The sequence below is a fragment of the Microbacterium sp. MMO-56 genome (assembly GCF_037146215.1).
In the GTDB taxonomy this organism is placed as follows: domain Bacteria; phylum Actinomycetota; class Actinomycetes; order Actinomycetales; family Microbacteriaceae; genus Microbacterium.
In genome coordinates, this window is record NZ_JBBCVW010000002.1 from 1 (window position 1) to 57231 (window position 57231).

At 72.3% G+C, this 57231-nt stretch carries 51 protein-coding genes (1 of these 51 only partly in view); 18 read left to right on the plus strand and 33 right to left on the minus strand.

What is annotated here, in order from left to right; genetic code table 11:
• On the minus strand, window positions 1-2400 hold a 2400-nt coding region (locus tag WFI00_RS01735), incomplete at its 3' end, for a choice-of-anchor I family protein (protein ID WP_336630842.1).
• A gap of 175 nt (window positions 2401-2575) precedes the next feature.
• Here WFI00_RS01735 and WFI00_RS01740 point away from each other — a divergent pair.
• The 3 genes from WFI00_RS01740 (at window position 2576) to WFI00_RS01750 (ending at window position 6269) form a co-directional block, all read left to right on the plus strand.
• A complete protein-coding gene (locus WFI00_RS01740; RefSeq protein WP_336630843.1) occupies window positions 2576-3352 on the plus strand; it encodes an electron transfer flavoprotein subunit beta/FixA family protein in 777 nt (258 codons plus the stop codon).
• An 11-nt stretch (window positions 3353-3363) separates the two neighbouring features.
• On the plus strand, window positions 3364-4353 hold the full coding sequence (locus tag WFI00_RS01745; protein ID WP_336630844.1) for an electron transfer flavoprotein subunit alpha/FixB family protein: 990 nt from the start codon (window positions 3364-3366) through the stop codon (window positions 4351-4353).
• Window positions 4354-4862: 509 nt separating this feature from the next.
• A complete protein-coding gene (locus WFI00_RS01750) occupies window positions 4863-6269 on the plus strand; it encodes a cytochrome b/b6 domain-containing protein (protein ID WP_336630845.1) in 1407 nt (468 codons plus the stop codon).
• A gap of 534 nt (window positions 6270-6803) precedes the next feature.
• Here the strand turns inward: WFI00_RS01750 and WFI00_RS01755 are convergent.
• Window positions 6804-7322 (minus strand): GNAT family N-acetyltransferase, encoded by a 519-nt coding sequence (locus WFI00_RS01755; protein WP_336630846.1) that lies wholly within the window; start codon window positions 7320-7322, stop codon window positions 6804-6806.
• 163 nt (window positions 7323-7485) lie between these two features.
• Between WFI00_RS01755 and WFI00_RS01760 the strand changes: the two genes are divergently transcribed.
• Window positions 7486-8046, plus strand: a complete 561-nt coding sequence (locus WFI00_RS01760; RefSeq protein ID WP_336630847.1) for an acyl-CoA thioesterase — start codon at window positions 7486-7488, stop codon at window positions 8044-8046.
• Between the two features lie 50 nt (window positions 8047-8096).
• Window positions 8097-9530 carry a hypothetical protein gene (locus tag WFI00_RS01765; RefSeq protein WP_336630848.1) on the plus strand — a complete coding sequence of 478 codons (1434 nt, stop codon included), beginning with the start codon at window positions 8097-8099 and terminating at the stop codon, window positions 9528-9530.
• A 377-nt stretch (window positions 9531-9907) separates the two neighbouring features.
• On the opposite strand, the gene WFI00_RS01770 is transcribed toward WFI00_RS01765, so the two are convergent.
• Genes WFI00_RS01770 through WFI00_RS01780 form a run of 3 tightly spaced genes read right to left on the minus strand, consistent with a single transcriptional unit; the run spans window position 9908 to window position 12210 of the window.
• The gene (locus WFI00_RS01770; protein ID WP_336630849.1) at window positions 9908-10528 is read right to left on the minus strand and encodes a hypothetical protein; all 621 of its coding nucleotides are present in this window, start codon (window positions 10526-10528) and stop codon (window positions 9908-9910) included.
• On the minus strand, window positions 10525-11244 hold the full coding sequence (locus WFI00_RS01775; RefSeq protein ID WP_336630850.1) for a hypothetical protein: 720 nt from the start codon (window positions 11242-11244) through the stop codon (window positions 10525-10527). The genes WFI00_RS01770 and WFI00_RS01775 overlap by 4 nt, the downstream gene beginning before the upstream one ends.
• A gap of 54 nt (window positions 11245-11298) precedes the next feature.
• The gene (locus WFI00_RS01780; protein WP_336631137.1) at window positions 11299-12210 is read right to left on the minus strand and encodes a LysR family transcriptional regulator; all 912 of its coding nucleotides are present in this window, start codon (window positions 12208-12210) and stop codon (window positions 11299-11301) included.
• 135 nt (window positions 12211-12345) lie between these two features.
• On the opposite strand from WFI00_RS01780, the gene WFI00_RS01785 reads away from it, so the two are divergent.
• Window positions 12346-16023, plus strand: coding sequence for a proline dehydrogenase family protein (locus WFI00_RS01785; RefSeq protein ID WP_336631138.1), 3678 nt, complete (start codon window positions 12346-12348; stop codon window positions 16021-16023).
• A 167-nt stretch (window positions 16024-16190) separates the two neighbouring features.
• Here WFI00_RS01785 and WFI00_RS01790 read toward each other — a convergent pair whose 3' ends face one another.
• Window positions 16191-16931: a hypothetical protein gene (locus WFI00_RS01790; RefSeq protein WP_336630851.1), complete on the minus strand. Its 741-nt coding sequence runs from the start codon at window positions 16929-16931 to the stop codon at window positions 16191-16193.
• A gap of 183 nt (window positions 16932-17114) precedes the next feature.
• On the opposite strand from WFI00_RS01790, the gene ddaH reads away from it, so the two are divergent.
• From ddaH to WFI00_RS01805, 3 genes are read left to right on the plus strand one after another with little or no spacing between them, the layout of a single operon-like run.
• The gene (gene ddaH / locus WFI00_RS01795; protein WP_442928284.1) at window positions 17115-17921 is read left to right on the plus strand and encodes a dimethylargininase; all 807 of its coding nucleotides are present in this window, start codon (window positions 17115-17117) and stop codon (window positions 17919-17921) included.
• Window positions 17918-19138: an ornithine--oxo-acid transaminase gene (rocD, locus tag WFI00_RS01800; protein ID WP_336630852.1), complete on the plus strand. Its 1221-nt coding sequence runs from the start codon at window positions 17918-17920 to the stop codon at window positions 19136-19138. The genes ddaH and rocD overlap by 4 nt, the downstream gene beginning before the upstream one ends.
• A 60-nt stretch (window positions 19139-19198) precedes the next feature.
• Entirely contained in the window at window positions 19199-20341 is a 1143-nt protein-coding gene (locus WFI00_RS01805) for an alpha/beta fold hydrolase (RefSeq protein ID WP_336630853.1), read from the plus strand.
• Window positions 20342-20350: 9 nt separating this feature from the next.
• On the opposite strand, the gene WFI00_RS01810 is transcribed toward WFI00_RS01805, so the two are convergent.
• From WFI00_RS01810 to WFI00_RS01845, 8 genes are all read right to left on the minus strand, one after another.
• The gene (locus WFI00_RS01810; protein ID WP_336630854.1) at window positions 20351-21562 is read right to left on the minus strand and encodes a carbamoyl-phosphate synthase large subunit; all 1212 of its coding nucleotides are present in this window, start codon (window positions 21560-21562) and stop codon (window positions 20351-20353) included.
• Between the two features lie 80 nt (window positions 21563-21642).
• Window positions 21643-23229, minus strand: coding sequence for a molybdopterin-dependent oxidoreductase (locus tag WFI00_RS01815; RefSeq protein WP_336630855.1), 1587 nt, complete (start codon window positions 23227-23229; stop codon window positions 21643-21645).
• Between the two features lie 41 nt (window positions 23230-23270).
• Window positions 23271-24521 carry a four-carbon acid sugar kinase family protein gene (locus WFI00_RS01820; protein WP_336630856.1) on the minus strand — a complete coding sequence of 417 codons (1251 nt, stop codon included), beginning with the start codon at window positions 24519-24521 and terminating at the stop codon, window positions 23271-23273.
• Window positions 24518-25525 (minus strand): transketolase family protein, encoded by a 1008-nt coding sequence (locus WFI00_RS01825; protein ID WP_336630857.1) that lies wholly within the window; start codon window positions 25523-25525, stop codon window positions 24518-24520. Before WFI00_RS01825 ends, WFI00_RS01820 begins: the two co-directional genes overlap by 4 nt.
• Complete coding sequence (locus WFI00_RS01830) at window positions 25522-26403, minus strand: transketolase (protein ID WP_336630858.1); 882 nt, start codon at window positions 26401-26403, stop codon at window positions 25522-25524. Before WFI00_RS01830 ends, WFI00_RS01825 begins: the two co-directional genes overlap by 4 nt.
• Before the next feature lie 40 nt (window positions 26404-26443).
• Window positions 26444-27763 carry an MFS transporter gene (locus tag WFI00_RS01835; RefSeq protein WP_336630859.1) on the minus strand — a complete coding sequence of 440 codons (1320 nt, stop codon included), beginning with the start codon at window positions 27761-27763 and terminating at the stop codon, window positions 26444-26446.
• Window positions 27764-27812: 49 nt separating this feature from the next.
• Window positions 27813-28745 (minus strand): NAD(P)-dependent oxidoreductase, encoded by a 933-nt coding sequence (locus WFI00_RS01840; RefSeq protein WP_336631140.1) that lies wholly within the window; start codon window positions 28743-28745, stop codon window positions 27813-27815.
• A gap of 89 nt (window positions 28746-28834) precedes the next feature.
• The gene (locus tag WFI00_RS01845) at window positions 28835-29539 is read right to left on the minus strand and encodes a FadR/GntR family transcriptional regulator (RefSeq protein WP_336630860.1); all 705 of its coding nucleotides are present in this window, start codon (window positions 29537-29539) and stop codon (window positions 28835-28837) included.
• A gap of 155 nt (window positions 29540-29694) precedes the next feature.
• Between WFI00_RS01845 and WFI00_RS01850 the strand changes: the two genes are divergently transcribed.
• From WFI00_RS01850 to WFI00_RS01860, 3 genes are read left to right on the plus strand one after another with little or no spacing between them, the layout of a single operon-like run.
• A complete protein-coding gene (locus WFI00_RS01850; protein ID WP_336630861.1) occupies window positions 29695-31398 on the plus strand; it encodes a circularly permuted type 2 ATP-grasp protein in 1704 nt (567 codons plus the stop codon).
• The gene (locus tag WFI00_RS01855; protein WP_336630862.1) at window positions 31392-32324 is read left to right on the plus strand and encodes an alpha-E domain-containing protein; all 933 of its coding nucleotides are present in this window, start codon (window positions 31392-31394) and stop codon (window positions 32322-32324) included. Before WFI00_RS01850 ends, WFI00_RS01855 begins: the two co-directional genes overlap by 7 nt.
• Window positions 32321-33166 carry a transglutaminase family protein gene (locus WFI00_RS01860; protein ID WP_336630863.1) on the plus strand — a complete coding sequence of 282 codons (846 nt, stop codon included), beginning with the start codon at window positions 32321-32323 and terminating at the stop codon, window positions 33164-33166. The genes WFI00_RS01855 and WFI00_RS01860 overlap by 4 nt, the downstream gene beginning before the upstream one ends.
• A 1036-nt stretch (window positions 33167-34202) precedes the next feature.
• Here the strand turns inward: WFI00_RS01860 and WFI00_RS01865 are convergent.
• From WFI00_RS01865 to WFI00_RS01880, 4 genes are read right to left on the minus strand one after another with little or no spacing between them, the layout of a single operon-like run.
• Window positions 34203-35228, minus strand: coding sequence for a Gfo/Idh/MocA family protein (locus WFI00_RS01865; RefSeq protein ID WP_336630864.1), 1026 nt, complete (start codon window positions 35226-35228; stop codon window positions 34203-34205).
• Window positions 35225-36853, minus strand: a complete 1629-nt coding sequence (locus WFI00_RS01870) for an FAD-dependent oxidoreductase (RefSeq protein WP_336630865.1) — start codon at window positions 36851-36853, stop codon at window positions 35225-35227. Before WFI00_RS01870 ends, WFI00_RS01865 begins: the two co-directional genes overlap by 4 nt.
• Entirely contained in the window at window positions 36850-37899 is a 1050-nt protein-coding gene (locus tag WFI00_RS01875) for an alcohol dehydrogenase catalytic domain-containing protein (RefSeq protein WP_336630866.1), read from the minus strand. The genes WFI00_RS01870 and WFI00_RS01875 overlap by 4 nt, the downstream gene beginning before the upstream one ends.
• Entirely contained in the window at window positions 37899-38195 is a 297-nt protein-coding gene (locus WFI00_RS01880; RefSeq protein ID WP_336630867.1) for a YciI family protein, read from the minus strand. The genes WFI00_RS01875 and WFI00_RS01880 overlap by 1 nt, the downstream gene beginning before the upstream one ends.
• A gap of 155 nt (window positions 38196-38350) precedes the next feature.
• Between WFI00_RS01880 and WFI00_RS01885 the strand changes: the two genes are divergently transcribed.
• Window positions 38351-39091, plus strand: coding sequence for an SDR family NAD(P)-dependent oxidoreductase (locus tag WFI00_RS01885; protein WP_336630868.1), 741 nt, complete (start codon window positions 38351-38353; stop codon window positions 39089-39091).
• 15 nt (window positions 39092-39106) lie between these two features.
• Here WFI00_RS01885 and WFI00_RS01890 read toward each other — a convergent pair whose 3' ends face one another.
• The 7 genes from WFI00_RS01890 to WFI00_RS01920 form a co-directional block, all read right to left on the minus strand.
• Window positions 39107-39988 carry a shikimate dehydrogenase gene (locus WFI00_RS01890; protein WP_336630869.1) on the minus strand — a complete coding sequence of 294 codons (882 nt, stop codon included), beginning with the start codon at window positions 39986-39988 and terminating at the stop codon, window positions 39107-39109.
• A 68-nt stretch (window positions 39989-40056) separates the two neighbouring features.
• Window positions 40057-41463: an MFS transporter gene (locus WFI00_RS01895; RefSeq protein ID WP_336630870.1), complete on the minus strand. Its 1407-nt coding sequence runs from the start codon at window positions 41461-41463 to the stop codon at window positions 40057-40059.
• A gap of 167 nt (window positions 41464-41630) precedes the next feature.
• Entirely contained in the window at window positions 41631-42533 is a 903-nt protein-coding gene (locus tag WFI00_RS01900) for a LysR family transcriptional regulator (RefSeq protein ID WP_336630871.1), read from the minus strand.
• Window positions 42534-42577: 44 nt separating this feature from the next.
• Window positions 42578-43036: a VOC family protein gene (locus WFI00_RS01905; protein WP_336630872.1), complete on the minus strand. Its 459-nt coding sequence runs from the start codon at window positions 43034-43036 to the stop codon at window positions 42578-42580.
• A complete protein-coding gene (locus WFI00_RS01910; protein ID WP_336630873.1) occupies window positions 43033-44778 on the minus strand; it encodes an FAD-dependent oxidoreductase in 1746 nt (581 codons plus the stop codon). The genes WFI00_RS01905 and WFI00_RS01910 overlap by 4 nt, the downstream gene beginning before the upstream one ends.
• A 41-nt stretch (window positions 44779-44819) precedes the next feature.
• A complete protein-coding gene (locus tag WFI00_RS01915) occupies window positions 44820-45674 on the minus strand; it encodes a sugar phosphate isomerase/epimerase family protein (protein WP_336630874.1) in 855 nt (284 codons plus the stop codon).
• Entirely contained in the window at window positions 45671-47443 is a 1773-nt protein-coding gene (locus WFI00_RS01920; protein ID WP_336630875.1) for an FAD-dependent oxidoreductase, read from the minus strand. The genes WFI00_RS01915 and WFI00_RS01920 overlap by 4 nt, the downstream gene beginning before the upstream one ends.
• Window positions 47444-47558: 115 nt before the next feature.
• Between WFI00_RS01920 and WFI00_RS01925 the strand changes: the two genes are divergently transcribed.
• Window positions 47559-48182 carry a TetR/AcrR family transcriptional regulator gene (locus WFI00_RS01925; RefSeq protein WP_336630876.1) on the plus strand — a complete coding sequence of 208 codons (624 nt, stop codon included), beginning with the start codon at window positions 47559-47561 and terminating at the stop codon, window positions 48180-48182.
• Here the strand turns inward: WFI00_RS01925 and WFI00_RS01930 are convergent.
• Genes WFI00_RS01930 through WFI00_RS01940 form a run of 3 tightly spaced genes read right to left on the minus strand, consistent with a single transcriptional unit; the run spans window position 48154 to window position 52210 of the window.
• On the minus strand, window positions 48154-48630 hold the full coding sequence (locus WFI00_RS01930) for a MaoC family dehydratase (RefSeq protein WP_336630877.1): 477 nt from the start codon (window positions 48628-48630) through the stop codon (window positions 48154-48156). The two genes, WFI00_RS01925 and WFI00_RS01930, sit on opposite strands and share 29 nt — an antisense overlap.
• On the minus strand, window positions 48627-50636 hold the full coding sequence (locus tag WFI00_RS01935; protein WP_336630878.1) for an acetyl/propionyl/methylcrotonyl-CoA carboxylase subunit alpha: 2010 nt from the start codon (window positions 50634-50636) through the stop codon (window positions 48627-48629). The genes WFI00_RS01930 and WFI00_RS01935 overlap by 4 nt, the downstream gene beginning before the upstream one ends.
• 5 nt (window positions 50637-50641) lie before the next feature.
• On the minus strand, window positions 50642-52210 hold the full coding sequence (locus WFI00_RS01940) for a carboxyl transferase domain-containing protein (protein ID WP_336630879.1): 1569 nt from the start codon (window positions 52208-52210) through the stop codon (window positions 50642-50644).
• Between the two features lie 113 nt (window positions 52211-52323).
• Here WFI00_RS01940 and WFI00_RS01945 point away from each other — a divergent pair, with 113 nt between their 5' ends.
• Complete coding sequence (locus WFI00_RS01945) at window positions 52324-52812, plus strand: MarR family winged helix-turn-helix transcriptional regulator (protein WP_336630880.1); 489 nt, start codon at window positions 52324-52326, stop codon at window positions 52810-52812.
• 31 nt (window positions 52813-52843) lie between these two features.
• On the opposite strand, the gene WFI00_RS01950 is transcribed toward WFI00_RS01945, so the two are convergent.
• On the minus strand, window positions 52844-53323 hold the full coding sequence (locus WFI00_RS01950; protein ID WP_336630881.1) for a MarR family winged helix-turn-helix transcriptional regulator: 480 nt from the start codon (window positions 53321-53323) through the stop codon (window positions 52844-52846).
• 125 nt (window positions 53324-53448) lie between these two features.
• On the opposite strand from WFI00_RS01950, the gene WFI00_RS01955 reads away from it, so the two are divergent.
• Together WFI00_RS01955 and WFI00_RS01960 are read left to right on the plus strand one after the other, a co-directional pair.
• Entirely contained in the window at window positions 53449-53772 is a 324-nt protein-coding gene (locus WFI00_RS01955) for a DUF7882 family protein (protein WP_336630882.1), read from the plus strand.
• A complete protein-coding gene (locus WFI00_RS01960) occupies window positions 53769-54107 on the plus strand; it encodes a peptide ABC transporter permease (protein ID WP_336630883.1) in 339 nt (112 codons plus the stop codon). The genes WFI00_RS01955 and WFI00_RS01960 overlap by 4 nt, the downstream gene beginning before the upstream one ends.
• A 12-nt stretch (window positions 54108-54119) precedes the next feature.
• Here the strand turns inward: WFI00_RS01960 and WFI00_RS01965 are convergent, their stop codons facing one another.
• Window positions 54120-54506, minus strand: coding sequence for a protein-L-isoaspartate carboxylmethyltransferase (locus WFI00_RS01965; RefSeq protein WP_336630884.1), 387 nt, complete (start codon window positions 54504-54506; stop codon window positions 54120-54122).
• 99 nt (window positions 54507-54605) lie between these two features.
• Here WFI00_RS01965 and WFI00_RS01970 point away from each other — a divergent pair, with 99 nt between their 5' ends.
• Window positions 54606-55214, plus strand: a complete 609-nt coding sequence (locus WFI00_RS01970) for a DUF1349 domain-containing protein (RefSeq protein WP_336630885.1) — start codon at window positions 54606-54608, stop codon at window positions 55212-55214.
• Here the strand turns inward: WFI00_RS01970 and WFI00_RS01975 are convergent.
• From WFI00_RS01975 to WFI00_RS01985, 3 genes are all read right to left on the minus strand, one after another.
• Window positions 55171-56559, minus strand: a complete 1389-nt coding sequence (locus WFI00_RS01975; protein WP_336630886.1) for an MFS transporter — start codon at window positions 56557-56559, stop codon at window positions 55171-55173. The genes WFI00_RS01970 and WFI00_RS01975 overlap by 44 nt on opposite strands.
• A complete protein-coding gene (locus WFI00_RS01980) occupies window positions 56556-57032 on the minus strand; it encodes a MarR family winged helix-turn-helix transcriptional regulator (RefSeq protein WP_442928280.1) in 477 nt (158 codons plus the stop codon). The genes WFI00_RS01975 and WFI00_RS01980 overlap by 4 nt, the downstream gene beginning before the upstream one ends.
• Window positions 57033-57111: 79 nt before the next feature.
• On the minus strand, window positions 57112-57231 hold the 3' end of the coding sequence (locus WFI00_RS01985) for a DHA2 family efflux MFS transporter permease subunit (protein WP_336630887.1). Its footprint extends 1497 nt past the window's final position; 120 of the gene's 1617 nt are visible here — the last part of the coding sequence; its start codon lies off the right edge, out of view; the stop codon is at window positions 57112-57114.

Below are 57231 nucleotides of genomic sequence, written 5' to 3' on the forward strand. Positions count from 1 at the left end.
GCCGGTCTGGACGACGGGGCGGGTGCGGTCGGTGCCGGGGATGGGTGCGGACCAGGCGTAGGTCTTGTGGGTGTGGCCGGTGAAGATGGCGTCCACGGAGGGTGCGGTGTCGGTGACGAGGGCGGCGAACGCGCCGCCGGCGGCGGTCTCCTGATCGAGGGTGGCGCCGTCGGGGGTGCCTGCTCCGGCGCCGTCGTGGTAGAGCGCGACGAGCACGTCGGCTTCGCCGTTGGCGGGGTCGCCGTCGGTGAGGTGCACGGCGACGCGGTTGACCGCCTGCACGGGGTCGCCGAAGTCGATGTCGGTGATGCCGGCGGGGGAGACGAGGGAGGGGGTCTCCTGGGTGACGGCGCCGATGATGCCGATGGTGAGGCCGTCGGCGTCGAGGAGGCGGTATTCGGGGAGGGCGGGGGTGGTGGTGCCCTTGTGGTAGACGTTGGCGCCGAGCTGGGGGTAGTCGGCGGTGTCGGTGACGCGTCCGGTGAGGTCGGCGAAGCCGCGGTCGAACTCGTGGTTGCCGACGGCGGTGGCCTGCAGGCCGAGGGTGTTGAGGACGTCGATGGTGGGCTGGTCCTTCGCGACCGACGACGCGAACAGGGACGCACCGATGTTGTCACCCGAGGACAGGAACAGGACCGGTCCGGGGGCGGCGGCGCGCTGCTCCTCGACCGTGCCCGCGACCGCGACCGTGTTCGCGTCGATCCGACCATGGAAGTCGTTGACCCCGAGCACCGTCAGCTCTGTCGTGCCGAGCTGGTCGATCGAGAAGAGGGTCGTCGTCCCCGACACCTCGTTGCCGACCGCCAGAAGCGGACGACCCGTGGGGGAGTGCTCCGCGTCGATGAACGCGAGGCCCTCGGGACCGAGGTCGCCGGCGCCCGCGAGGTTCTCATCGCCGGACTGGGAGAAGTCGCGGTTGTTGACGTAGGTCACGAACGCCGGAGCGGACGGGTCGGTGACGTCGTAGGCGGCGATTCCGCCGACGCGCTCGAAGCCGACGAAGGCGTACGTGCGCCCGCCGAGGGAGCCGACCACGACGGACTCGGGCTCGGGGCCCTTGTCGTCGCTGCGGGCCTCGAGGTCCGACGACGTGTGGTTGGCGTTGAAGTGCTCCGGCTCTGCCGCGCGGGTGATCTCCTCGAACGACGAGCCCGAGTCCCACACGAGCGCACCGTCGGTCGACCAGATCGAGAAGGATCGACCCCCGAACGCGTACAGCTCGCGGTAGCAGCCGGCGTCCGCGTCCAGACCGTCCTCGGTCGTCACATTGAGCCGGCCGAGGTCCGCGTCGTCGAGGGCGCCGGCGAGAGGGCTGTCCGCGCACACCGGCGCGAGCCCGTCCTCGCCGAGATCCTTGACGCGGGCGCCCTCCTCGTAGTCGCCCCACTCGCGGGCGTCGCCCTCGTTGGCGGTGACGAGGTAGGTCGCCCCGTCCGCCGTGTAGGAGGCGATGCCGTCGGGCATGTAGAGGCCCTTCAGCCCGTCGTAGGTGCGCAGCTCGACGACGTCGTCCTTGTCGCTCGGGTCGAGGGCGTTGCGGGCGAGACCGTGGTCCTTCGCGCCGAGCGGGTGGATCGCGGACACGGTCGCCGCAGCGAGGTCGACGGTCGCGAGGGCGTTCGCCTCCTGGAGGCTCACGTAGGCGGTGTCGCCCTGGACGGTGATGTACTCGGGCTCGAGGTTGCGGCTGACCGGCAGGTCGTCGCCGTGCGGACGCGGGCCGAACACGCGCACGCCTGCGGGACGTGCGTCGCCCTCGAACGCGTGGAAGTCGGCGGTGCGGACGTCCGACTGCGCGGGGGCGGCCACCGTCGCCGGCGCCGAGACGACGGACACGGAGCCCTCCGGGTCGGAGGAGAAGTCGTCTGCGGGCTCTCCCTCGTTCGCGACGACGACGAATCCGCCGTCCGGAGAGAAGGTGACCATGTCGGGGAGCGCCCCGACGGTCACGGTGCCCAGGACGGCGGGGCTCTGCGCGCCGGCGTCGAAGAAGACCAGGTGACCGGCATCCGTCTTCACGGGAGCCTCGAAGGCCGCGACGCCCAGCCCGTCTGCGCGGATGGCGACCGAGTTGGCGACCCCGTCGGAGGAGAGGGAGTACAGCTTCGTCATCGCCGACGGATCGGCGGCGTCGAGCACATCCACCGCGCCCGCCTGGGCGTTGACGACGAAGAGACGCCCGCCGTAGGGCTGGACGATCTCGGCCGCGGACTGATCGAAGATCCCGGTCTCGTAGCTGCCGAGCGGCGTCAGGGCGAGCGCGGCGTCGTCGGCACTGACGGTCGGCGGGGAGGGGACCACGGCGGCGGTCGCCGCCGTGGTCGGGACGACGGCGAGCGAGCCGGCGAGTGCGGCGGCGGCGAGTGTCGCGAGAGTGCGCTTTCGGACGTGCGGAGGCATGGGATTCCTTCGGATGGGCGAAACGGTGCACGATCTGGCTACCCGAGCGACCTTGCGCCGGGGTGAACGGCCTCCGGACGATGGATGACCACCGGTGCGCCCGATGAGACGCAGGGTCACTTGTGGTGATACTCCGTTTCATCTCCTAGACTGATGCTGTTCCGAAGGAGATCCCATGAGAATCGTGGTGCTGGTCAAAGAGGTCCCCGACACCTACGGTGACCGCAAGCTCGATCTCGAGACCGGTCTGGCCGATCGGGCCGCGTCGGACCGCGTGCTCGACGAGATCGGAGAGCGCGCGCTGGAAGTCGCCCTCTCCTACGCCGACGCGCACCCCGGCACCGAGGTCGCCGTCGTGTCCATGGCCGCCGAGGAAGCGGCCGCGACGGTGCGCAAGGGGCTCGCGATGGGGGCGGGATCCGCACTGCAGGTCGTCGACCCCGCGCTCTCCGGCGCCGACCTCGGGATCACCGCGGCCGTGCTCGCCGCTGCCGTCCGGCGCGTCGGATTCGACCTGGTCATCACGGGCAACGTGTCCACCGACGGATCGGGCGGGGTCATCCCCGCGATGCTGGCCGAGCATCTCGGCGTGCCGCAGGCGACCGCCCTGTCGTCCGTCGAGATCGGCGAGACGAGCGTCTCGGGCACGCGCACGACCGACGGCGGCACGGCTCGGATCTCCGCCGCCCTGCCCGCCGTGATCTCGGTCACCGAAGCCCTCCCGGACGCACGCTTCCCGAACTTCAAGGGCATCATGGCAGCGAAGAAGAAGCCCTTCGAGACGGTCTCGCTCGCAGACCTGGGCGTCGACGTCGACCCGGCCGCCGCGCCGCAGTCGATCCTCACCGCGGTGAGCGAGAAGCCCCCGCGCGGAGCGGGAGTCAAGATCGTCGACGAGGGAGACGCGGGCGAGCGGCTCGCGGCCTACCTCATCGAGAACCGGCTGGCGTGAGGGAGACGGACATGACGGATTTCGCTTCGGACTCGATCCTGGTCCTGCTGGACGTCACCCCGGAGGGCGCCCTCGCATCCTCCGCCGCCGGGCTCCTCGGCGCGGCGGCCGCGGTGGGTACCCCCGTCGCCCTCGTCGTGGCGGCGGAGGACGCGCAGGCGCCGCTGGCTGCGGCCGCCGGCGCCCTCGGCGCGACGGTCGTGCTCACCGCCGGGCTCGGCGGCGCCGACGCCGCGCTCACCGTCCCGATCGTGGACGCCCTCGCCGCGGCATCCGCCCTCGTCCGACCGGACGCCGTGCTCATCTCGCACTCCGTCGAGGGTCGCGACGTCGCCGGCCGCTTCGCCGTGCGGTCCCGTTCCGCCCTTGCGGTGGATGCCGTGGGCGTGGCGCGCGACGACGAGGGCGTCCTCGCGCAGCATTCGGTCTACGGCGGTGCATACAACGCCGTCAGCGCGCCGACGTTCGGGACTCCCCTCATCACGGTGCGCCAGGGCGCCGTGGATGCGCGGGCCGCCGCCGTCGACGCCCCGGTCGTCGTGCCCCTCACCGTGACACCGTCGGGTGCTCCCGCCGCCGAGATCGCGGGGTTCACCGCCGAGGCGACCGTCTCGTCGCGGCCCGAGCTGCGCGGCGCGGCGAAGGTCGTCTCCGGGGGGCGGGGCCTCGGCTCCGCCGACAAGTTCGTCCTCGTCGAGCAGCTCGCGGACGCCCTCGGGGCAGCCGTCGGAGCATCCCGCGCCGCGGTCGACGCGGGGTACATCGCCTCGTCGCACCAGGTCGGGCAGACCGGTGTCTCGGTCGCGCCGCAACTGTATGTCGCGCTCGGCATCTCCGGCGCGATCCAGCACAAGGCCGGCATGCAGACCGCGAAAACGATCGTCGCGATCAATAAGGACGGCGATGCGCCGATCTTCGACATCGCCGACTACGGCATCGTGGGCGACGTGTTCCAGGTCGTCCCCCAGCTGATCGCCGCGCTCGAGGCGAAGAAGGCCTGATGGCGACGCCGGGTTCGGGGTCGCCGCTGCGCCGGGGGCTTCCCCGCGTGCGGGGCGGCGAGCCGTGGCCGCCGGCCGCGGTCGCGGGTCTCGCGGGTCTCGAGGGCCTCGAGGGCGATCCTGGGCTGGCGTCTGCGTCGGGTGCGGCGGGTTCGGGGTCGGGTGTTGCGGCGGGTGTTGCGGGTTCGGGGTCGCTTCGTGCCGGTGGGGCTGCTCCGGACGCGGGTTCCCTGACTTCGGGGTCGCGTCCGGCGGGTTCGGGGTCGCTTCCTGCCGGTTCGGGGTCGGGTGCTGCGGGTTCGGGGTCGGTTGCTGCGGGTTCGGGGTCGCATGTGATCGGTGTGGACAGCCCTGAGCGACCAGAGGCGACCCCGAACGTGCGGGCCGAATCCCGCGAGGTCGGGGGAGTCCTTCGGCGAGGGCTGCCGCGAGTGGCCGGGGGAGAGCCCTGGCCGCCTGCGACCATCGCTGCCCCCCAGGGTGCGGTTCAGACCGCGGGGCTTGAGGGCGTGGCCGAGACCGTCGGGATCGAGCCCGCGGCTGGACCGACGCCGACGGCGGTCGATGTCGTCACCCGCACGGCGACGCCGGCCGGTGACGATCTTCCGGACGGGGATGCCTCGACGCCCGACTCGCGCGGCGCGGATGTCGATGCCCCGGCTCAGGGAGCCTCCGTCCCGCTGCGACGGGGGCTGCCGCGCGCCTCGGGGGCGGAGCCGTGGCCGCCGGCCGGCTCGGCGGCATCCGTTCCCGCATCCGTATCGGACGTCATCGCGCCCGCTGCCGATGCGCCGGGAATCACGTCCATGCCCCCCGCGGCATACGCCTCCGCGAACGCGGCGCCGCCCCAGGCGCCCGTGTCTCCCGGGGACCTGCCGGCTCGCGTCGACGCAGAGGTCCCCCTCGCCGAGCGGGCACCTCTGACCGTGCCGCGGAGTGTGTGGCCCGGCCGCGCGGCGAACCGGCGTCCCGTGCCAGTGGCAGAGCCCGTCCGCCTCGGACCGTTCACGAAGCTGCAGTGGGCGGGCGCGCTCGTCGTCGGAGGCCTCGCGCTCCTCATCCTCGCAGGCATGGCCGTCGCCCTGGTGAGGTTCCTGCTGAGCCTCGATGCGCTGCGCGATTTCGTCGCCACCTATCCCGGGGAGTACCACCTGCCCGAGGGGGCGCCCGTGGGCATCCCCGCATGGCTCGGCTGGCAGCACTTCTTCAACGCGTTCCTCATGGTGCTGATCATCCGCACGGGTCTCACCGTGCGCAGGGAGAAGCGCCCCGCCGTGTTCTGGACCCCGCGCCGCAACAAGAAGGGCAAGACGAGCCTCACGATCTGGTTCCACCAGGCCCTCGACCTGCTGTGGATCGTCAACGGCGCGGTCTTCGTCGTCCTCCTCTTCGTCACCGGTCAGTGGATGCGGATCGTGCCGACGAGCTGGGAGGTGTTCCCCAACGCGGTCAGCGCGGTGCTCCAGTACATCTCGCTGGACTGGCCGACCGAGAACGGATGGGTGAACTACAACTCGCTGCAACAGCTCGCCTACTTCTCGACGGTCTTCATCGCCGCACCGCTCGCGATCGCCTCGGGATTTCGCATGAGCGGCCTGTGGCCCAAGAAGAACGCGAAGCTCAGCGCCGCGTATCCGATCGAATGGGCGCGCAAGATCCACTTCCCGACGATGCTCTTCTTCGTGGTCTTCATCGCGATCCACGTGTTCCTGGTGCTGGCGACCGGCGCCCTGCGCAACCTCAACCACATGTACGCCGCGCAGGGCTCGACCGACCCCACCGCGTATGCCGACAACTGGACGGGCTTCTGGTTCTTCGTGCTCTCCCTGGCCGTGATCGCGGGAGCCTGGGTCGCCGCCCGTCCGATGGTGATCGCGCCCGTCGCGCGCCTGTTCGGCACGGTCTCCTCCCGCTGAGCGCCCCCTCGCCGGCTCCCCCTCGCCGTCGTCGCCCTTTCCCCGTTCGCCCCTTCTCGCCCTTCTCGCCCTTCTCGCCCTTCTCGCCCCTTCTCGCCGCGCGTCCCGCCGCCGAGTGTCCACGACGCGCGGTGGCGTGGGGGTCGGATGCCGCATGTCGTGGACACTCGGCGAGGATGCGGGATGCGGCGGCTCGGGACGGATGTGGGGCGGCGCCGGGGCTCGGGACGGATGCGGGGCGGCGCTGGGGCTCGGGACGGATGTGGGGCGGCGCCGGGGCTCGGGACGGATGCGGGGCGGCGCTGGGGCTCGGGACGGATGCGGGGTGCGCGAGCAAGGGTCGAGACCCTGCCCTCGCACACCTCTGCGCACGATCGGGTGGCGAGTGTCCACGACGCGCGGTGGCGTCGGGGTGGGATGCCGCGTGTTGTGGACACTCGGCGAAGTCGAGGGCGAGCCGAGCGCGGGGGCGAGACGCGCGGGGGCGAGGCGCGCGGGGGCGCGACGCGCGGGGGCGAGGCGCGCGGGGGCGGGTCAGCGCACGAAGCGGACCTCGGTGAGGGTCTCACCGAGGAAGGGCTCCGTGTGGGTCGCGCCGTCGAGCGCGAAGCCGTTGCGGGTGTAGAAGCGGTGCGCGCGCGGGTTGTCCTCGGCGACCCACAGGTACGCGGGCTCCTCCGTGTCGATCGCGGCGTCGAGCAGCTGCTGGCCGATGCCGGTGCCGTGGAAGCGGTCGAGCAGGTAGATGAAGTACAGCTCGCGGTGACGCGGGGCATCGCGGTCGCGGGCGGGGCCCGAGCCGACGAAGCCGATGATCTCGCCGCCGACGAGGGCGGCGGACATCCGGAACTCCGGCCCCTGCGCGGCCCAGTGGGTCCACAGCTCCGCGAGCCGGCGCGGCGACACGTTCTCGAGGGCCGCCTTGCTGATGAGGTGGTCGTAGGTCTGGTGCCAGCACGCCGCGTGCACGCGGCCCAGGGCCTCGGCATCCGCATCGCGGACGGGACGGACGACGGTGTCGGTCGGAGCTGCGGTGTCGGAAGAGGCTTCCATGGGGCGACTCTACGTCCGGCCCCGGCAAACACGAAATCGGCGGCGCACGGCTCCGCGGCGGGCATCCGATCGGTGCGACGCTCTCCGAGACAGGGGCGTCCGAGTTGGCGGATGCCTACAACCGATGTGCGGATCCGATCGGGGATACCGATAGCATCCCCGGGTGAATGTCTGGTGGCGAACCCTGCTGACGATCTGGCGCGCGCGGGTGCTGCTGCGTCGCCGCGGTCCTCTCCCGCCGCGCACGGTGGGACGGATCCGACTGCGCACGCTGCCGACCGACATCGACCTGCTGATGCACATGAACAACGGTCGCTACGCGTCGCTGTTCGATCTGGGTCGCTTCGACCTGCTCATCCGCACGGGGCTCTGGGATGCGATGAACGCGCACGACTGGTACGCGGTGGTCGCGAGCGAGACGGTCTCGTTCCGCAAGTCGCTGCAGCTGTGGCAGCGCTTCACGGTGGAGTCGCGCCTGTACGGGCACGACGACAAGGCGGTGTACCAGATCCACCGCGCCGTGGTGGACGGGGAGGTCTACGCCGAGGCAATCGTGCGGGCCCGCTTCCTGCGCAAGAGCGGCGGGGTCGTGAACACCGATGAGCTGTTCGCCGCGCTGGGCCGCCCCGACGACCTCCCTCCGCTGCCGGAGTGGATCGCCGATTGGGCGGCGGGCGCCGCTCTGCCCTCGACGAAGGCCCCCGCGCCGAGCGAGTGGGACTGACCGCCGGCCGCGCGCTCGCGCCCGCACCGGGCACCCGTTAGCCTCGACGCGTGCCCTCCGTCCTCGTCCGAGCCGTCCGACTGTGGCTGGCCCACTGGCCGGCGCTGCTGGCGTGGATGCTCGGGGGGACGCTCGTCCACTTCCTCGTGCTCAAGCTCGCCGCGTGGGTGGGTGCGCGCTCCGCCGTCGGCGGGATCCTGCTGCTGCCGGTCGCGGCGCTCGCGCTCCTCGTCGCGTACGTGGCGATGTTCCTTGTCCTGCGTGGGAGCATGCCCGGCCTGCGATCGGTCGCCTCCGTCCCGGCGGATGCCGGCGACCGGCGCACGGCCTTCCTCGACGGCGTGCTGGGCGGCATCCTGCCCTTCGTCGCGTTCTACGCGGCGTGGGGGTTCATCCGCGAGGACGTCATCTCCTACACGAACGACGCGTTCGAGTGGCAGCTCGCCTGGGGTCTGCGCGCCGCGGTGGAGGGTCTCGACTACGACACGGCGGGCACGATCTCCGACCTCGGATTCACCCCGCTGACGATCGGGCTGCTCGTGATCGCGTTCGCCGGGCGCTGGGCCTACAAGCGCTTCGGGTCGCGGCTGCCGCGTCGTGCCGGGGCCGCTCGGCTCGCCGGCATCGTCGCGGTCTATCTCGAGGCGCTGTGGGTCTACCTCGCCGCCTACCTCGTGACCGACCTCGTCGCCCTCGTCGCCGGATGGGTGCAGACGCGGCAGGGTCTGGTGTGGCTCGCGGATCTGCGCGGAGGCATGACGGGCTGGCTCGCGCCGCTGGGGCTCGTGTGGGACGTCGTCGGGCTCGTCCTGTCGGAGGCGGGCGGCATCGTCCTGCTGCCGATCGCGTGGCTCACGATCGCCGGGGTCATCTACGGGCAGGCGGTCAAGGCGGCGGCGCCGCGACTGAGCGGGGGCCGGGCCGTCGAGCGGCTCTCCCGCGTCCGGCGCACGTACCATGTGCTGCCCGCGCGGGCCCGGCGCCGGATCGGGGACTACTGGGAGAGCCTCGTCGTGGGCCGCTTCCGGCCGATCGGTGCCGCGATCGTGCTCATGTGGAGGGCGGGCCCGCTGCTCATCGCCGGGTACGTCCTCCTCTTCACGCTCGTGGAGTTCGGCGAGCAGTGGCTGCTCGTGGGCGCCTCGCGCGCGCTCGGTCCGCACGAGTGGTCGTTCTGGGTGCCGGTGTCGCTCGCGCTCGTCTCGCTCGCGGCGGTGCTCGTCGAGCCCGTGCGCATCAGCGTCATCGCCGCGACCTACGACGCGACGGTCGCGCGGCTCGTGCGCTCGGAGCAGGACGACGAGAGTGCGGAACCCGCAGTCGGCCCGGCGACGGATGCCTCAGCGGACGACGTCGAAGCGGTAGACCGAGCGGACCTCGTCCTCGCGCAGCGAGATGGGGACCGTCACGGTGAGACGGTCGAGTCCGCCGGCTCCAGCGGCGGGCAGCAGGATGAGGGTGGCGAGGTCGAAGGGCTCCGGTGAGTCCGGCGAGCAGGAGCCGAGCTCGTCCGCACCGCTCGGCGCCTCCAGCCCGAAGGACGTCGCCCACTCCCGTCCGGTCGCGGGGTCGACCAGGCCCGGACGGTCGCAGAGGACGTCGTCGCGCCCCGGCGTGACCGAGACGCGCACCATCACGGGATCGCTCCCGGCGGGCGCCCCCACCTCGGCCGGGTCCACCGCTTCGATCGTCGGCGGTGCGAAGGTCCAGTCGCCCACACGGATGCTCTCCCCGGGCGCGACGGTGTGCTGCGCGGACCGCGCGAGGCCGCCCTCGATCTGATCGAAGGCCCACACGCCGGTCGGCACGAGGATGACGAGCGCGATCAGCGCGACGGCGTTGCGGCGCCACCACCGGCGGGTCATGATGAGGCTCCGTCCGGGTCATCCGTCCAGGTCGTCGTCCCGAGGTCGATCAGGTCCTGGTGCGCGACGGCGGTGAGATCGACCGGGATCTCCACGACCGTGCCGCCCTGCTGGTTCTGCTGAGGCGACCGGCCGGCGAGCGGACGGCCGAGCGCGAGCTGCAGCACCGCGCCGGCGGCGGCCGGGTCGTCGGTGATGTCTTCGGGCAGCTCGAACACGAGGGTGCCCGTCTGCGGGATGCCCGCGTGCAGGCCCCAGCCGCCGAGGGACGCATCCGCGTCGTAGTCCGCGACCCGCTCGCTCGCCAGGAACGTCCGATCCCCGACGAGGAGGTATGCCAGACCCAGGGCGGCGGGCTCGCGGCGTACGATCCAGGCGTCGAGGTCCACGACGAGCCACCGGCCGTCGGCCGACCACCCGCCGGTCGCCACCCGATCGGCGAGACGCGCACCGTGCACCGTCACCCCGAGGTTGTCGGCCTCGACGGTCTGTCCCCACGTCGCGCGGACGGGGAAGGGGTCGAGCATCCGCTGCTCGCCGTCGGGGGTCGCCCCCGCGATCCACCACGCCGCGACGATCATCGACACGGCGACGACCCAGGCGGCGGCCGCCCTCACGATCCCACCCCCGCGCCGACGTCCTTCAGCGGAACGGTCACCTCGGCGGCGGGGGCGTAGTCGCCCCAGTCCTCGCCCACGTAGAGCATCTGGCCGACGACCAGGGCGCCGTCCTCGAGGACGATCGTCACGTCCGAGGCGTCGGCGTAGCGGTCGGGATCGACCGCCCACGTGAACGCGAGGAGAGCGGGAACGCCCGGTTGGAGCCACAGCGGCGACGTCTGGTCGTCCTCTCGGACGACGCCCTGGGCGGGTCGCGGATCACCCTTCAGCCGCACCGACTGGGCGAAGCCCGGCTGCGAGCTCGACGACAGCGGGCGGTCCCAGCGGTTCTCCAGTCGCACGAGCACGACCAGGAGCCGCTCACCGGCGTCCCTGTCGGGAGTGACGCCGGACCCGGGGAGGCGGTCGATGAGGGCGGCCCGCTCGACCGTGACGTCGAGTTGCGCGCTGGTGTGCGTCTGCCCCGCGGTGAGCTGCGCGAGCGGCGCCTCCTCGGAGGCGACCGCATTCAGTCCGCCGAACGCGGCGGTCGCGACCAGGAACGCGCCGGTGCCGATCGCGGCGAACCAGGTCGTCGGCACGCGGTCGGTGGCCTTGCGTAGACGGGCGAACCGGTCAGGCCGCGGCACGGGCCCGGTGCCCGACCCGCCCGGAGCGCCCGGCGCGACCGGCGCGGACGGAGCCGGTCGGTCGGCGGCGGGCGGGGTCGTCACCCGATCAGGGTATAAGCCCGGGCGCGGACGCGCCGCCTCCGTCACTCGGGCATGTCAGCGCGGATCGCGCGAGCGGGGGGACGAAGAGCGGTCGGCGAAGGCGTCCGCGATCGCCTCGCGGACGAGACGGATGCCCGGGCGGGAGGCTCCCGAGCGGCGGGACGCGGCGAAGATCTCCCGCACGGGCGTGCCGGGGAGTGCGCGCAGCGTCAAGGGCGGCCGCTCGTCGCCCCACAGCAGATCGGGGAGCATCGCGGTCGCGTGGCCCGCCGTGACGAGCGCCACGTGCGCCCCGAGATCGGCGAGCTCGTAGCGGACGTCGGGCTCGAACCCGGCGGCGCGGCACTGCTGCACGGCCCACTCGCGCGCGGCCGTGCCGCGCGGTTCGAACACCCAGGGGCGGTCGGCGAGCTCTTCGAGGGGGAGCGCCGGCCCGCCCGGCGGCGATGCCAGGCGGATCGGGTCGTGCCCGAGCGCCGTGCGGTCGAGGTTCGGGCGGTGCGCGCGGGTGAGTCCCGGGTACTGCTCCGCGACGGCGAGATCGAACCCGCGCGCGGACAGCTCGAACAATCCCTCCTCCGGTGGGACCTCGGCGATCTCGACGCGCAGATCGGGCGCTCGCCCGGCGAGCAGGGTCAGCGCCGCGGGGACGATGGCGCGCGCGGCGCTCTGCAGCACGGCGATGCGCACCGGTGCGATGCCGGGTCGGAGCTCCTCCAGTGCTGCCCGGATGTCCTCGTCCGCATCGAGAGCGCGCGCCGCGTGCGCGGCGAGGGCCGCGCCGTGGGCGGTGAGGCGGACGCGCCGCCCGTCCGGCACCAGGAGCGGGACGCCCGCCTCGCGCTCGAGCTGGGCGAGCTGCTGGGAGATGGTGGACGGGCTGTACGACAGCGCCTCCGCCACCGCGGCGAGCGTGCCGCGCAGGGACAGCTCGTGGAGGAGCCGCAGGCGGCGCAGTTCGAACATGGCGACCCCCGGCGCACTCATCGGAAACATCGAACAGTATCGATCACGGATGATCGCTTTTGTCGAATCTTAGGTGTCCCGCATCCTGTTGCGGTGACGACAGTGCAGTCTGGACCTGTGACCGAGGAGACCGCGATGCCCGAGCCCCACCCCGCCGTGCCCGCCGCCGACGCGGTCGCCCTCGCCGAGCGCTGGATCGCCGAAGCCGCCGAGGTGGAGGCCGACCCGGCCGCCGCGCGTCTCGCGGGCGTGCTGAAGGACCCGAACGGGCTGCCGTTCACGATCGGATTCGTCGACGGCGTGATGCGCCCCGAGTCGCTCGCGGCGGCGGCATCCAACCTGCAGCGAGTGGCGCCGCTCGTGCCGGACTTCCTCCCGTGGTACCTGCGCGCCGCGGTGCGCACCGGGGGCGCCGTCGCGCCCGTCCTGCCCGCACCGGTGGTCCCCATCGCCCGCCGCGTCTTGCGCGAGATGGTCGGTCATCTCGTCGTCGATGCGCGCCCCGACAAGCTCGGCCCGGCCCTCGCGGCCCTCCGATCCTCGGGCGCCCGACTCAACCTCAATCTCCTGGGCGAGGCGGTGCTCGGCGAGGAGGAGGCCCGGCGCCGCCTCGAGGGCATCCACGACCTCATCCGCCGCGACGACGTCGACTACGTCTCGGTCAAGGTGTCCGCGATCGCGTCGCACATCTCGATGTGGGCGTTCGACGAGACGGTCGACCTCGTGGTGGAGCGCCTGCTGCCGCTGTATCTCACCGCGGCGGACACGGGCACGTTCGTCAACCTCGACATGGAGGAGTATCGCGACCTCGACCTCACGATCGCGGTGTTCACCCGTCTCCTCGAGGATCCGCGACTGGTCGGCCTCGAGGCGGGCATCGTCCTCCAGGCCTACCTCCCCGACGCGCTGCCGGCGCTGCGCGAGCTGACGGCGTGGGCGCTCGCCCGCGTCGACGCGGGCGGCGCGCGGATCAAGGTCCGGCTGGTGAAGGGCGCGAACCTCGCGATGGAGCGCGTCGACGCCGTCATGCACGGGTGGGAGTGCGTGACGCACGCCTCGAAGCTTGACACGGATGCCTCCTACCTGCGCTGTCTCGACGAGGCGCTGCGCCCCGAGCGCACCCGCGGCGTCCGCATCGGGGTGGCCGGTCACAACCTGTTCGACATCGCGTACGCGTGGCTGCTCGCGGGACGGCGCGGTGTGCGCGACGACGTCGAGGTCGAGATGCTCCTCGGGATGGCGCAGGGGCAGGTGGCTGCCGTGACCTGCGAGGTCGGCCGCGTCCTGCTGTACACCCCGGTCGTGCGCCCCGACGAGTTCGACGTCGCGATCAGCTACCTCGTGCGCCGCCTGGAGGAGAACGCGTCCAGCGAGAACTTCCTGTCCGCCGCGTTCGACCTGTCCACCGACCCCGGTCTGCTGGCGCGCGAGCGGGACCGTTTCGTGTCCTCCCTGGAGCGCTCCCTCGACCCGGGCCTGCCCGCGGTTCCGAACCGACGCCAGGACCGCGCCGCCGAGATCGGCGACGTCTCCTCCGATGCGCCGGACGCGCGGGTCGACGCCGGTGCGCCGGTGGTCCAGGATCGTCACGAGGACGACCTCACGGGCGTCGTCCTCGCGATCTCCCGCGAGGATCGAGGAGCGCGCGCCGACGTGTTCGGCGGGCAGGAGTTCGTCGACACGGCCGTCTTCACCGGTCGGGAGCAGCTCGCGGGTCCGGCCGCCGATGCCGGCGCCGCCGGCTTCCGCAACGCGCCCGACTCCGACCCGGCTCTTCCCGCGGTCCGTGCGTGGGCGGCGGAGGTGGTGGGCCGCATCGAGACGTCCACCGCGGGCGCCGCGACGATCGAGGCGGCGCGCATCGGCGACGAGGAGGGCATCGAGGCCGTCGTCCAGCGGGTGCGCGCGGCGGCCGAGGGCTGGGGCGCGACGCCCGCCGCCGAGCGCGCGACGGTCCTCGAGGCGGCGGCGCGCACGCTCGAGGCCCGCCGCGCCGAGCTCATCGAGGTCGCCGCATCCGAGACCGGCAAGGTCTTCGCCGAGGCCGATGTGGAGGTCAGCGAGGCCGTCGACTTCGCGCGCTACTACGCCGCCACAGCCAAGGAGCTCGATCGGGTCGCGGGGGCCGTGTTCGTCCCGTCGCGACTCACCGTGGTCGCTCCGCCGTGGAACTTCCCCGTCGCCATCCCCGCCGGCGGGGTGCTGGCGGCGCTCGCCGCGGGGTCGGGCGTCGTCCTGAAGCCCGCCCCGCAGGCGCGCCGCTGCGCCGCGGTCATCGCCGAGGCGCTGTGGGACGCCGGCGTCTCCCGCGACGTGCTCGCCCTCGTCGACATCGACGAGGGCGACCTCGGTCGCGAGCTCATCGCCCACCCCGCCGTCGACCGGGTGATCCTCACCGGATCGTGGGAGACGGCGGCGCTGTTCCGGTCGTGGCGCCCGGATCTGCCACTGCTCGCCGAGACGAGCGGCAAGAACGCCATGATCGTCATGCCGTCGGCCGATCTCGACCTCGCGGTGTCCGACCTCGTCAAGAGCGCGTTCGGCCATGCCGGGCAGAAGTGTTCGGCGGCCTCGCTCGCGATCCTCGTCGGGCCCGTCGCGCGTTCCGAGCGATTCGTCCGTCAGCTCGTCGACGCGACCTCCTCGCTCCGGGTGGGCGCCCCCACCGACCCGCTCAGCGAGGTCGGCCCGCTCATCGAACCGCCCCGCGGCAAGCTCGCGTGGGCTCTGACGGAGCTCGAGGAGGGCGAACGGTGGCTCGTCGAGCCCCGCCCGGTCGACGATGCGTCGGGGGAGCACGGCGGGCGGCTCTGGCGCCCCGGCATCCGCGTCGGGGTCCGCCCGGGGTCCCGCACGCACCTGGAGGAGTTCTTCGGGCCGATGCTGGGCGTCATGCACGCGAGCTCTCTCGCGGAGGCCGTCGAGCTGCAGAACGCCGTCGCCTACGGCCTCACCGCCGGTCTGTGCACGCAGAACCCGGAGGACCTCGCGCACTGGCTCGACACCGTGCAGGCCGGCAACCTGTACGTCAACCGCGGGATCACCGGCGCGATCGTGCAGCGACAGCCGTTCGGCGGCTGGAAGCGCTCGTCCGTGGGGCCGGGCACGAAGGCCGGCGGGCCCCACTATCTGATGGGCCTCGGATCCTGGCGGCCGAGCGCGGGCGGCACGCCCTCCTCGACCCTGCACCTGCGCGGGCTCGACTCGCGCATCACCACCCTGATCGAGGCCGCGCAGCCGTCGCTCGATTACACGGCCTTCGAGTGGCTGCGTCGCGGCGCGCTCTCGGACGCGGTGGCATGGGACCGCGAGTTCGGCCGCGTGCGCGACGTGTCGCGGTTGGGCGTCGAGCGGAACCTGTTCCGCTACCGTCCGGTCGAGGTGTCCGTGCGCGCCACGGGCGACGCCGCATGGCAGGCCGTCCTGCGCGTCGCCGTCGCCGGTGTGCGCGCGGGCGGCGCCTTCCACCTCAGTGCGCCGGTGGGCCTTCCCGCCGCGGTGCGGCACGCGCTCGCCGAGAGGGACGTGCCGGTGTCGGTCGAGTCCGACGACGAATGGATCGCGCGCGTGCGGGCCCGCGTGGAGGCGGAGGGCGGCGCGCGGGTGCGACTCGTCGGCGCGGAGTCGTCCCTCGCCACGCTCCGGGGCGCGCTCGCGGCGGCGACGGGCGGGGATCCGGACGTCGCCGTCTACGCCGATCCGGTCACGACGGCGGGGCGGATCGAGCTGCTCCCGTTCCTCCGCGAGCAGGCGATCGCCGTGACGGCACATCGCTTCGGAAACCCGGATCCGTGGAGCGACGCGATCATCTGACCCGGACCAGAAGAAAGAAGTTATCTTTCTGGTTTCTGAAGGTCGGCCGGGTCACCATAGCAATGGCGCTTCTGGGGGGCGCCGACGGAGGTTGACGATAGCGTTCTCGCTTGCGATCTCACCGTCACTGACACGCCGGGGGGAGTGTCGCTCTGGGGTTGGGGGATTTACTCGGCCCCAGAGCTCCCGCCCGCGTCGGATCGCCGGATCGGAACCATGAATTCCGCGACCAGCGCGCGCACGCCCAGTGCGAAAAGGGTCCACGATCCGGTCGGGAGCTCGTCGCCGTCCGCGGCGTCGTACTGCGGGTGGTCGATGCCCTCGAGTGCGCGCACGGCGAAGCCCTCGCCGAGCGCCGCCATCGCCTCCGCGAAGTCGGTGACCGTCAACGGCGACTTCATCCGGAGTCCGTACGCGTCCATCAGCAGCTGATAGAGCTCGGCGAACGCGGCGATCGACTCGTGGTGGCGCTCCATGCTCGCGGCCTTGAGCTCGGGCCAGGTGTGGGCCGTCGTGCGCAGGGCGAGCGAGATGAGGAACTGCTTCCCGTCGAGCGACCGTGCCGGGTCGTCGGCGTCCATCATTGCCGAGCGCAGATGCGCCTCCGCCGCCGCGCGGATGACGTCGTCGCCGTCCGCGCCGGAGGCGATGAGCTCCCCGATGGCGGTGTGCACGTAGTCGGCGGGTGCGGACAGGCGCAGGCGCACCATCGCGACGGCGAGGTCGCGCTGATAGTCGCTCTGATCGGCCCACAGCCGGTAGGCCGCCCCCGTCGTCAAGCCCGCGTGGCGCAGCACCTCCTGCAGCCGGATGTGCTGGACTCCGGCGGACACGCCGCGCTCGAGCAGCATCTGCATGCCCACCCGCAGGAGCAGCGCCCGCGTCTCTTCCCCCGTTCGACGTGACATGGAAAAAAATCTACTCACCGACCGGGTGTCGCGCAGGGGCCCCTGCCGAACGGGGGGAGATCTGGCAGAATACGACGAGGCGTGCCCGCCGACGAGTCCCGCCGGACCGTCCGCCCCGAGCGGGGAGGCGAGGAGCGAGGAGTGACCGTGATCGAGCGCATCGCGCAGCGCCGTCGGTATCTCATGTGCCGCCCCGAGCACTTCACCGTCCGCTATCGGATCAACCCGTGGATGGAGCCCACCGCCCCCACCGACACGGCGAAAGCGGTCGACCAGTGGCGGACCCTCCACGACGCGTACCTCGCCCGCGGTCACACGGTGGAGCTGATCGATCCGATCCCGGACCTCCCCGACATGGTCTACACGGCGAACGGCGGCTTCGTCGTCGACGGGCGGGCGCTCGGCGTCCGATTCCGCGTGCCGGAGCGTCGCGGCGAGGAGGAGCCGTTCATGTCCTGGTTCGAGGCGCACGGCCTCGACGTCGTGCGCCCTGATGCCGTGCAGGAGGGCGAGGGCGACTTCCTGCTGGTGGGCGAGACGATCCTCGCCGGGAGCGGATTCCGGTCTGCGGGGGAGAGCCACGCGGAGGTCGGAGAGGTGTTCGGACGCGAGGTCGTCTCGCTCCGCCTCGTCGACCCGCGGTTCTACCACCTCGACACCGCCGTGTGCGTGCTCGACCCCGTCGAGGGCCCCGGCGGCGTGGCCCGCGCGAACATCGCCTACCTGCCCAGCGCGTTCGACGAGCCGTCGCGCCGCATGCTGGAGGAGCGCTACCCCGACGCGATCCGCGTGTCGGACGCGGACGGCGCCGTGTTCGGGCTCAACGCCGCCTCCGACGGCCGGCACGTCTTCCTCTCGCCCCGCGCGACAGGCTTCGCGGAGCAGCTGCGCCGGCGCGGATACGAACCGGTCCCCATCGACCTGTCCGAGCTGCTCCTCGGCGGCGGCGGGATCAAGTGCTGCACGCTCGAGATACGAGGACCACGATGACAACGGCTTCCCCCGACGACCCGACGACCGCGGCGATCGCCGTGGAGGAGGCGCACGTCGCCCGCACGTACCACCCCCTCCCCGTGGTGGTGGCGCGGGCCGAGGGGTCCTGGGTCACCGACGTCGAGGGCAAACGCTACCTCGATCTCCTGTCGGCGTACTCCGCGCTGAACTTCGGGCACCGCCACCCGGCCCTCGTGGCGGCGGCCACGGAACAGCTGGGACGCGTCACCCTCACCAGCCGCGCCTTCCACAACGACCGGCTCGGACCGTTCGCCGCGGCGCTCGCGGAGCTGTGCGGCAAGGACATGGTCCTGCCGATGAACACCGGCGCCGAAGCCGTTGAGACCGGCATCAAAGCCGCCCGCGCCTGGGCCTACCGCGTCAAGGGCGTCCCGGACGGCGCCGCCACGATCGTCGTCGCCGACGGCAACTTCCACGGCCGCACGACCACGATCGTGGGCTTCAGCGACGACCCGGTGGCGCGCACCGACTTCGGGCCGTTCACTCCCGGGTTCGTGTCGGTGCCCTACGGCGACGCCGACGCGATCGCCGCGGCCGTCGACGAGAACACGGCCGCCGTGCTGATCGAACCCGTCCAGGGCGAGGCCGGCGTCGTGATCCCGCCCGAGGGGTACCTGCGCGCAGTCCGCGACATCTGCGACCGTGAGAACGTCCTGTTCCTCGCCGATGAGGTCCAGTCGGGCCTCGCCCGCACGGGTACGACCTTCGCCTGCGATCGAGAAGGCGTCGTGCCGGACGTGTACCTCCTCGGCAAAGCCCTCGGGGGCGGCATCGTGCCGCTGTCCGCCGTCGTCGCCGACGCCGACGTGCTCGGCATCCTCCGGCCCGGCGAGCACGGCTCCACGTTCGGAGGCAACCCGCTCGCGTGCGCGGTCGGGCTGCGCGTGGTCGAGATGCTCGCCTCGGGCGAGTTCCAGACCCGCGCGGAGGCTCTCGGCGCGCACCTCGCCGCGTCGTTGGAGTCCCTGGTCGGGCAGGGGGTCACAGCCGTGCGCGTCGTGGGGCTCTGGGCGGGCGTCGACATCGACCCGGCCCACGGCACCGGTCGCGAGGTCGCCGAGCGTCTGCTCGCCCGCGGCGTCCTGGTCAAGGACACGCACGGGCAGACGATCCGGATCGCACCGCCGCTCGTCGTGCGGGCCACCGAACTCGACTGGGCCGTCGAGCAGCTGCGACTCGTCCTCGTGGTCTGACGCGGGGCGGTGGTGATGCGCGGGCCGGAGAGAGAGCGGGCTGTCGCGCGGATCGCGACGGTGCGGCGCCCCGCAGACGTCCACGGTCCCGCGTTCGATCTCGCCTACGTGCGCTCGGGCCCCCGGACCCGGACGCCCGCGGTGGTGATCCCCGGCGGTCCGGGACTGGGGGCGCTGCGACCGTACGGGGCACTGCGCCGCTGGGCCGCCCATGGCGGGCTCGACCTGATCATGGTGGAGCACCGCGGCGTCGGGCGCTCGCGCCGTGACCTCGCCGGGCACGACCTGCCGTTCTCGGCGATGCGCGTCGACGCCGTGCTCGACGACCTCGCGGCGGTGCTGGACCGCGAGGGCGTCGACCGCGCGCACCTCGTCGGCTCGTCGTACGGCAGCTACCTGGCCGCGGCGTTCGGCATGCGACACCCCGGACGCGTCGCGGGGATGCTGCTGGATTCGGCGCTCCAGTCGCCCGCCGATCTCGAGATCGAGCGCGCCGCCGTCCGCGCCCTGTTCTGGGACGCCGACGATGAGGTCGCTTCTGGGATCAGGCGCCTCGTGGCCGGGGGCGTCGACCAGCGCACCCTCCTCGACGTCGTCCGCGCCGCCCACGAGTTGAGCGGCGCGGAGCTGACCGGCACCGTGGTCCGCCGGCGTCTGCGCGGCCGTGGCGGCCTCCTGTGGGCGGCGCTGCGCGCCTACGCCACGCGGGACGCGTCGATCGCGCGCATCCCCGGCGTGTACGAGTTCGACCTCGTCGGGGCGATCGGCTTCCGCGAGCTCGGCTATGGAGCGCCTCTCGACGGGGGGCCGCTCGATCCCGCCCTCACCTACGCGCCGCTGGCCGGCCGCTTCCCCGCCTTCGCCGGCTCACCCCACGACGTCGTCGCCGGCACGGCCGCGTTCGACTGGCCGTTCGTGGCTCTCGCCGGCGACCGCGACCTGCGCACCCCCGTGGCGATCGCCCGACGCGCGGCGGCCTCGGCGAAGGACGGCGTGCTCGTGAGCATCCACAACGGGCACAGCGCACTCGACACGCATCCCGCAGCCCTCCTGAACGCGACGCGACGTCTGGTGACGGGTCAGCACCGCCGCCTCGTCGACGAGGCGGGCGCGCTCGACCGGCTGCCGCGGGTCGGGATCTCCGCGCGGGCGCCGCAGCTGCTGCGGGCTCTGGCGCGCGTCGACGAGCTGACCGCCCGCTGACGACGACCCTCAGACGCGCCCCGCGTGCACGTCCTCCAGCGCTTCGGCATCCGCACCGCTCATGCCCTCGATCGGCTCGCCGTTCCACACGATGTCGTCGCCGAGGGCGGCGAGGATCTCGGCGCGGGAGCCGTGCTCCACCTTGGCGCCGTGGACGATCGTCGCGGGACTCCACAGCATCGCGAGGGAGTCGTGCCAGCCCGCGCCCACGTCCCGCACGTGCAGGAGATCGTGCAGCGACGTCGGCAGGTGCGAGAGCGGCTCGCTGAAGCAGTCGGCCAGGACGGCGAGGCTGACCTGACGTTCGGTGCCCGGCTCCGCGATCGCGGTGACATCCGCCTCACCGACCAGCGCCTCCGCGAAGGCCTCCGCCTCGAGCAGGATCACTCCGTTGGTCGGGCGCGGATTGCACTCGATGATCCGCAGCCCCTGGTCCGAGTCGACGAAGTCGAACGACAGCTGTCCGCTGAAGGACGGGTCGAGCGCGTCGACGATGCGCTGCGCGTAGGCGAGCGTGTCGGTGCTGTCCACGGCGAGGAACGTGATGCCCGTGCTGTGGTGCCACTGCTCCGGCGCCCGATAGGTGCAGTGGGAGGTGATGCGGCCGTCGACGATCGTGCTGTAGGAGCAGACCATCGGTCCGTCCACGAACGGCTGCACGAGCCAGGGCTGCTCGGGCGTCGGGATGCAGCTCTCGACCAGGACGGTTCCCGCCAGCGGGCCGGTGTTGGTGAGCAGCCCCACGCCTCCGCGCGAGAAGGCGGCGCGGGCGAAGTAGCGGGGGAAGCGCGCGATCGCCGCCGTCAACTCGTCGGGGCTGGTGACGACCACGGTCTCGGGAAGGGGAACGTCCGCCGACGCGGCGAGACGCTGGAAGCTCGCCTTGTCGTGCAGACGGGCCAGGTCGGCGAAGCTCCCGGCGTAGACGCGGACCCCGGCCGGCAGATCGTCGGCGCGGGCGGCGAGGTAGAAGACCTCCTCGAACGACGGGATGATCAGCTCGATGCCGTGCTCGGCGACGTAGCCGCCGATCTCCTCGATGAACGCATCCGTCTCGAACCGCGGCGACGAGGTGACGAAGTGCCCGGTCAGATACCGGGAGTGGCTGCCGACCGCGCCTGCATACGTGTCGCTCGCGTGCACCTCGTGCCCGAGACTGCCGAGCTTGCGGATGATGTCGAGCGCGAAGGTGTTGCGGGAGCTGGTGACGAGTACGCGCACGGGAGACCTTTCGCCGGGGGGACGCTGGGCACAGCATATCCTCGGCCGCCGCGCCGAGGGAGGTGGCGATTCCGGCCGGGTCAGGCGACCGTCACGCCGACGGTCGGCCACCCCGTCGCGCCGTCGGGTGCCGGCGGTGCGGGCGCGGCCGTCTGCGGCTCGCCGTCCTCGCCGATCGCCCGTGCGGTGATCGTGTGCCGGCCGGCGCTCGCCTGCCACGGCAGCATCCATTGCACCCAGGTGTCCGACGAGATGGCGGTCGCCAGCGTCGCCGGCTGCCACGGTCCGTCGTCGACGCGCACCTCCACGCCGCGCACGCCGACGTGCTGCTGCCAGGCGACCCCGGCGATCATGGCGTCACCCGCCGCGACGTTCGCGCCGTGCCGCGGCACGTCGATACGGCTCGCGAGCTTGATCGGCCCGCGCTCCGACCACCCGCGCGGGATCCAGTAGCCCTGCGCATCCGCGAACCGGGTGACCTCGAGATCGACGACCCACTTCGTCGCCGAGACGTAGCCGTAGAGCCCGGGGACCACCATCCGCACCGGGAATCCGTGCGCGATCGGCAGGGGCTCGCCGTTCATCCCGACCGCCAGGATCGCGTCGCGGTCGTCGGTCAGCGCCTCGAGGGGCGTGCCCGCGGTGAACCCGTCCGCCGAGGTCGACAGCACCATGTCGGCATCCGGGTGCACGCCCGCGCGCGCGAGCAGATGACGGATCGGATAGCCGAGCCACACCGCCGTGCCCACGAGGTCGCCGCCGACCTCGTTGGACACGCAGGTCAGCGTCGTCACGCTCTCCTCGAGCGGCAGGGCCATCAGGTCGTCCCAGCCGAGCTCGACCTCCTCGTCGACCTTCCCGTGGATGCGCAGCCGCCAGGTCGTGGGATCCACCTGCGGCAGGGTGAGAGCCGTGTCGATGCGGTAGAAGTCCGCGTTCGGCGTCACGACCGGGGCGAGGCCCGGGATGCCGAGGTCTGCGGACGCCGGGACGGTGACGCTGCGGACGGGGCGGGGGAGGACGATCGCGGCGCGCAGGGCGGAGGCGGCGCGCGAGCCCGCCTGCAGCGCCCAGCCGCCGGCCGCGGCGAGGGCCCCGACGGCCGCCGCGCCGGCGGTCCACACGAGGAACGCGCGCCGGGTGGGGCCGGTGGCCGTCGCCTCGGCGCCGCCCGGCGCCGTTCCCGCCGGCGGGGTCGCCGGGTGCATCGCCGCGCGCGGCATGAGCCGAGCGAGGGCGAGGAGCGTGCCGGCGGCTCCGAGCGCCGCGGGGAGCGCCGCGAGGGCCGGAGCATCGGCGCGGGTCACGGCGGCGGCGAGCCCGAGCAGGCCGAGTACGACGACGAGCGTCTGGGCGGCGGCCCGCGAGCGTCGCCACACGAGCCCGGTCAGCGCACCGAGCAGGAGCAGGACGATCGCGACGGCGGTGATCAGAGCCGCCTTGTCGCCCGTCCCGAACAGGGCGATCGCCAGATCCTTGCCCCACGGCGGCGCGAGATCGATGAGGGTCGACCCCACCGCCGCGACGGGACTCGTCCCGAGCAGCGCGCCGGCGAGCTCGGCCACGCCGGCCCCGAACGCGACGGACGCCGCACCGGCGAGCGCGGCGCGGGATCCGCCCCCGTCTCGGGGGCGTCGCGTCGGCGCTGGGTCTTGCCGCGGGTGCATGCGCCGATCCTAGGCCGGAGTGGGGACGGCGGGGGCCGGATTCAGCCGGCGGGGACGCGCAGAGCGCTCAGCACGTCGGCGATCGTGGCCGGGTCACCGACGTTTCCGGGGACGACGACGTAGATCAGGTCCCGACCCTCCGGCGTGGTGAGGTCCCAGACCGAGACCCCGGGCAGCACTTGGCCGCGCACCAGGGCGCGGTCGGCGCCCAGGCCGACGCGGGCGACGTCTGCCGACGTGATCCCCCCCTTGGACACCACGACCGACACGTCCGAGCGCAGAGCCTCGACCGCCGAGGTGAGGGCGGCCATCACCCGCTCCCCATGCGCGAGCGTGTTGTGCTCCGGGCGGCGCGCGCGTTCCGACGCGAGCGCCCCGAACCCCGCCGTGGAGATCAGCCGCGCGACGACGGCGGCCGCGCGGGCGGCTTCCGCCGGCGCGTCCGCCAGGGCGGCATCCGTGTGGATCGGGGTGGGCGCCGACCATCGCTCCGACACCCGGGCGAGCTGGCGGGTGGCGCCGTCGGTGTGCGACCCGCAGACGAGCAGCGTCGGCGCGGCGGCGTCGACCAGCGGCACCGGGAGCAGGCCCGCGCTCTCGACGCCTGCGATGGCGGCGGCGAGGGGCGACGCGGAGCGGACGACGACGGAGCGGCCCGACGACCACACCCTCCGCACCGCGCCCGCGATGGCGCGGAGGTCGTCGTCGGTGATGGCGTCGGGAAGCAGCACGCTGCCCGGCGCCGCCGCGCTGACTGCGTCGGCGAGGCGGCCTGCGCGCACGTCGTCCAGCGGGATGCGGACGACCGGTCGCGTCGAACGCGCTCGCACGAAGTCGGGAAGATAGCCGGAGGCGAACGGGAACACAGGGTCCGCGGCGTACTCGCTCTCGTGGGCGGGGACGTCCACACCGTCGACGCGCACGTAGTGCATCCCGTCGTGGGTCGTCCGTCCGCCCTGCGGGAAGGCGGGCACGAAGAGGATGAGGTCGTCGGGGCGGGCGAACACCTCCGTCTCGGCGAAGACGTGGCCCCGCAGCGTCGAGTCCCCGCGGAGCACGACGTGCACCGGCTCGCCCAGCTCGTCCTCCACGGCGGCGAGATCGTCGCGCACGCTCTCGAGGAGCCCCACCGCCTCCGCCTCGTCGATCGCGCGGGTGTTCGTCAGGAGATAGACGGCGTCGCGCGTGCGCAGGGCGTCGACGAGCGACGCGGTGTCCCAGCGGAGCAGCACGAGCGCGTCCGCCGCGGACTGGGTGCCGGTCGGGTCGTCGTCGAGGACGAGGGTCTTCATCGCAGCTCGTCGAGCACGCGGGCCACGATGGCGGCCGTGGACAGCCCGTATCGCTCGTGCAGCGTCGGGAGCGCCCCCGCATCGAGGAACTCGTCCGGCAGGCCCACAGGCACGACCCGGCGTCCGACGCCCCGGCGCACGAGGGCGGATGCCACCGTCTCGAACAGTCCGCCGACGACGGTGTGGTTCTCCAGGGTCACGGCGAGCCGGGGCGTGTCGATCTCGCGGACCACGGTCTCCTCGTCGAACGGCTTCAGGGTCGGCGTGTGCACGACCGCGACGTCGACGCGGTGCGCCGCGAGGGCCTCGGCGGCCTGCAGCGCGCGCATCGTCATGAGGCCGCTGGAGACGAACACGACGTCCGCTCCCGGTCGGAGCACCGCGGCCCTGCCGAGCTGGAACGTGTAGTCGTACTCGTCGAGCACGCTCGGAACGTTGCCCCGGAGCAGCCGGAGGTAGGTCGGACCCTCCGCGGCGGCGAGCTGGGGCACCGCCTGGGCGATGTCCACCGCATCGCACGGGTCGACGATCGTGAGACCGGGAACGCCGCGGAAGATCGCCACGTCCTCGGTCGCCTGGTGGCTCGGGCCGTATCCCGTGGTGAGTCCCGGCAGTCCGCCGACGATGTTGACGTTGAGCTGGGGCTCGGCGATGTCGAGGCAGATGAAGTCATAGGCCCGCCGCGCGGCGAACACCGAGTACGTCGACGCGAACGGCACGAGGCCGGTCTCGGCCATCCCCGCCGCGGCGCCGAACAACAGCTGCTCGGCCATCCCCATCTGGAAGAAGCGGTCGGGGTGCGCCTGCCGGAACACATGCATGTCGGTGTACTTGGCCAGGTCCGCGCTCAGACCGACGACCCGAGGGTCGGCGTCGGCGAGCGCCGCCAGGGCGTGCCCGAACGGGGCCGACGCCGTCTTCTGCCCGGGGTCGGCGAACGACGCGATCATCGCCGAGGTCTTCAGGCGCGCCGGCGCGCCGGCGGTCTGCGCTGTCGTGGTCATCGGCCGTCCTCCTCGTATCCGGCGACGAGCTGCTCACGGCAGATCGCCCATTCGTGTTCTTCGATGCGCATGAAGTGGTTCTTCTCGCGCTGCTCCAGGAGCGGGACGCCGCGCCCGACGCGGGTGTCGCAGACGATCACCTGCGGCGCCCCCGTGCTGTCGCGGTCGTCGATGCGGTCGAAGGCGGCGAGGAGCGCAGTGGGATCGTTCCCGTCGACGCGTTGCGTGTGCCAGCCGAACGCGCGCCACTTCTCCTCGACGGGCTCGATGCCGAGCACCGATGCGGTGGGGCCGTCCGCCTGCAGGGCGTTCATGTCGACGATCGCCGTCAGGTTGCCGAGCCGGTGGGAGGCGGCGCCCATCGCCGCCTCCCACGTCGACCCCTCGTTGAGCTCTCCGTCGGAGAGGAAGTTGACGATCCGTGCGTCGCTGCCGCCGTGCCGCAGCCCGAGGGCCATCCCGACGGCGACCGAGAGCCCGTGGCCGAGCGACCCGCCGGAGATCTCCATCCCCGGCGTGTAGCTCGCCATGCCCGACATCGGCAGTCGGGAGTCGTCGGACCCGTAGGTGTCCAGCTCTTCGACGGGGATCACGCCGGCCTCCGCGAGCGCCGCGTAGAGCCCGATGGCGTAATGGCCGGTCGACAGCAGGAAGCGATCCCGTGCCTCCCAGTGCGGGTCGTCGGCACGCAGTCGCAGCTGATCGAGGTAGACGACGGCCAGGATGTCGGCGGCGCCGAGCGCCTGGCCGACGTATCCCTGCCCCTGCACCTCGCCCATGCGGAGCGCGTGCAGGCGGATGTTCTGGGCGCCCCGGCGCACCCGCGCGGTGCGATCGGCGATCGTCGCGGCATCCGTCCGGGAGAGGGTGTCTGGCATCGGAGGTCTCTTCTCGTGGTCGTCGGGCGGCGGATGATCGTCAGACGGCGACCGGATCGAGCGGCACGTCGTCGGTCTCGCCGGTCTTCACCGGCGCGGTCTCGCGCGTCACAAGAGCCGTCAGGGTCGAGACGACGCCGAGCAGCGCGAACAGGATGGCGGGGCCGATCCAACCCACCCAGCCGTACAGGGCCGTCGCGATGAACGGGAGCAGGCCCGCCACGATGGCGGCCCCGTTGTAGCCGAGCGAGATGCCCGACGAACGCACGTCGCGGGGGAACAGCTCGGAGAACCAGCTGGCTTCGACCGCGAAGATCGGGTCGTGGCTGAGCAGCAGGCTGAGCGCGACGGCGACGATGACCATGATCGCCACTCCCGTGTTGATGAGCAGGAACATCGGGAACGCGAAGAGGATCGTGAACACCGAGCCGATCAGGAAGACGTTGCGCCGCCCGATCCTATCGGACCAGGCGCCGTAGAGCAGATGCGATCCGAGACCCAGCGCGGAGCCGACGATCGTGCCGAGCAGCACGTACTGCTTGTCGATCACCTCGGCGAGCACGACGTAGCTGAGCACGAAGCTGGTCGTGATGTAGTAGCCGCCGGTCTCGGCCAGGCGGAGCCCGATGATGCGCAGGATGCTGCGCCAATCGCGCTTGATGACCTCGATAGCCGGGCGCTTGTGGATCTCTCCGGCCGCCTTCATCTTCTGGAAGTCGGGCGACTCGGTGATGCCGAGCCGGATCCACAGGCCGATCACCACCATGACGATGGATGCCAGGAAGGGCGCACGCCACACCCAGTCGCCCTCGAACAGGGCGGCCGAGAGCAGGAACGTGCCGTTGGCGAGCAGGAGCCCGGCGGGGATGCCGATCTGGGTGACGGATCCGAAGAATCCGCGCCGCTTCGCGGGCGCGTGCTCCACCGCCATGAGCACGGCGCCGCCCCACTCGGCGCCGTAGCCGATGCCCTGGATGGCGCGCAGCAGGATCAGCAGGATCGGGGCGGCGACGCCGATCGCGGCGTACGTCGGCAGCAGGCCGATGAGGAACGTGGCCGCACCCATGATCGTCAGCGCGGCGATCAGGATGAACTTGCGTCCGACGCGGTCGCCGTAGTGCCCCGCGAGGTATCCGCCGATGGGACGGAACAGGAACCCGATCGCGAGGGTCGCGAACGAGGCGAGGACGCCGATGAACGCGTTCTCCGCGTGGAAGAAGGCGGTGCCGAAGTATGCGGCGGCGGCGGTGCCGTAGATGAAGAAGTCGTAGCTCTCGACGGCGGTGCCGATCATCGAGGCGATCGACACCTTGAGGGGATTGTCGCGGGTGATGCGCGGTGCGCGCGTGGCGGTGGTCACGGTGTTCCTCCTTGAACAGGGTGGTGCGGGGGTCGGGTGATGCGTCGGGTCAGGGGCGCGAGTAGGTCTCGATCACGCGCGAGTCGTCCCGCGTGCCGAGGCCGAGGTCCGCGGCGGCGAGGTAGCGTTCGCGAGCCGCGTCGAGGAGGGGGGTCTCGGCGTCGGCAGCGCGGGCGGCGTCGGCGACGAGGCCGGAGTCCTTGACGAAGATGGTGATCTGGCTCGTCACCTCGGCGTCGGTGCCCTGCAGCATGCGCGGGCCGCGATCGGCGAGCATCCACGACCCCGCCGCGCCCGACTCGAGGAGCGGAAGCACCTCGGCCGGGTCGAGGCCCAGCCGCTCGGCGAGTGCGAGCGCCTCGGCGGCGGCGACGATGTGCACAGCGCACAGGTGCTGGTTGACGACCTTGATCGCTTGGCCGCGACCGATCTCCGCGCCCACGACACGCACGGTGCCGAGCCGTTCCAGGAGGGGCGCCGTCGCGGCCAGAGCCTCCGTGCCGCCGGCCGCGAAGATCGTGAGGGTGCCCGTACGTGCTCGGGCGACGCCCCCGGTGACGGGCGCGTCCACGACGTGGCCGCCTGCGGCAGAGATCCGGTCCCCGGCGGCGACGACCGCTTCGGGGCCGACCGTGCTCATGATCACCCAGGTCGTCCCCGGCACGATTCCCGCCGCGAGGGCGTCGCTGATGAGCGTGTCGAGCTGGGCCGGGGTGGCGACCATCACGATCACCACCGTGGCTTCGGCGGCCTCGGCGATCTCCGCCGCGGGCTGCATGCCGGCTTCGGCCGCCCTCTCGCGGGCGACGGCGAACGGGTCGACGGCGATCACGCGGACACCGGCGGCGGCGAGCTGGGAGGCCATCGGCAGGCCGATCGCCCCCACGCCCACGAAGGCGACGGTCGGTGAGGAAGCGGTCATGGGCGAGGACCTCCATTGGTCGGACGGATGACGACGAGCATTGGTTCTACCAATGCGCAGTCATGATGATAGAAGCGCGGGACGAGCGTGTCAATGATTGGTTCAACCAATCGCCGAAGGGTGAGACCGCCCGCCCGGCGCCGGGCGGATCAGCGGACGACGGGGATGCCCAGCGAGGACCAGTTGTCGAAGTGCTGTCGCATCGCGAGCCGAGCGGCCTCCGGGTCGCGTGCCTCGATCGCCTCGACGATGGCGTAGTGCACGCTGTCGGTGCGCCGCACACCGTTCGCATCGACCGGTTCGACGGCGACCGCCTCGAGGCGGCGGAAGCGGATCGCCTCGCGCAGCACGTGGCTCAGGCCGTCGTGCATGAGATGGAGGACCGGGTTGTCGACCATTGACTGCAGCCGTCGATGGAAGGTCACGTCCGCTTCGAAGGCGGCCTCGTGGTCGTCGCTCATCGTGGCCGCAATCATCCGATCCACGTCCGCGCGCAGGTCCGCGATCTCCTCGGTCGACGCGCGCACCGCCGCCGTCTCCGCGACGGCCTCCTCGAGCATGACGCGGGACTCCGCGAACTGCTCGTCGGTGAGGTAGCCGAGCTCGCGGGCGATCGTGAAGTAGGAGCGCACGAAATCGTCGGAAGGGGTGTCGATGTAGGTGCCGCGCCCCTGGGTGCGGTGCAGGAAGCCGAGCCGTTCGAGAACGGAGAGCTGCTCCCGCAGAGCGCCGCGGCTCATCCCGAGCGCCTCGCCGAGCTCCCGCTCGGGGGGAAGCCGTCGCGCGTCGTTGCCTGGCTCCGGCGTCGCGAGCGTGAGGAGACGCGAAACGAGCTCCTCGAGCGGTGCAACCACGGCGACTCCCGACGTCGTGCCCGGTCCATCGGGCCGCTCTCATGCTAACCGGTGAGCCCGTCGGACCGCCGATCCCGGCCGCCTCCGGGTCCCGCTCCGGCGCGTCCTCGGGGTCCGTCATTTCTGCGAAACATGACCCGGACTAGGCTCAGGGCATGGGTGACCTTTTCGACGGATACGGCTCGACGCTGGCGCCGCGCAAGACCTCGTCGGGCGTTCCCGCGTTCGACGAGATGTTCGAGCGGGCCCCGGGAGACGGGGCCGACGCGGGGGCGTCGAGCCCCTCGCGCGCGGCCTATCGCGAGCTCTACCAGGCGCTGGCCCGCCTCACCCAGGAGGAGCTGCGCGGACGCACGGATTCGCTCGCGAGCTCGTACCTCGCGCAGGGCGTCACCTTCGACTTCGCGGGGGAGGAGCGGCCCTTCCCGCTGGATGCAGTGCCCCGGGTCATCGAGTACGACGAGTGGACCCGCGTCGAGAAGGGCGTGCAGCAGCGGGTGAAGGCGCTCGAGGCCTTCCTCGACGATGCATACGGCCACCAGCACTGTGTGCGCGACGGTGTCCTGCCGGCCGCGCTGATCGCATCCAGTCAGTACTTCTACCGCCAGGCGGCGGGCGTGCACTCGGCCAACGGCGTGCGCATCCAGGTCGCCGGGATCGACCTCATCCGCGACGAGAACGGCGAGATGCGCGTGCTGGAGGACAACGTGCGCGTGCCGTCCGGGGTCAGCTACGTCATCTCCAACCGCCGGGTGATGGCCCAGACGCTGCCGGAGCTGTTCCACTCCATGCGCGTCCAGCCGGTGGGCGACTATCCCAACAAGCTGCTGCAGGCCCTGCGTGCCTCCGCCCCTCCCGGCGTCGAGGACCCGAACGTCGTCGTGCTGACCCCCGGCGTCTACAACTCCGCGTACTTCGAGCACACCCTGCTCGCACGCCTCATGGGCATCGAGCTCGTCGAGGGGCGCGACCTGCAGTGCATCGGCGGCAAGGTGTTCATGCGCACGACGCGCGGGCTCAAGCGGGTCGACGTGATCTACCGCCGGGTGGACGACGACTTCCTGGACCCGCTGCAGTTCCGGGCCGACTCCATGCTCGGAGCGCCCGGGCTGATGCTCGCCGCGCGTCTGGGCAACGTCACGATCGCCAACGCGGTCGGCAACGGCGTCGCCGACGACAAGCTCCTGTACACCTACGTCCCCGACCTCATCCGGTACTACCTGGCCGAGGAGCCCCTCCTCAAGAACGTCGACACGTGGCGGCTGGAGGAGCCCGACGCGCTCGCCGAGGTACTCGACCGGCTCGACGAGCTCGTCGTCAAGCCGGTCGACGGGTCGGGCGGCAAGGGGCTCGTCGTCGGACCGGACGCCTCGCCGGCGGAGCTCGACAAGCTCCGCGCGAAGCTCATCGCCGATCCGCGCGGTTGGATCGCGCAGCCGGTGGTCATGCTCTCCACGATCCCCACCCTCGTTGAGGACGGGATGCGCCCGCGGCACGCGGACCTGCGCCCCTTCGCCGTCAACAACGGCGACGAGGTGTGGGTGCTGCCCGGCGGCCTCACCCGCGTGGCCCTGCCCGAGGGGCAGCTCGTCGTCAACTCCTCGCAGGGCGGCGGATCCAAGGACACGTGGATCGTCGGCGGCGACGCGCCGCAGCGCGGCCCGCTCGGCACGCAGGGCTCGGGCGGTCTCGCCGAGCTCGTCGCCGATCAGGCATCCGTCACCGAGGCGATCCCCATCATCTACGACACGCAGCAGCCGCAGACGCACTCCCCGCAGGACCCGCCGCGGACGCGGTCGGAGCAGCAGGAGCAGCAGCAGCAGACCGGACCCGCCGCAGAGGGGGTGGCCTCGTGCTGAGCCGCATCGCCGAGTCGCTGTTCTGGATCGGGCGCTACATCGAGCGCAGCGACGGAACGGCGCGCATCCTGGACGTCCACCTCCAGCTGCTGCTCGAGGATCCCTGGATCGACGAGGACACCGCCTGCCGTTCGCTGATGGGCGTCATGGGGTCGCTCCAGCCCGAGCCCGGGGTGCGCGTCACCCGCGGCGACGTGCTGACGAGCCTCGCGGTCGACCGTGCCAACCCGTCGAGCATCGCGTACGCGGTGCAGGCCTCGCGCGAGAACGCCCGTCGGGCGCGGGAGATCGTCTCCACCGAGCTGTGGGAGACGCTCAACACCACCTACTCGCGGATGCCCCGCCGCATCAACAACGAGAAGGTGCACGAGTTCTTCCAGTGGGTGCGCGAGCGCTCGGCGCTCGCCGTGGGCATCACGGACTCCTCGACGAGCCGTGACGAGGCGTGGCAGTTCCTCACCCTCGGGCGCTCGATCGAACGCACCGACATGACCGCGCGCTTGCTCGCCACGAAGGCGCTGACGGAGGCCTCCGGCCCGTCGTGGACGACCATCCTGCGCTCGTGCGGGGCCTACGAGGCGTACCTGCGCACCTACCGCGGGATGCCGAGCGCCGCCAACGCCGCCGAGTTCCTGCTGCTGGACCGGCTGTTTCCGCGCTCGGTCATCCACTCGATCACGCAGGCCGAACGCTGCATGAGTGCGATCGACCCGGTCGCCGACCGCGTCGGCCATTCCAACACCGTGCTGCGGGCACTCGGCCGCATCCGCAACGACCTCGAGTATCGGCCGATCGACGAGATCCTGCGCGAGCTCCCCGAACACATGGAGCAGGTGCAGAAGGTGACACGCCAGGCGTCCGAGGCGATCCGCGATCGGTTCTTCCCGACGCACGCCGAGCCCAGCTGGATCGGAGAGACCTCATGATGCGTTTGCGGATCGAGCACGCCACGGGCTTCGCCTACGAGGGCGAGGTCGGCACGTCGTACAACGAGGCGCGGATGCTGCCGAGCTCGACCGACAGCCAGTTCGTGCTGAGCTCGCAGCTCGACATCGAGCCGTCGACGAGCGTGAACCACTACACCGACTACTTCGGGACCCGGGTGGCCGCGTTCGACGTCCTCGCGCCGCACGCGTCGCTCGGCATCACGGCCCGCTCCCTCGTCGAGGTGCGACCGCGTCCGATCGAGGTCGCCGAGATGACGTGGGACCGCCTCGCGCGCGAGTCCGCACGGGGCGTCGGGACGGTCGAGATGCTCGGACAGACCGTGCGCACGGCTCCGCACCCCGAGGTCGCCGAGATCGCCCGCTCGATCGCCGCGCAGCACGACGAGCCCTGCCGCGCCGCGATCGCCATCGCGACCGCCGCCGGCGACGCGATGGAGTACGTGCACGGGTTCACCGGCGTGCATTCGACCGGTGCGGAGGCCTGGGCCGAGCGCAAGGGCGTCTGCCAGGACATCACGCACATCACCCTGGGCGCGCTGCGCGAAGTGGGCATCCCGGCCCGGTACGTGTCGGGCTATCTGCACCCGAGTGCGCATCCCGAGGTCGGGGTCCCCGTCACGGGGGAGTCCCACGCCTGGGTCGAGTGGTTCACCGGAGGATGGCAGGGCTTCGACCCCACGAACCGCGTGGAGATCGGCGATCGGCACGTCTTGGTGGGGCGCGGCCGCGACTACAACGACGTCCCGCCGCTGCGCGGCGTCTACGCGGGTCCGTTCAAGAGCGAGCTGCACGTGCGGGTGACCATCACGCGCGAGGCCTGATCCTGCTGTGCCCCCCGCGCGTGGGGGCGGGTCGGGGTGGGTTCGGGCGCGGGTGGGTTCGGCGGGTTCGGGCGTGGGTTCGGCGGGCTCGGGGTCGCGCGAGGTCGGTGGTTGGCGGGTTCGGGCGTGGGTTCGGCGGGTTTGGGGTCGCGTGAGGTCGGCGGATGGCCAGTTCGGGGTCGCGTCGTGTCGCATCGGATGTCGTGAGGCGACCACTCGCGACCCCGAACCTGCGTGGCCTTGCCCTGGGGTGACCACACGCGACCCCGAACGGCGGGTGGTCTTGCCTTGGGTGGCCACACGCGACCCCGAACGCGGGTGGTCTCGCCCTGGGGTGGCTACACACCACCCCGAAAATGGGCGCGTGGTTGAGACGGGGCGCCCGGCTCCGGAGAGTAGGGAGGCAGGTACTCAACACTCGGGTGTGAGCGGCTGGTCAAGTTCGGGGTCGCTTGTCGTCGCTGGATGGCCAGCTCGGGGTCGCGTCGTGTCGCGTCGGATGTCGTGAGGCGACCAGTGGCGACCCCGAACCTGCGTGGCCTCGCCTTGGGATGATCACACGCGACCCCGAAAGTGGGCGCGTGGGTGAGACGGGGCAAGCCCGGCCCACAGGGCGGGAGGTGGATGCCACGTCTCCTGGGCGTGAGGGGCTGGGCGAGATTGGGGTCGCGTGAGGTCGGAGGTTGGCGGGTTCGGGGTCGCGCCGTGTCGCGTCGGATGTCCTGAGGCGACCACACGCGACCCCGAACCTGCGTGGCCTCGCCCCGGGTGGCCACTCGCGACCCCGAACCTCGCCCCGGGTGGTCACTCGCGACCCCGAACCTCGCCTTGGGTGACCACACGCGACCCCGAACCTGCGTGGCCTCGCCTTGGGTGACCACTCGCGACCCCGAACCTGCGTGGCCTCGCCCCGGGTGACCACACGCGACCCCGAACCCGGGCACGCCCCCGCGCACCCCGCCCTGGATCACCCGCCCCGCCCCGCACCACCCCACCCCACCCCCGGGTCACCCCACCCCGGGGCGCCCCACGCGGGTCACACCCGCACGGTCGCGCCGGTGGCGGCGGCCGTGGTGACGGCCTCCAGGATCGCGAGGTTGCGGGCCCCCTCCCGGGCGCTGACGAGCGGGAGCGCGCGCCCTGCGGCGACCTCTCCGAGGTGGCGGAGCTGCTGCACGTACGGACTCTCGGCCCCGCGCGGGGCGCGTTCGGCGACGAGCGGCGTCGTCCACGTCTGGGCGCCGTCGTGGCTCCAGACGTCGAGCGTCGGGATCGCGAGGGATGCCGCGACGCCGCCGATCCGGATCGCGTCGACGTCGTGCGCGGGGAAGCGGGGCGAGTCGCCGGCCGTGAGGTCCCAGCCCCACGGCGCCGAGACGGCGTCGGAGATGACGATGCTCCCGACGGCGCCTCCCTCGAACGCGACGGTCACGGCGCCGGAGTCCTCGACGTCCAGGCCGCGGACGGCCGACGACGCGAGTGCCGAGACCGCGACGATCTCGCCGACGAGGTGGCGCAGCAGGTCGATCTCGTGGATGAGGTTGATGAGGAAGCTGCCGCCGGACCCCGGCGCACGGTGCCACGCGATGTCGAAGTAGTCGTCCGGCTTGCGCACGAACGAGGTCACCCCGACCGCGGCGATCCGCCCGAGCCGGCCCGAGTCGATGATCTCCTTCGCCCGCACCGTGACGGGGTGGTAGCGCCGATGGTGGCCCACCAGCACCGGCACCCCGCGGGTCTCGGATGCCGCGACGAGCTCGAGCGCGCTCGCATGGTCGCCGGCGATCGGCTTCTCGATCAGTGCGGGGATGCCCGCGGCGACGGCATCCAGTCCCTGCGGGACGTGCAGCTCGTTCGGGGCCGCGACGATGACCGCGTCGGGGCGCTCCGCCGCGAACAGCTCCCGGTGATCCCGGTAGTGGCGGGTGCCGGCGGCGTGCGCGACGGCGGCCGCCGCGTCCATCGGGTCGGCGAGCCCCGCCACCTCGAAGCCCTCCGTCGCGGCGATGGTGTCGAGGTGCGTGCGTCCGATCGCTCCCGCACCGATCACTCCCACCCTCATGCCGTCACCGCCTGGCGGCCGGCGGCGTCGCCCGCCGCGTAGGCGCGCGCGACGGCCGAGCCGAGCGTCGCCCCGCCGCCGGGGTAGGTGTTGCGGAACACCCCGGCCGACACGTTGCCGGCGGCGTACAGGCCGTCCAGCGGCACACCGCGCCCGTCGAGCACCCGGCCGTCGCGGTCGGTGCGCAGACCCCCGGCCGTCCCGAGGACGCCCGGATGGAGGGGGACTGCGGAGAACGGCGGCGCCAGCAGCGGCGCGATGCACGGGTTCGGCTCGTGCGTCGCATCCCCCAGGAATCGGTCCTGCGCCGTGTCGCCGCGACCGAAGCGCGTGTCCCGACCCCGGAGCGCGTCGGCGTTGAACGCGGTCAGCGTCGCGACCAGCCCCCGGGGGTCGATGCCGACGAGCTCGGCGAGGCCCTCGATCGTGTCCGCGGAGACCGCCCAGTCGGGAGGGGATCCCGCGGGCGACCCGCCCACGGGGTAGCGCGCGGCGAAGTCGGCGTCGAAGACGAGCCATGCGGGGAGGTTGCGGAGCCGGCCCGTGGACGGGTCGGTGTCGCCGAACATCCGGCACGTGTCGTGGTAGGCGAGGGCCTCGTTGACGAAGCGCTCGCCCGCGGCGTTGACGACGATCGACCCCGGTAGGGTCATCTCGACGTTGCCCATGCGTCCGGACGGCGACCCGTCGTAGACCTGATCGGGCGGCGTGAGCACGGGCACCCCCCAGATCGAGGTCATGTCCGCGAGGGCTGCGCCGGCGCGCATCCCCATCTCGAGTCCGTCGCCCTCGTTGGACGGCGCGCTGATCGGCGTCACCGGGAACGGGAGGAAGGCGTCGCGCAGTCGCTCGTTCCACTCGAAGCCGCCGGTCGCGACCACGACCGCGCGGGCGCGCACGCGGCGGTCGCCGAACGCGACGATCCAGTCGCCCCCGTCGCGGTCGAGACCGCTCGCGCGCGCCTCACGGATGACGTGGATGCCGCGGTCGAGCGCGCTCGCCACGAGGGAGCCGGTGAGAGCGCCACCCATCGTCCGCACCCCGCGCTCCCGGCGCTCGGCGAGGAGATCGGCGTCGGGAGCGCGACCGTTGAGCGCGTCGCGCTCGGCCATCGTCAGAAGCGGGAAGTACGACGAGGGACGCAGCGACTCGGCGAGCCCGTCGTGGCAGGCGGGGTCGAAGTCGTCGTTGTCGAGACTGCGGCCGCCCGTCGCCGCGCCGGGCCATTCGGCGCGGTAGTCGGGGCGGGCGAGCGGGGTGAGGCGCACCCGCGTCGAGCCGACGAGATAGTCCACCGCCGCGGCGGCCGTCTCGACGTACCAGGCGATGTCCTCGTCGGCCATGACGTGTCCGGAGGCGGCCGTGAGGTACCGCCGCCCGTCTTCCGCGCTGTCGGCGTATCCCGCCTGCGCGGCGAGGTCGGTCGCGGGGGCCCAGATGACGCCCCCGCCCGCGCACGTCGTCCCGCCGAGGAGTGCGGCGCGCTCGGCGACGCACACGGATGCCCCCGCGTCGGCCGCGCGCAGCGCCGCCACGAGACCGGACGCGCCGGATCCGAGCACCAGGACGTCGATCTCGCCGGGAAGCGCCTCGACGCCGACGGCGAGCCCCGTCGCCGCGCTCATGCCGCCTCCTCCTCGCCCGTCGGCAGGAGCACGACGATCTTGCCCGAGGGCTCGGTCGGGTCGGCCATGAGCCGCAGCGCCGCCTCGAGCTCGGCGAACGGGAACCGGTGCGTGAGCAGCGCCGCCGTCGCCTCGGGATGCCGGGCGAGCATGGCGAGGCCATCGGGGATCAGACCTCGGCTGTTGCGGCTGCCGCGGAGCTCGATCTCCTTGTCGGTCAGGTCCTTGAGCGTGATCGCCGCGGCGCGCGACGAGATCCCCACCTGGACGATCGTCCCGCCCGGCCCGACGAGCCGCACCGCGTTCTCGAGCGACGCGGGCACGCCGGTCGCCTCGATGACGATGTCGACCCCCGACGCGCCGGTCACCTGCGCGAGGAGCTCGGCCTGGGCGGGGTCGGGGAACACGCCGTCGACCCGCAGCGCGTGGCGCGCCCCGAAACGGGCGGCGACGGCGAGGCGCGCGGGATCGGTGTCGGCGGCGAGGACGGTGACGCCGCGCTCGGCGAGTCCCAGCGCGGCGAGCAGCCCGATCGGACCGCACCCCAGGACGAGGGCGACGTCGCCCTCCGCCGGCTCCGCGCGCGCGACCGCCTGGAGCGCGATGGAGGCGGGCTCGCCGAGCGCGGCGACGTCGAGCCCGAGCCCGTCGGGGACGCGGTGGAGCCGGTGCAGGGGGACGCTCACGAGCTCGGCGAGTCCGCCGTCCTCGTAGCATCCGAGCACCGACAGGTGTGCGCACACGTTCGAGCGGCCCCGCCGACAGGCTCGGCACGTCCCGCAGGCGACGAGCGGATCGATCGCCACGCGATCGCCGACGCGCAGCGGCGAATCGGCGGCGGGGTCGATCTCGACGACGATCCCCGCCATCTCGTGCCCCTGGACGAGCGGGAGGTCGGTCGCGAAGTCTCCGCCGAAGATGTGCAGGTCGGTGCCGCACAGGCTCACGGTGCACACGCGCACGAGGGCTTCGCCCGCGCCCCGGCGCGGCTGCGGCACCTCCTCGAAGACGAGCGAGCCGGGTGCCGTCGTGCGCGCGGTCAGCATCACTGCTGCCCGCTCTCGCGCGGGTCGAAGAACACCCGCCACATGGCGACGTCCCGCTGCGCGATGAGCCCGTGCGCGTGGAAGGGGTCGGCGTCGAGACGCGCGGCCAGGGTCGCGGCATCCGCGTCCTCGAACACGAGGAGCGCGCCCGGCTCGGACGCATCCAGGGGGCCGCTCATGTAGAGGCGGCCGTCCTCGTGCAGCCCGCGGAGGAACTCCACGTGCGCGGCCCGATGCTCGGTGCGCGCCTCGTCGCTGTCGGGCTGGTAGCGGTAGGTGACCGCATACGTGGGCATCGGGACTCCTTCGTCGGGGCTGCACGTCTGATCCGTTCCCCTAGTCGGTGGGGCGGACGTCCCCAGTATGTGTGTCAAACAATGTGAACTGAACGACTGAATACGTCTTTGTTTATGCTTGCATGCCGTCACAATCCCTGGATAGCCTGACTCGCATGTCACAGGTGACCTTCGACTTCCGCCAGACCGCCGTCGTGATCACGGGGGGAGCGCGCGGTATCGGCGCCGGCGTCGGCCGGGCCTTCGCGGAGGCGGGGGCGGATGTCGTGGTGTGGGACCGCGATACCGACGCGCTGGCGGGCGACTGGCACCCCGCCGGTGTGTTCCGCGCGGACGTCACCGACGAGTCGTCCCTCCAGACGGCGATGCGCGACACCCTGGACCTCGTCGGCCACGTGGACGTCGTGATCTCGTGCGCCGGGATCACGGGCCCGGTCGCGCCGCTGTGGGAGTACGCGGCAGCCGACTGGCGGCGCGTGGTGGACATCGATCTGACGGGCGCGTTCCTCACCGCGAAGACGGTCGTCCCGCACATGCGCGAGCGCGGGTCGGGCCGGGTCATCACGATCGCGTCGATCGCGGGCAAGGAGGCGACCGCGTCGCTCTCGGCGTACACGGCCGCCAAGCACGGCGTCGTCGGCATGACCAAGGTGCTCGCACGGGAGCTCGTGCGCGACGGCATCACGGTGAACGCCGTGGCGCCCGCGATGGTCGAGACCGAGCTGTTCACGCAGCTCACCGACGAGTTCGTCGAGCGGACGCGGGCGCTCATCCCGATGGGGCGGTTCCTGCGGATCGACGAGGTCGCCGCGACCGTCGCCTGGATCGCGAGCGATCAGTGCGCGTTCACGACCGGACAGACCTTCGACCTGTCCGGGGGTCGCGCCGATTACTGACCGGGCGATCGCGCCTCAGCGTGCGACGGCCTGAGTCTCGGTCGCACCGGTGAGCGAGAGGAAGTGCGCGCGCATCCGCGCTCGGTCCGGCTCGAGCCCGGTGATGAGCCGGAACGTGTCGGCGGACTGCCCCACGACCATCCGGCCCCCGTCGAGCACGGCGCAGCCGAGGTCCGCTGCGGCCTCGATGAGTTCGGTGCGCAGCGGGCGGTAGACGGCGTCGGCGACCCACAGCCGGTCGTGCAGGAGGGCGACGTCCAGCGGTGTTCCGGGGTGGCCGACCATCCCGATCGGCGTCGCGTTGACCAGGCCGTCGGCGGCGGCGACCGCGGCCGGCAGCTGCGCCGGGCCGATCGCGTCGACGCGCGCCCGTGGGAAGTGCGGCGAGAGCCCGTCGCGCGCTGCCTCCGCGCGCTCCACGATGGGGTCGAACACGCTCAGCTTCGCGACGCCGGCCGTCAGCAGTGCGTAGGCGATCGCCGAGCCCGCGCCGCCCGAGCCGAGCAGGACCACCGCGTCCAGCGCGGGATCCCGCAGCCCGTCGCGCAGTCCCGCGGCGAATCCCGAGTGGTCCGTGTTCAGACCGAGCGAGCGCCCGTCACGGAACAGCACCGTGTTGACGGCCCCCAGCAGGCGGGCGTCGGGTGACAGGTCGTCGAGGCCCCGCAGGACGGTCTGCTTGCAGGGGTGGGTGATGTTGAGGGCGTCGAAGCCGAGCTCTCGCGCGGCGCGGACCAGCTCGGCGGCGTCGTCGGCGGAGCGCCCGAGGCGGTCGATGTCGATCGTGCGGTACAGGTAGCGGACGCCGAGGGCGTCGGCCTCGTGCTCGTGCAGCGCGGGCGTCGCCGAGGAGCCGATGCCCGACCCGATCAGCCCGACGAGGTATGAAGCGGTCATTTGTTCTGCGTCCTTTCTCGGGGAGGCGTCGAGGCCGCACCCCGGAGGGTGCGGCCTCGACGAAGGGCTCAGCGGCGCAGCCGGTCGTACGGCGTGGTGCGGACCGACTCGGTGAGGGCCTCACCGACGACCTCGCGACGGCCGATCTCGGCGAGCTGGCGACGCGACAGTCCGAGGTGGGCGGTGGGCGTGAACGCCGTCTCCGGCGCGAAGAGGGTCGCGACCCCGGAGACCACCACGATCGCGATCGTGAAGATGGCGACCGCCGGCCAGTTCTGCTCGTTGCCCTCGCCGGTGACGAAGCCTTGGGCGATCGCCGGGGTGAAGCCCGCCAGGAGCAGGCCCAGCATGAGGCTCACCGCCATGCCGGTGTAGCGCACGCGCGCCGGGAACTGCTCGGGGAAGTACGCCGGGTAGACGGCGTTCGACAGGGTGTAGGCGCCACCGATGAGGAGGATGCTCAGGGTCCACACGAGCGGCATGTTGGCGGCGTCGACGGCGGCCAGGAGCGCGTAGATCGTGATCGACTGCAGCACGAGTCCGATGAGGAAGACGGGCTTGCGACCGAAGCGGTCGGACAGCATGCCGGCGACGGGCCCGAAGCACACGGCGGCGAAGTTGGCCACGGTGATGATGATCAGCATCTCGGCGCGCGGGATGCCGGCCACCGTCGTGCCGTAGGCGAGGACGAAGACGTTGAACATCGTGTTGACGGCCGCGAATACCGCCATGAGCGTGACGCGCACGACGGTGCCGCCGTTGTAGCGCAGGAGCGTGACGAGCGGGATCTTGGCGACCTCGTCGGTCTCCTTGACCTCCTCGAACACCTCCGGCTCGTCGAGCATGCGGCGCAGCACGATCGCCACCACGGTGACCAGGAGGGACGCCCAGAACGGCACGCGCCAGCCCCAGCTGAGGAGCGCCTCCTCCGGCATCGCGGCGATCGGGATGAACACGAGGCTCGAGATGACGATGCCGAACATGATGCCGCTCATCGTCCAGCTCGTGAAGAAGCCGCGACGGCGGTCCGGGGCGTGCTCGAGGGTCAGTGCGCTCGATCCCGGGGACTCCCCGCCCGCGGAGACGCCCTGGATGAGGCGGAGGGCGACGATGATGATGGGGGCGGCGACGCCGATGGCGTCCCACGTGGGCAGGCAGCCCACGAGGAAGGTCGCGACGCCCATGATCGACAGGCACGCCAGCAGGGCCTTCTTGCGACCCCACCGGTCGCCGACGTGGCCCCAGAGGATGGCGCCGAAGGGGCGGGCGACGTACGCGACGCCGACGGTCGCGAACGACAGCAGCGTGGCGACGCCCGGCTCGCCCGCGGGGAAGAAGAGGTGCGGGAAGATGAGCGCCGCCGCCGAGGCGTAGATGAAGAAGTCGTAGTACTCCAGCGCGCTTCCGATGAAGCCGGAGACGGCTGCGATCCGGGCGTTGTTGCGCGGGGTGGGTGGGGATGTCGTCGTTGACATGGTGTGCCTTCGCGTGAGGGGCGCTGGACTCAGACGCCGTCGTTCCGATTCAGGGGTGGGTCTCCACCCGCACTCAGAGTGACACCGAGATTGTGTTGCGTCCAGAACAGAGTTTGTCTCGCACTATGTGCAGATCATGCATAGATGCGAAGAGCCGCGACCCGTGGTCAGGGTGCGTCGGGTGGCGTCGGCAGGACGCGCTGCGACAGATCGAGGACGGCGCGCAGCGCGCTGGACTGCTCGTCGGCCATCCAGGCGATGCCGTGGAGCATGTACTGGGGGCTGTCGCTGAGGGGAATCCACCGCGCGCCGCGCGGCATGATCGGAGCGAGGTCCTCCGCGGTGATCGTCACGCCGAGCCCGGTCGCCACGAGGGTCAGCATGATGTACGGATCGGTGATCTCCTGCGTGATCCGCGGTCGGAACCCCGCCGCGATGCAGCAGCGCAGCAGGCCCTCCGCCATCGAGGACGAGCCGTCCACCGGCATGGAGAGGAAGTCGTCGTCGGCGAGCTGACGGGCGCTGAGGGAGTCCGCCTCGGCGAGCGGGTGGTCGACGGGGAGCACGGCGCCCAGGGGCGTGCGCGAGATGAGTCGCGCCTCGACGTCCGCGTCCGTCACCGGCAGCCCGACGAAGGCGAGGTCGATCGTGCCGTTGCGCAGCTTCGCGAGTCCGTCCCCCGTGCGCACGCGGCTGATGAGCTGGAGGTCGATCTCGGGCAGCTCGCGCCGCACGGAGCGCGCGAGCGCCGGCAGGGTGAGGTGGTTGAAGGCTCCCGAGAAGCCGATGCGGACCGTGCCGTGGATGGAGCCGGACGCCGCCCGGGCCGCCTCGGTGGCGAGCGCGAGATCCTGGATCACGCGGTACGCCTTGGGCAGCAGCGCGCGGCCCGCCGGAGTCAGGGCGACGCTGCGGGTGTTGCGCTCGAACAGCTCGGCGCCGATGCTCGCCTCCAGGCGGCGGATCGTCTGACTGAGGGGGGACTGCGCCACGTGCAGGCGCTGCGCGGCCCGGCCGAAGTGCAACTCCTCCGCGACGACGACGAATGCCTCCAGCCAGCGGATCTCCACGTCGCGAGCATACCGGGTGGGCGCGGGAGGGCTCGGGGGCCGGCTCATCGCGGTGTCGAGAGGATCTCCAGGAAGAAGCCGAGGCTCGGGCGCGCGTCGAAGTACGCGTACCGCACGCCGCCGCCGCGCACCGAGTCCCCCTCCTGATGCACCGGCACGCCGATCCCGGCCATCGCCGCGACGACGGCATCGTGGTCCTCGACGGCGAAGCGGATGTGGTGCAGGCCGCCGCCGTGCGCGTCGACGAACTCCTGCCAGATGTCGGGCCCCCCGAGCGGGCAGAGGAACTCGATCTCGATCCCGAAGAGGTCGTAGAACAGCGCCTCGACCTCGGTGTCGATGGTCGCTCCGCGATAGGCGGCCCCCGTGTAGCGGTTCGTCGTCCGCAGGCGCGGCTCGAGCCCGAAGATCCGGCGCATCCCCTCCGCGGCGGCGTCGGCGTCGCGGACGACCACCCCGATCTGGTCGAGCGAGGTGGCGAGCGCCCTCAGATCGGAGGTCATCGCGCCGTCTTCGCCTTCGCGCCGGCGGTGGCCGTGTCCGAGACCCCGGCCGCGTCGTTGGCGGCCAGGTAGCCGAACACCATGCCCGCGCCCACCTGTCCGCCGGCTCCCGGGTACTCGGATGCCATCGGCGAGTCGGCGTCGTTGCCGGCGGCGTACAGGCCTGCGACGGGCTCGCCCTCGGCATCCAGCACGCGTGCCCGCGTGTCGATGCGCAGGCCGCGCGCCGTTCCGAGCGGAGTCGGGACGACCGCCATCGCGTAGAACGGCGCCGTCTCGATCGCGCCGAGGTTCACGTTCGGCGCGTGCCGCGGGTCGCCGTACTGATGCCCGAAGGGGCTCGTGCCCTTCCCGAAGTCCTCGTCCACTCCCGTGACGGCGAACCGGTTGTTCCGCCGGACCGTCTCGGCGAGGCCGGCGACATCGACGCCGATCTGCTCCGCGAGCTCCTCGATCGTGTCGGCGCGGTGGAGATAGCCGTCCGCGACGTGGGCGCGCAGGAAGGGTGCCGCCGTGTGCGGGCGGACCATGCCCAGTCCGTACTCCCGCAGCGCGCGGGAGTCGATGATCAGCCAGGCGGGCGTGGCCTCGCCGCGCGGGAGCGCCGCGTACATCGCCCGGACGAACCGGTGGTACGAGACCGATTCGTCGACGAACCTGCGCCCCGAGGCCCCGACCGCGACGATGCCCGGCTTCGCACGATCCCAGATGTGCGGGAACACCACCTGCGAACCGTCGCGGCGCCGCCCGATCGAACTCGGGAACCAGAAGCCGTTGTCGCCGTGATCGGGGCCGAGGGCGCCGCCGGCGGTCAGCCCCAGGCGGATCGTGTCCCCGGTCGCGCCCTCTGCGGCGCGGGTGAACTGGGGGGTGGGAGTGGGCAGGTGGTCGCGGCGCCAGGCGGGGCTCGCGGCGAACCCGCCGCCGGCGAGCACGACGCCCCGCCGCGTGCGGATGCGCAGCTCGCGGCCCTCGCTCGCGACGACGGCTCCGACCACCGCGCCCCCTTCCACGACGAGCTCCTTCGCGGTGCTGCCGAACAGCACGCGACCGCCGTGCGCGGTGAGCGTGTGGAAGAGATTCGCGACGAGCGCGTTGCCCATGGCCAGACGCGTGCCGCGGGGATGCCCCACCCGGTCGAACGTCCATCGGACGCCGAGGCGGAGCGCCGTGAGCGCCGCCCGCGGCGACCACCGGAACAGCTCCAGCAGCCGGTTCACCTCGGCGCGGCGCACCATGAGCGTGCCGCCGAAGAGGGCGAACTCCGGAACGGGGGGCCGGACGCGGCGGAAGTCCGACGCGCCGAGCCGGCGCCCGTCGAACGTCTCGGGCTCGAGCGCGCGGCCCACTCCGGCCCCCTCGACCTCCGGGTGGTAGTCGACCACGGTCGCCGAGTGCCAGAACCGCACACCGAGGTCGTGGAACCAGTCGATCATCGCCGGGCCGTGCTCCAGGTAGGCCTCGCGGATCTCCCGCGGTGCCTTGTCGCCCACGACGCCGTCGAGGTAGCGCGACGCGTTCTCGCGCTCGTCGACGAGTCCGAGCGCGCGCTGGTGGCGGTGCCCGGGCACCCAGCACGTCCCGGCCGAGTAGGCGGTCGTCCCGCCGAGATACTCGGTCTTCTCGAGCACGAGGACGTCGAGCCCGCGCGCGGCGGCGGTGACGGCGGCCGACAGGCCGGCGGCGCCCGTGCCGAGCACGAGCAGATCGGTCTCGCCGTCCCAGGGGTCGTTCGCGGTCATGGTCGTCTCCTTCGGGGATTCATGCGAGGGGCGGTGCGCGCTCATCGTGCCGCCGCCCGATCCGGGGTGGCGCCGTCGACCTGCTCGATCAGGGATCGCGCCGCCCGGGCGGCGGCGGTGGCGAAGGCGAGGGCGTCCAGGCGCGCGCGCAGTCGCGCGTGCGGGATCTCGACGCTCACCGGGACGCCCTCGGGCGCCGCGGCCAGCAGCTCCGCGAGAGGGAGCTCGCCCTCACCGACCAGCAGGCGCTGGAGGCGTGCCTCATGCTGCAGCGCGGCGATGCGATCGGGCTCCGCCATCGACCCCGGGTCGAGGCGTTCCGGTGCGTCGCACAGCTGCACCACCGGCACGAGGTCGGGCTCGACTGCGCGGACGTCCGCGATGGTGGAGCCGCCCCGCGCGATGTGCAGCGGGTCGAGCATGAGCACCGCGCCGGTCGCGCGGGCGAGGTCCGCGGCGTCGGCCACCCGCGCGACCGGCTGATACGAGATCGGCTCGAGCGCCGGGCGGATGCCGAACGCGGCGGCATCCGCCGCCAGCCGGCCGAGCGTGTCGACGAGCCGCGAACGGTCGGGGTCGGCGCCGGTGACGGTCAGCACGGATGCGCCGAGCTCGGCCCCCGAGGCGAGAGCCGGCATCCAGTCGTCGGCGGTCGTGTCGGCCGTCAGCGGGAGGAACTCGATGTCGCGCACGACGAGGCCGGTGTCCCGGAGGCGCTGTACGGTCTCCCGCAGCATGGGGGAGCCCTCCCGCATCGGGAAGGCCGCCTCTGTCGTCGTCACCGCCCGCACGCGCATGCCGACGAAGTCGAAGCCCGCCCGTGCGGCCGTCTCGACCAGCTGCGGCGGGGTGAGATCGAGGAGGGTGAGGTGGCCGACCCCCAGAGCCCGGGTCATCGTGCCACCGCCGTGCGGGTGCGGGCGAGCTCGCGGCCGGCGACGAAGCCGAACGTCAGTGCGGGTCCGATGTTGACGCCGCCCGCGGGGTAGTGCCCGCCCATGACGTTCGCCTGGTCGGCGCCGACCGCGTAGAGGCCCGCGATGGGCTCGCCCGCCGTATCCACCACGCGTGCCGTCGCGTCGGTGGCGAGCCCCGCGAAGGTCCCGAACGAGCCGGGGACGATGCGCACCGCGTAGTACGGTCCGTGCTCGAGCGGAGCGAGAGAGGGATGGGGCTCGTTGGCGGGGTCGCCGCCGTAGCGGTTGAACGGCGTCGACCCGCGACCGAACCGCGGGTCGACGCCGCGGCGGGCATCCGCGTTGAACTCCGCCACCGTCGACTCGAGCCCGTCGGGGTCGATGCCGCACTTCTCGGCCAGCTCGCGCAGGGTGCGCCCCGTCACGAGATACCCGCTGCGGAGGTAGGGGAACAGCGGAACGGGGCGAGGCTTGGCCATGCCGAGGGGGTACCGGCGGACGAACCGCGAGTCCGCGATCTGCCACGCCTGGACGGGTTCGCCCTCGGGGGCCGCCCGGAACATCGCGTCGACGTAGTCGAAGTAGCCGTTCGCCTCGTTGACGAAGCGCTCGCCGGTGGACACGACGCCGATGCTGCCCGGCTTGGCGCGGTCCATGATGTGCGGGAAGACGCCGACGCGACCGGAGCGGTACGGGACGAGGGAGACCGGGCACCAGGCGCCGGCGGAGGCCTGCTGACGAAGGACGCCCCCGGCGCTCTCCCCGAGCGTGATGCCCGATCCGTCTGCCGTCGCGGGAGCCAGGGTCCAGTGCTCGCGACCGGTGGGGGTCCGCGGGAATCGCTGACGTCGCCGCTCGATGTCGTTCGGGAATCCGCCCGCGGCGAGGACGACGCCCGAGCGGGCCGTGAACGATCGGGCGCCCGTCGGCGTGTCGGCGACGACGCCGGTCACGCGACCATCCGCGTCCTGCAGGAGACGCCGCGCGGGGGAGGAGACGAGGATGCGCACTCCCGCGTCCTCGGCGGACTGCAGGAGGCGGCCGACCAGGGCGGTGCCGTTGACCAGCTGCATCCCACGCCGATGGAGGACGAGGTCGATCACGTGCGCGGTGACCCGGCGGCCCGCGTGCCAGATGCCGCGGAGGCTCCCGCGCGAGGCGGAGAGGAAGGCGCCGAGGTCGGGCCCCGCCATGATGCCCATGCCGAGGAAGGACGTCTCGTACAGCTGGCCGCGCAGCAGGCGTCGCACCGACGGGCTGAGTCGGCGAGCGTTGATCGGCTTCGCGCCCGCCGACCTGTTGCCGGTGCCGGCGTGCGGGAGGTCCCCGTAGATGTCGTTGATGCGCGAACCCGGCACGAACTGCAGGGCGGTCTCGGTCTGGAAGAAGGCGATCATCTCCGGCGCGGCGCGCAGGAAGGCGTCCGTCCGCTCCTCGTCGTAGTCGTCGCCGACGGCCGCGCGCAGGTAGGCCTTGACGTCGTCGATCGACTCGTCGACTCCCTCCGCGTGGGCGAGCATCGAGCGCGGCGCCCAGAGCCATCCGCCCGACCATGCGGTCGCGCCGCCGCAGACCTCGGCGGCTTCGAGGAGCAGGACGGAGCTGCCCGCGTGGGCCGCGGTGATGGCCGCGGCGAGACCACCGGCCCCCGCGCCGACGACGACGACGTCGTACGTATCCGTGGTGATCTCGGGCATGGGTCCTCCGTGGGCGTCGTCGTCCTCGACGATCAGGTGGTCGGTCGTCATTGACTAAGACCTTCAAGTAACATAATCAGGCCTTGATAGTGTGATAAAGACGATATAACCGAGAAGGGCGCCGCCGCAACCCGATGCCGACCCGGTGCCTCGGTACGCTGGCGAGGTGACCACGTGGCGCAGCTCGCAGAAGGCCGACCGTCGGGCGCGGCTGCTGGCCGAGGCGGCCGCCCTGTTCGCGCGGCGCGGGTTCGCCGGAGTGACGACGGTCGAGATCGGCGAATCCGTCGGGATGAGCGGACCCGCGCTGTACAAGCACTTCGCCAGCAAGGATGCGATCCTCGCGGAGCTCCTGGTGGGCGCGAGCGAGCGCCTCCTGGCGGGCGGCCGGGAGATCGTCGCGGCGGCGACTCCGCTCGACGGATCGCGCGCGCGCACCGCACTGGACGAGCTCATCGACTTCCACATCGGCTTCGCGATCGACGCCCCCGACATCATCCGCATCCAGGACCGAGAGCTGGCGGGGCTCGACGCGGAGACGAATCACCGGGTGCGGCGGCTCCAGCGCGAGTACGTCGAGGCGTGGGACCTCGTCCTCGACGTCGCCCACCCAGGGCTCGGCGCCGCGGAGCGTCGCACGCGGCTGCTCGGCGTGTTCGGCCTGCTCAACTCGACCCCGCACAGTGCGAGCGCGTCGGGCGACGACGCGGCCCGGATCCTCGCCGACATGGCCCGACGCGCCCTCGGCGGGAGCGGGTCGTTCAGTCGTCCGCCGGCCGGCACAGCATGAGGGTCCGGCGGGTCGCCTGCGCGACGATCTCGCCGCGCTGATTGCGCATCGTGTGCGCCAGCTCGACGATGCCCTGCCCCGGTCGCGAGGCGGACGGGCGCGTGCCGGCGACGCGCGTCTCGGCGTAGAGGGTGTCGCCGATCCGCACCGGTGCGGGAAAGCTCACCTCGTCGAAGCCGAGGTTCGCCACGATGGTGCCCTGCGTGAGCTGCGAGACCGACAGCCCGACCATCGTGGAGAGCGTGAACATGCTGTTGACGAGGCGCTCGCCGAACTCCGTCTCCTGCGACCACGCCGCGTCCAGGTGCAGGGACTGCGTGTTCATCGTGAGCGTCGTGAACAGCACGTTGTCGGCCTCGGTCACCGTTCGTCCCGGGGCGTGGAGGTAGACCGCCCCCTCGACGAACTCCTCGAGGTACAGCCCGCGCTGGCGGATGATCTCGCTCATTCCCTGCTCTCCTCCGGTTCGATGGCAGCCACCACGCCGCCGCGGCTCACCTGATCGCCCACGGCGACGCGCACCCGCACGACCCCGTCCACGCCGGCGCGGAGCACGTGCTCCATCTTCATGGCCTCCACCGCGACGAGCGGGTCACCGGCGCGAACGAGCGCACCGTCGGCGACGGCGACCAGGACGACCGTGCCCGGCAGGGGCGACACGACCGTCGGCGACGCCTCGCCCTCGTCGGCGGTCGCGTCGTCGGTCCGCCGCTCGTCCACGCGGACCGTCGTGCCGTCGGTCGTGAGCCACACGCCGCCCGCAGGCGACGCGTCGACGGCGAAGGGGAACGTCCGCACACGACCGTCGAGGTCGATCGACGCGGTGCCGGATCCGTCCCGGTCGGTGACGTGCACCCGGGCGGTCACGGGTTCGTCGTCGTCGACGGCGACGCGCAGCGGTGTGCTCCACACCCGCACGCGGGCACGGTCCTCGCCCGAGACGAGGTCGTAGACGCTCGGCGCGGCGGCGCCCAGGCGCCACCCGTCGGCGCGCGTCCAGGGCGGCCCCGCCGCGTGCGCGCTCGGCGCGGCCTGATCGCCGAGGTGCCGCAGCAGCGCGGCCTCCGCCCATGTGCGCGGCCCGGGATCGGGGAAGGGCAGGTCGTCGAACACGCGCGCGATCAGTCCCGTGTCGAGATCGCCCGCGACGACGTCGGGATGCTCGAGGAGGAGGCGCAGGAACGTCAGGTTGGTCTCGAACCCGAAGATCGCGGTGCTCTCGACGGCCCGGACGAGACGGCGTCGTGCCTCATCGCGGTCCGGTCCCCAGGCGATCACCTTGGCGAGCATGGGGTCGTAGTCGGTCGAGACGGTCAGACCGTCCTCGAGCGAGGTGTCCACGCGCACGCCGTCTCCCGTCGGGTGGACGACGTGCATGACGCGACCCCCGGTCGGAAGGAAGCCGGCCCGCGGATCCTCCGCGTAGACCCGCACCTCGATGGCGTGGCCGCGCAGTCGCACGTCGTCCTGAGTGATCGGGAGCGGCTCCCCGGCGGCGATGCGCAGCTGCAGCTCGACGAGGTCGAGGCCGGTGATGAGCTCCGTGACGGGATGCTCCACCTGCAGGCGCGTGTTCATCTCCATGAAGAAGAACTCGTCCGGGCGGTCGCCGGGCACGATGAACTCGACCGTGCCCGCGCCGACGTATCCGACGCTGCGGGCCGTCTCGCACGCCGCCGCGCCGATGCGCTCCCGCGTGCGTTCGTCGAGAAGCGGCGACGGGGCCTCCTCGACGACCTTCTGATGCCGGCGCTGCAGCGAGCACTCCCGCTCGCCGAGGTGGACGACACCGCCGTGGGCGTCGGCCATGATCTGCACCTCGATGTGCCGCGGCGCGGTGACGTAGCGCTCCAGGAACAGGGTGTCGTCGCCGAACGACGCCGCCGCCTCGCGCCTCGCGGACGCGACCGCGGCGGCGAGCCCGGAGGCATCCGCGACGACGTGCATGCCCTTGCCGCCGCCGCCCGCGGAGGGCTTGACGAGGACGGGGAACCCCACGTCCGGCGCGACGGCGACGATCTCCGCATCGCTGAGGCCCGGGCGGGCGATGCCGGGCACCGTGGGGACGCCGCGCGCCTCGACGGTGAGCTTCGCCGAGATCTTGTCCCCCATGATCTCGATGGCCTCGGGGGAGGGGCCGATGAACACGAGTCCGGCATCCGCGCAGGCGCGTGCGAACCCGGCGTTCTCGGCCAGGAAGCCGAAGCCGGGATGGATCGCCTGCGCGCCGGTGCGCGCGGCGGCATCCAGCACCCGGTCGATCGACAGGTAGCTCTGTGCCGCGGCGGCGGGGCCGAGGCGCACGGCCTCGTCCGCGAGGCGGACGTGCAGCGCGTCCTCGTCGGCGTCGCTGTAGACGGCGACCGAGCGGATGCCGAGGGCGCGGAGGGTCCGGATGATGCGGACGGCGATCTCGCCGCGGTTGGCGATGAGGACGGTGGTGAGGGCGGCCACGGGGATCACATCCGGAAGACGCCGTAGCCGACGGCGGGGAGCGGAGGGCGGCGGACGACGTCGAGGGCGAGTCCCAGGACGTCGCGGGTCTGGGCGGGTTCGATGATCCCGTCGTCCCAGAGCCGGGCGGTCGAGTAGAAGGGGCTCCCCTGGTGCTCGTACTGCGCGCGGATGGGCGCCTCGAAGCTCGCGCGATCCTCGTCCGTCCACGGCTGCCCGGCGGCGGCGAGCTGCTCGCCCCGCACCGTCGAGAGGACGGACGCGGCCTGCGGGCCGCCCATGACGGAGACGCGGGCGCCGGGCCAGAGCCAGAGGAAGCGCGGCGAGTAGGCGCGGCCGCACATCGAGTAGGTTCCCGCGCCGAAGGACCCGCCGACGACGACGGTGAGCTTGGGCACCCGCGCGCACGCGACGGCCCCGACCATCTTGGCGCCGTGCTTGGCGATGCCCCCGTGCTCGTACTCGCGCCCGACCATGAACCCGGTGATGTTCTGCAGGAACAGCAGCGGGATGCCGCGCTGATCGCACAGCTCCACGAAGTGCGCGCCCTTGAGTGCGGACTCGGCGAACAGGACGCCGTTGTTGGCGACGATGCCCACGGGATGCCCGTGGATGTGGGCGAATCCGGTGACGAGGGTCTCGCCGTACTCCTTCTTGAACTCGCTGAAGCGGCTGCCGTCCACGAGGCGGACGATGATCTCGCGCGCGTCGTAGGGGGTCGTGAGCTCGACCGGGACGACATCGTAGAGAGTGTCGGCGTCGTGCAGCGGCGGGTCGGCGGGGCCGAGCGGGGCGGGGAGGGGAGCGGGCTCCGGAACCGTGGCGACGATCTCGCGGACGATCCGCAGCGCGTGGGCGTCGTCGGCGGCGAGGTGGTCGGTCACCCCCGAGATCCGCGAGTGGGTCACGCCTCCGCCGAGCTCCTCCGCGGAGACCACCTCTCCCGTCGCCGCCTTGACCAGCGGCGGGCCGCCGAGGAAGATCGTCCCCTGGTCGCGCACGATGACCGTCTGGTCGCTCATCGCCGGGACGTAGGCCCCGCCGGCGGTGGAGGAGCCCATGACGGCCGAGATCTGCGGGATGCCGTCGCGAGACATCCGTGCCTGGTTGTAGAAGATGCGCCCGAAGTGGTCGCGGTCGGGGAACACCTCGTCCTGCAGCGGCAGGAACGCGCCGCCGGAGTCGACGAGGTAGACGCAGGGGAGCCTGTTCTCCGCCGCGATCTCCTGTGCGCGCAGATGCTTCTTCACGGTCAGCGGATAGTAGGTGCCGCCCTTGACGGTCGCGTCGTTCGCGACCACCATGACGTGCCGCCCGTGGACGAGCCCGATCCCCGCGACGACACCCGCTCCGGGAGCGTGACCATCGTAGAGGCCGTCTGCCGCCAACGGTGCGAGCTCGAGGAAGGGGCTGCCGCGGTCCAGGAGTGCATCGATCCGGTCGCGCGCGAGCAGCTTGCCGCGCTCGACGTGGCGGCGCCGGGAGGTCTCCGGGCCTCCGAGGGCGGCCGCCTCGCGGCGCTCCCTCAGCTGCGCGACGAGATCGCGATACCCGGTGCTGGTCGTCGTCGACACGGCATCCTCATTTCGGTTATCGAACGGTAACCAAGATCGTAGTGACGCCGCGAGGCGATGTCCACCCTCCGCGGGGGTTTTCCGTCGGGCCCGGCCTGCGCGACAATGACTCGATGACCACCTCCGCCGAGCCGCCGTCGTACTGGTACGTCGACGACGACGCCCGCTCGACCTCGGTGATGGAGGCGATGCGCTCGTACCGGGCGGCCGAAGTCGCCATGCGCCGCCGCACGCAGCAGTCGATGGACATGGGTGAGAACGAGCTGTTGGTCCTCCGCTTCCTCATGCGGGCGCAGATGCGCGACGAGATCGTCACGCCGGCGGCGCTGGCTCGCTATCTCGGGATCACATCCGCCTCGACCACGGCGCTCCTGGACAGGCTGGAGAAGTCGGGCCACATCGTGCGCGCCCCCAATCCGGGCGACCGGCGCAGCGTGCTGATCACCGCGACCGAGCGCTCCGACGACGAGGTGCGGCATACGCTCACGCAGATGCACGCGCGGATGATGGCGGTCGTGCGCGACATGGACACCACGCAGCGCGAGACGGTGATCGCGTTCCTCGACGCCATGCGCGCCGCGGTGGATCAGATCGACGCGTAGCCGGCTCTGCGCGCCGGCGGGTCCTGCGTGCTCACGCGAGCGTGTACGCGCGCTCCGGTGAGGCGGCGACGTCCTCGGATGCCTCGGCGACGGCGGTCAGGAAGGCGAGGACCGAGACTCGGCCGTCGGGGCCGAGGGTGTCCACGACCTCGCGCACGCGCGACTCGAACGCGTCGACGAGTGTCGCGACCTCGTCTGCGGCCTGCGCCGTGGGGGCGATCAGGATGCTGCGCCGATCGGTCGGGTGGCTGACGCGCTGGACGCTTCCCTGTCGCTCGAGGCGGTCGAGCTGAGCCGTCGTCGAGGCGGAGCTGATCCCGAGGTGGCGGGAGATGTCGCTCGGCTTCACCACGCGATCGGCGGCATGCTCGCGGACGAGGAAGTCGAGGATGCGCAGCTCGTTCTCGCTCAGAGAGGCGGTGGCGCGTACCCGCTGGTGCATCTCCGCGTCGGCGCTGCGGAAGCGTGCGAGGGCGTGCAGCACGTCTGCGGTGCTCGCGGATGCGCCCATGTCTTCGCTCCCGTCCGGTCGAAGATCAGGATAGCTCAGCCGCAGTGTAGGTTTCAATATAGCTTGCTTGACTAACTACTTACATACCGAATAACCTTTCGGGCAACCGACCAGGAGGAGCCATCATGGGACGCTTGTACTACGGCAACAGCACCGACGCGATCGTCGTCGACGACCGCGAGCTCGCCCACCTCAAGATGGTCGCCACCACGAAGCTCCGACGCTCGGAGGGCTTCAGTGTCTCGTTCTCGTCGCGCGAGCGCGGGCGCTCCACCATCTGGGTGCACTGCGCGATCCCCCTGCGCTTCGAGTTCGACGGCTCCGACCCGATCCGACTCGACCCGGCCTACGTCAACGAGCTCGCGCAGGCGGCCGCATCGTCGATGGGCATCGCGATCGACCTCGATGCGGCGGCGGATGCGAAGCCCGCGCTGGCGGTGGCGGCGTGAGCGCGGTGCTGCCCACCCTCAGCGACCGGAGGGTCACCTGGGTGCGCGTGGAGGCCGGATTCCACGTCGCGTCGCGCGCCGGGGAGTTCGTCGGCTTCGCGGAGCGGACCAGCGACGGTCACGTCGTCGGGTTCGACGGCAGATCGACTCCGATCGGGCGCTACGACAGCCTCGAGCGGGCCAAGCGCGCGGTGGAGTCGGCGCCGGCCGGCGTCGCTCCGTCACGCTCTGTGGCGGGGGCCCTCTCACCGGCTCGCCTGCAGCTCGCGGCGACGGCCACCGGGCTGCTCGCGCTCGGCGTGCTCGCCGTCGCGACGGTCATCCCGGGCGTCTGAGCCCGGGGAGCGTCACGTCAGGGCGGGTTCGGCCGGGTCCGCTCCTGCCGCCTCGTCCGCGGCGAGATCGATGGCCGCGTCTGTCCGGTGCTGCAGGTACTCGCACAGCGCGGCCACCGCGGCGAGGTCGGACGACAGACGCGCCACCCCCGCCGCATCCAGGTCGAACGCGTCGGAACGCGCCTCGAACGTGACCATCCAGCAGGGCAGGCCCTCGACGACGGTCGGCTGCATATAGGTGATGGTCGACGCGTTCCGCAGCCCCACCACCACGAGACCCGATTCGGGGCCGGGGGTGAAGTCCTTCTCGAGGACGGTGACCGCCGCGCCCTGCTCCGGCCGGGCGGCGAGGTAGTCGTCGACCCACGCCTGCACGGTGGCCTGGTTACGGTACGGCAATCGAACCTCGAATCCTGGGATCGCCGGACGGCGTACAGCCATTATGCCCCGGACATCCGACGTCGGCGCCGCAGGGGGGTGCCGTCCTAGCATGGAGGCATGGACGCCGACGACACCCTCGCCCCGCCCGCCGCGCGCATCGAGTGGACCGAGGGGCGGTGGACGAACGCTCCCGCCGCGTCCGAGACGATCGGAGGGGCGTTGCGCGTCACCGCCGTGGAGGGCAGCGACGCCTGGCGGCGCACCGCGTACGGGTTCGTCCACGACTCGGAGCACGCGCTCGTCGCGCCCTTACCGGTCGGGTCCGCGATGGAGGTCGTCGTCGACGCCGACTTCTCCGGAGAGTTCGATCAGGCGGGCCTGTTCGTACGCGCCGATGCGGAGCGGTGGACGAAGGCCGGCGTCGAGTTCGCCGACGGCGTGCTCGGTGCCGGGGCGGTCGTCACCGACGGCCGGTCGGACTGGTCGGTCGGCGCCGTCCCCGAGTGGGCGGGCCGACGGCTCCGGGTGCGGATCAGTCGCGGCGAGGACGCCCTCACCGTCCGCGCCGGGATCGACGGCGAGCCGCTCCGTCTCCTGCGCGTCGCCCCCTTCCCGGGAGATCTCGTCGCCGAGGCGGGGCCGTTCCTGTGCGCGCCCACGCGAGCCGGGTTCGAGGTCGTTTTCACCGGCTGGCGGCGGACCGCCGCGGACCTCTCCCTGCACTGATCGAGGGCGCCGCGGCGTCCGTGACGCGGATCGGCGTCGTCCCGGCCACTTCGTCGCTGAACTCCTCCGGCGCGATCGCGTCGACGATGGAGACGGGGCGCGTCTCATCGAGCGACAGAGCGAAGCGCCGCGACTCGTGCCGGTGCAGGCGACCGGAGCGGAGCAGCCATCCGAATCCGATCGCGAAGGCGACGAAGACGGCGGCGGCGGAGACCAGGATGGCGACGCGCGGGCCGTACTCCGCGGCGAGCCAGCCGACGATGGGCGCGCCGACGGGGGTCCCGCCCATCAGGATCGCCATGTACAGGGCGAGGACGCGGCCGCGCAGTGCCGGGTCGGTCGTGGTCTGCACGTAGCCGTTGGCGGTCGTCAACGTCGTCACGACCGCGAAGCCGGTGAACATGAGCGTGACGGCATACAGCCAATACGTGGGCATGAGAGCCGAGACGGCGGCCGCGACGGCGAACATCCCGGTGCCCACGATCACGAGGCGCATCCTCGCGCGATCCCGGCGTGCCGCCAGGAGCGCGCCCGCGAGGGACCCGATGGCGAGGATCGACGAGAGCAGGCCGTAGCCGTCGGCATCCTGGCCGAACTCGAGCGCCATCGTGGACGCGAAGATCGGGAAGTTCATCCCGAAGGCGCCCAGCAGGAAGACCATGACGAAGGTCACCAGCAGGTCGGGTCGTCCGCCGACATAGCGGAACCCGTCGGCGAGACGCGATGCGCCCGGAGCCTTGACGCGCGGGATCAGCTCATCCGTGCGTACGAGCATGAGCGCGACGATCATCGCGAGGAACGTCGCGGCGTTCACGAGGAAGACCCAGCCGGTGCCGACGAGGACGATCACGACGCCCGCCGCCGCGGGGCCGATCATGCGGGCCGCGTTGAACGACGCCGAGTTCAGGGCGACGGCGTTCGCGGCGTTCTCCCGGTCGACCAGGTCGGACACGAACGCCTGGCGCGCGGGATTGTCGAACGCCGCGACGAGGCCGAGCAGGAACGCGAAGACGTACATGAGCGGAAGCGTCATCACGCCGGCGAGCACCAGGGCACCGATGAGGGTTCCGAGCGCCATCAGGGACGTCTGCGTCACCAGGAGCAGCCGCCGACGGTCGAAGCGGTCGGCGACCCACCCCGTCACACTCACGAGGAGCAGAGGCGGGGCGAACTGCAGCGCCATCGTGATGCCCATCGCCCCGGCGTCGTTGCGGGTGAGCTCGGTGAGGACGACCCAGCTGAGGGCGGTGGCCTGCATCCAGGCGCCCACGTTGGACACCAGGGCCCCGATGAACCACACCCGGTAGTTGAAGACGGAGAACGAGCGGAACATGGGGGAGCTCATCGGGCGGCGACCTCCCGCATGAGGTCGGCGGCCGCGTGGAGGACCCCGCGCTGGTCGGGCGTGAGGTCGCGGAAGGCGTGCTCGAGCCACGAGTCGCGGCGGCGGACGGTCTCCTCGACCACGTCGCGCCCCTCGTCGGTGAGGGCGATGTTGACCTTGCGGCGGTCGTCGGCGTCCGGGGTGCGCGTGAGGTATCCCGACTCCTCGAGGCAGTTGACGGTGCGGTTCATCGACGGCGGCGAGACACGCTCGCGCTCGGCGAGCTCGCCCAGCGTGTGCGGGCCGTGTGCGGACAGCGCGGCGAGCACGGCGAACTGGCCGTCGCTCATGGTGTCGACCGCGCGCTGCGACCGGAGCCTCCGGGCGAGGCGGAAGGTCGCCATCCGGAACTCGGAGGCTTCGGCGGCCAGACGTGCGTGATCGGCGTCGTCGTGATCGGCGGAGGGGGGCGGTGATGCGGGGGCGGTGCTCATACGATTCATTAGCATAGCTCATTAGCGCTGCTAACGGTCCGGTGAGACGACGCTCGCGCGGCGGAGGAGCCCGATCGCGTCAGGCGCCGGGGCGTCCGTCGTGCTGCGTCGGGTCCGGGCGTCGCGACCGGCCCAGCGGGATGGTCGCGACGAGCCCGACGGTGAGGAATGCGGCGGCGGCGAAGGCGCTCAGGCGGGT

Coding starts and splice junctions, on each gene's coding strand:
- WFI00_RS01740 (WP_336630843.1), top strand. CDS start 2,576: ATGAGAATCGTGGTGCTGGTCAAAGAGGTCCCCGACACCTACGGTGAC.
- WFI00_RS01745 (WP_336630844.1), top strand. CDS start 3,364: ATGACGGATTTCGCTTCGGACTCGATCCTGGTCCTGCTGGACGTCACC.
- WFI00_RS01755 (WP_336630846.1), bottom strand. CDS start 7,322: ATGGAAGCCTCTTCCGACACCGCAGCTCCGACCGACACCGTCGTCCGT.
- WFI00_RS01780 (WP_336631137.1), bottom strand. CDS start 12,210: ATGTTCGAACTGCGCCGCCTGCGGCTCCTCCACGAGCTGTCCCTGCGC.
- WFI00_RS01785 (WP_336631138.1), top strand. CDS start 12,346: ATGCCCGAGCCCCACCCCGCCGTGCCCGCCGCCGACGCGGTCGCCCTC.
- WFI00_RS01790 (WP_336630851.1), bottom strand. CDS start 16,931: ATGTCACGTCGAACGGGGGAAGAGACGCGGGCGCTGCTCCTGCGGGTG.
- ddaH (WP_442928284.1), top strand. CDS start 17,115: ATGTGCCGCCCCGAGCACTTCACCGTCCGCTATCGGATCAACCCGTGG.
- rocD (WP_336630852.1), top strand. CDS start 17,918: ATGACAACGGCTTCCCCCGACGACCCGACGACCGCGGCGATCGCCGTG.
- WFI00_RS01815 (WP_336630855.1), bottom strand. CDS start 23,229: ATGCACCCGCGGCAAGACCCAGCGCCGACGCGACGCCCCCGAGACGGG.
- WFI00_RS01820 (WP_336630856.1), bottom strand. CDS start 24,521: ATGAAGACCCTCGTCCTCGACGACGACCCGACCGGCACCCAGTCCGCG.
- WFI00_RS01825 (WP_336630857.1), bottom strand. CDS start 25,525: ATGACCACGACAGCGCAGACCGCCGGCGCGCCGGCGCGCCTGAAGACC.
- WFI00_RS01830 (WP_336630858.1), bottom strand. CDS start 26,403: ATGCCAGACACCCTCTCCCGGACGGATGCCGCGACGATCGCCGATCGC.
- WFI00_RS01850 (WP_336630861.1), top strand. CDS start 29,695: ATGGGTGACCTTTTCGACGGATACGGCTCGACGCTGGCGCCGCGCAAG.
- WFI00_RS01860 (WP_336630863.1), top strand. CDS start 32,321: ATGATGCGTTTGCGGATCGAGCACGCCACGGGCTTCGCCTACGAGGGC.
- WFI00_RS01865 (WP_336630864.1), bottom strand. CDS start 35,228: ATGAGGGTGGGAGTGATCGGTGCGGGAGCGATCGGACGCACGCACCTC.
- WFI00_RS01870 (WP_336630865.1), bottom strand. CDS start 36,853: ATGAGCGCGGCGACGGGGCTCGCCGTCGGCGTCGAGGCGCTTCCCGGC.
- WFI00_RS01875 (WP_336630866.1), bottom strand. CDS start 37,899: ATGCTGACCGCGCGCACGACGGCACCCGGCTCGCTCGTCTTCGAGGAG.
- WFI00_RS01880 (WP_336630867.1), bottom strand. CDS start 38,195: ATGCCCACGTATGCGGTCACCTACCGCTACCAGCCCGACAGCGACGAG.
- WFI00_RS01885 (WP_336630868.1), top strand. CDS start 38,351: ATGTCACAGGTGACCTTCGACTTCCGCCAGACCGCCGTCGTGATCACG.
- WFI00_RS01890 (WP_336630869.1), bottom strand. CDS start 39,988: ATGACCGCTTCATACCTCGTCGGGCTGATCGGGTCGGGCATCGGCTCC.
- WFI00_RS01895 (WP_336630870.1), bottom strand. CDS start 41,463: ATGTCAACGACGACATCCCCACCCACCCCGCGCAACAACGCCCGGATC.
- WFI00_RS01905 (WP_336630872.1), bottom strand. CDS start 43,036: ATGACCTCCGATCTGAGGGCGCTCGCCACCTCGCTCGACCAGATCGGG.
- WFI00_RS01910 (WP_336630873.1), bottom strand. CDS start 44,778: ATGACCGCGAACGACCCCTGGGACGGCGAGACCGATCTGCTCGTGCTC.
- WFI00_RS01915 (WP_336630874.1), bottom strand. CDS start 45,674: ATGACCCGGGCTCTGGGGGTCGGCCACCTCACCCTCCTCGATCTCACC.
- WFI00_RS01920 (WP_336630875.1), bottom strand. CDS start 47,443: ATGACGACCGACCACCTGATCGTCGAGGACGACGACGCCCACGGAGGA.
- WFI00_RS01930 (WP_336630877.1), bottom strand. CDS start 48,630: ATGAGCGAGATCATCCGCCAGCGCGGGCTGTACCTCGAGGAGTTCGTC.
- WFI00_RS01945 (WP_336630880.1), top strand. CDS start 52,324: ATGACCACCTCCGCCGAGCCGCCGTCGTACTGGTACGTCGACGACGAC.
- WFI00_RS01950 (WP_336630881.1), bottom strand. CDS start 53,323: ATGGGCGCATCCGCGAGCACCGCAGACGTGCTGCACGCCCTCGCACGC.
- WFI00_RS01955 (WP_336630882.1), top strand. CDS start 53,449: ATGGGACGCTTGTACTACGGCAACAGCACCGACGCGATCGTCGTCGAC.
- WFI00_RS01970 (WP_336630885.1), top strand. CDS start 54,606: ATGGACGCCGACGACACCCTCGCCCCGCCCGCCGCGCGCATCGAGTGG.
- WFI00_RS01975 (WP_336630886.1), bottom strand. CDS start 56,559: ATGAGCTCCCCCATGTTCCGCTCGTTCTCCGTCTTCAACTACCGGGTG.
- WFI00_RS01980 (WP_442928280.1), bottom strand. CDS start 57,032: ATGAGCACCGCCCCCGCATCACCGCCCCCCTCCGCCGATCACGACGAC.